The 57,671-nt window shown below is 41.8% G+C and carries 43 protein-coding genes (1 of these 43 running past the window's edge); 22 read left to right on the forward strand and 21 right to left on the reverse strand.

Going from position 1 to position 57,671, the window contains the following annotated elements; genetic code table 11:
• From J4E76_RS15000 to J4E76_RS15015, 4 genes are all read left to right on the forward strand, one after another.
• Positions 1 to 3,864, forward strand: a 3,864-nt coding sequence (locus J4E76_RS15000; RefSeq protein WP_208505555.1) for a PKD domain-containing protein, incomplete at its 5' end; no start/stop codon positions are given.
• Positions 3,865 to 3,867: 3 nt separating this feature from the next.
• Complete coding sequence (locus J4E76_RS15005; RefSeq protein WP_208505557.1) at positions 3,868 to 4,896, forward strand: type IX secretion system membrane protein PorP/SprF; 1,029 nt, start codon at positions 3,868 to 3,870, stop codon at positions 4,894 to 4,896.
• A gap of 22 nt (positions 4,897 to 4,918) precedes the next feature.
• A complete protein-coding gene (locus tag J4E76_RS15010; RefSeq protein ID WP_208505559.1) occupies positions 4,919 to 5,407 on the forward strand; it encodes an asparaginase domain-containing protein in 489 nt (162 codons plus the stop codon).
• Position 5,408: 1 nt separating this feature from the next.
• Positions 5,409 to 7,034: a S8 family peptidase gene (locus J4E76_RS15015; protein WP_208505560.1), complete on the forward strand. Its 1,626-nt coding sequence runs from the start codon at positions 5,409 to 5,411 to the stop codon at positions 7,032 to 7,034.
• 183 nt (positions 7,035 to 7,217) lie between these two features.
• Here the strand turns inward: J4E76_RS15015 and J4E76_RS15020 are convergent, their stop codons facing one another.
• Together J4E76_RS15020 and J4E76_RS15025 are read right to left on the reverse strand one after the other, a co-directional pair.
• A complete protein-coding gene (locus J4E76_RS15020) occupies positions 7,218 to 9,605 on the reverse strand; it encodes an ABC transporter permease (RefSeq protein WP_208505562.1) in 2,388 nt (795 codons plus the stop codon).
• A gap of 316 nt (positions 9,606 to 9,921) precedes the next feature.
• A complete protein-coding gene (locus J4E76_RS15025) occupies positions 9,922 to 10,419 on the reverse strand; it encodes a hypothetical protein (RefSeq protein ID WP_208505563.1) in 498 nt (165 codons plus the stop codon).
• Between the two features lie 115 nt (positions 10,420 to 10,534).
• On the opposite strand from J4E76_RS15025, the gene J4E76_RS15030 reads away from it, so the two are divergent.
• Positions 10,535 to 10,903 carry a SnoaL-like domain-containing protein gene (locus tag J4E76_RS15030; RefSeq protein ID WP_208505565.1) on the forward strand — a complete coding sequence of 123 codons (369 nt, stop codon included), beginning with the start codon at positions 10,535 to 10,537 and terminating at the stop codon, positions 10,901 to 10,903.
• A 50-nt stretch (positions 10,904 to 10,953) separates the two neighbouring features.
• Here J4E76_RS15030 and J4E76_RS15035 read toward each other — a convergent pair whose 3' ends face one another.
• From J4E76_RS15035 to acs, 4 genes are all read right to left on the reverse strand, one after another.
• Positions 10,954 to 11,370: a nuclear transport factor 2 family protein gene (locus tag J4E76_RS15035; protein ID WP_208505567.1), complete on the reverse strand. Its 417-nt coding sequence runs from the start codon at positions 11,368 to 11,370 to the stop codon at positions 10,954 to 10,956.
• A gap of 96 nt (positions 11,371 to 11,466) precedes the next feature.
• A complete protein-coding gene (locus J4E76_RS15040; protein WP_208505569.1) occupies positions 11,467 to 12,435 on the reverse strand; it encodes an AraC family transcriptional regulator in 969 nt (322 codons plus the stop codon).
• A 140-nt stretch (positions 12,436 to 12,575) separates the two neighbouring features.
• On the reverse strand, positions 12,576 to 13,448 hold the full coding sequence (locus tag J4E76_RS15045; protein ID WP_208505571.1) for a pirin family protein: 873 nt from the start codon (positions 13,446 to 13,448) through the stop codon (positions 12,576 to 12,578).
• 15 nt (positions 13,449 to 13,463) lie between these two features.
• Entirely contained in the window at positions 13,464 to 15,368 is a 1,905-nt protein-coding gene (acs, locus tag J4E76_RS15050) for an acetate--CoA ligase (protein WP_208505572.1), read from the reverse strand.
• 424 nt (positions 15,369 to 15,792) lie between these two features.
• Between acs and J4E76_RS15055 the strand changes: the two genes are divergently transcribed.
• On the forward strand, positions 15,793 to 17,991 hold the full coding sequence (locus tag J4E76_RS15055) for an ABC transporter transmembrane domain-containing protein (RefSeq protein ID WP_208505574.1): 2,199 nt from the start codon (positions 15,793 to 15,795) through the stop codon (positions 17,989 to 17,991).
• Positions 17,992 to 18,005: 14 nt separating this feature from the next.
• Here J4E76_RS15055 and J4E76_RS15060 read toward each other — a convergent pair whose 3' ends face one another.
• The 4 genes from J4E76_RS15060 to J4E76_RS15075 all read right to left on the reverse strand — a co-directional run bounded on the left by J4E76_RS15060 (position 18,006) and on the right by J4E76_RS15075 (position 26,046).
• Positions 18,006 to 20,366 (reverse strand): ABC transporter permease, encoded by a 2,361-nt coding sequence (locus J4E76_RS15060; RefSeq protein ID WP_208505575.1) that lies wholly within the window; start codon positions 20,364 to 20,366, stop codon positions 18,006 to 18,008.
• 77 nt (positions 20,367 to 20,443) lie between these two features.
• Positions 20,444 to 23,026 (reverse strand): ABC transporter permease, encoded by a 2,583-nt coding sequence (locus J4E76_RS15065; protein WP_208505577.1) that lies wholly within the window; start codon positions 23,024 to 23,026, stop codon positions 20,444 to 20,446.
• Between the two features lie 42 nt (positions 23,027 to 23,068).
• Positions 23,069 to 25,714: an ABC transporter permease gene (locus tag J4E76_RS15070; protein ID WP_208505579.1), complete on the reverse strand. Its 2,646-nt coding sequence runs from the start codon at positions 25,712 to 25,714 to the stop codon at positions 23,069 to 23,071.
• Positions 25,708 to 26,046, reverse strand: coding sequence for a PadR family transcriptional regulator (locus tag J4E76_RS15075; protein WP_208505581.1), 339 nt, complete (start codon positions 26,044 to 26,046; stop codon positions 25,708 to 25,710). Before J4E76_RS15075 ends, J4E76_RS15070 begins: the two co-directional genes overlap by 7 nt.
• Positions 26,047 to 26,311: 265 nt before the next feature.
• On the opposite strand from J4E76_RS15075, the gene J4E76_RS15080 reads away from it, so the two are divergent.
• Complete coding sequence (locus J4E76_RS15080; RefSeq protein WP_208505582.1) at positions 26,312 to 26,974, forward strand: hypothetical protein; 663 nt, start codon at positions 26,312 to 26,314, stop codon at positions 26,972 to 26,974.
• 69 nt (positions 26,975 to 27,043) lie between these two features.
• Here the strand turns inward: J4E76_RS15080 and J4E76_RS15085 are convergent, their stop codons facing one another.
• The 5 genes from J4E76_RS15085 to J4E76_RS15105 all read right to left on the reverse strand — a co-directional run bounded on the left by J4E76_RS15085 (position 27,044) and on the right by J4E76_RS15105 (position 34,460).
• Positions 27,044 to 29,653, reverse strand: a complete 2,610-nt coding sequence (locus J4E76_RS15085) for an ABC transporter permease (protein WP_208505584.1) — start codon at positions 29,651 to 29,653, stop codon at positions 27,044 to 27,046.
• The gene (locus J4E76_RS15090; RefSeq protein ID WP_208505586.1) at positions 29,653 to 32,301 is read right to left on the reverse strand and encodes an FtsX-like permease family protein; all 2,649 of its coding nucleotides are present in this window, start codon (positions 32,299 to 32,301) and stop codon (positions 29,653 to 29,655) included. Before J4E76_RS15090 ends, J4E76_RS15085 begins: the two co-directional genes overlap by 1 nt.
• Positions 32,291 to 32,638: a PadR family transcriptional regulator gene (locus tag J4E76_RS15095; protein WP_208505588.1), complete on the reverse strand. Its 348-nt coding sequence runs from the start codon at positions 32,636 to 32,638 to the stop codon at positions 32,291 to 32,293. Before J4E76_RS15095 ends, J4E76_RS15090 begins: the two co-directional genes overlap by 11 nt.
• 129 nt (positions 32,639 to 32,767) lie before the next feature.
• Entirely contained in the window at positions 32,768 to 33,268 is a 501-nt protein-coding gene (locus J4E76_RS15100; protein WP_208505591.1) for a DinB family protein, read from the reverse strand.
• A gap of 88 nt (positions 33,269 to 33,356) precedes the next feature.
• Positions 33,357 to 34,460: a DNA replication/repair protein RecF gene (locus J4E76_RS15105; RefSeq protein ID WP_208505592.1), complete on the reverse strand. Its 1,104-nt coding sequence runs from the start codon at positions 34,458 to 34,460 to the stop codon at positions 33,357 to 33,359.
• Between the two features lie 90 nt (positions 34,461 to 34,550).
• On the opposite strand from J4E76_RS15105, the gene pdhA reads away from it, so the two are divergent.
• From pdhA to J4E76_RS15125, 4 genes are all read left to right on the forward strand, one after another.
• Positions 34,551 to 35,582 carry a pyruvate dehydrogenase (acetyl-transferring) E1 component subunit alpha gene (pdhA, locus tag J4E76_RS15110; RefSeq protein WP_208505594.1) on the forward strand — a complete coding sequence of 344 codons (1,032 nt, stop codon included), beginning with the start codon at positions 34,551 to 34,553 and terminating at the stop codon, positions 35,580 to 35,582.
• A gap of 57 nt (positions 35,583 to 35,639) precedes the next feature.
• Positions 35,640 to 36,329 carry a tol-pal system YbgF family protein gene (locus J4E76_RS15115; protein WP_208505596.1) on the forward strand — a complete coding sequence of 230 codons (690 nt, stop codon included), beginning with the start codon at positions 35,640 to 35,642 and terminating at the stop codon, positions 36,327 to 36,329.
• A 64-nt stretch (positions 36,330 to 36,393) separates the two neighbouring features.
• Positions 36,394 to 36,870 carry a 6,7-dimethyl-8-ribityllumazine synthase gene (gene ribH, locus J4E76_RS15120; RefSeq protein WP_208505597.1) on the forward strand — a complete coding sequence of 159 codons (477 nt, stop codon included), beginning with the start codon at positions 36,394 to 36,396 and terminating at the stop codon, positions 36,868 to 36,870.
• Between the two features lie 11 nt (positions 36,871 to 36,881).
• Entirely contained in the window at positions 36,882 to 38,201 is a 1,320-nt protein-coding gene (locus tag J4E76_RS15125) for an aspartate kinase (RefSeq protein ID WP_208505599.1), read from the forward strand.
• Between the two features lies 1 nt (position 38,202).
• Here the strand turns inward: J4E76_RS15125 and J4E76_RS15130 are convergent, their stop codons facing one another.
• Entirely contained in the window at positions 38,203 to 39,252 is a 1,050-nt protein-coding gene (locus J4E76_RS15130; RefSeq protein ID WP_208505601.1) for a YCF48-related protein, read from the reverse strand.
• Complete coding sequence (locus tag J4E76_RS15135) at positions 39,249 to 40,055, reverse strand: hypothetical protein (protein ID WP_208505603.1); 807 nt, start codon at positions 40,053 to 40,055, stop codon at positions 39,249 to 39,251. Before J4E76_RS15135 ends, J4E76_RS15130 begins: the two co-directional genes overlap by 4 nt.
• 154 nt (positions 40,056 to 40,209) lie before the next feature.
• Between J4E76_RS15135 and J4E76_RS15140 the strand changes: the two genes are divergently transcribed.
• The 6 genes from J4E76_RS15140 (at position 40,210) to J4E76_RS15165 (ending at position 47,825) form a co-directional block, all read left to right on the forward strand.
• Positions 40,210 to 42,585, forward strand: coding sequence for an ABC transporter permease (locus tag J4E76_RS15140; RefSeq protein WP_208505604.1), 2,376 nt, complete (start codon positions 40,210 to 40,212; stop codon positions 42,583 to 42,585).
• A 266-nt stretch (positions 42,586 to 42,851) separates the two neighbouring features.
• Positions 42,852 to 44,414, forward strand: coding sequence for a hypothetical protein (locus J4E76_RS15145; RefSeq protein ID WP_208505606.1), 1,563 nt, complete (start codon positions 42,852 to 42,854; stop codon positions 44,412 to 44,414).
• Positions 44,415 to 44,533: 119 nt separating this feature from the next.
• Positions 44,534 to 45,562, forward strand: coding sequence for a sensor histidine kinase (locus tag J4E76_RS15150; RefSeq protein ID WP_208505608.1), 1,029 nt, complete (start codon positions 44,534 to 44,536; stop codon positions 45,560 to 45,562).
• Positions 45,559 to 46,617 carry a histidine kinase gene (locus J4E76_RS15155; protein ID WP_208505610.1) on the forward strand — a complete coding sequence of 353 codons (1,059 nt, stop codon included), beginning with the start codon at positions 45,559 to 45,561 and terminating at the stop codon, positions 46,615 to 46,617. The genes J4E76_RS15150 and J4E76_RS15155 overlap by 4 nt, the downstream gene beginning before the upstream one ends.
• Complete coding sequence (locus tag J4E76_RS15160) at positions 46,614 to 47,393, forward strand: LytTR family DNA-binding domain-containing protein (protein WP_208505612.1); 780 nt, start codon at positions 46,614 to 46,616, stop codon at positions 47,391 to 47,393. The genes J4E76_RS15155 and J4E76_RS15160 overlap by 4 nt, the downstream gene beginning before the upstream one ends.
• Before the next feature lie 81 nt (positions 47,394 to 47,474).
• Complete coding sequence (locus J4E76_RS15165; RefSeq protein ID WP_208505614.1) at positions 47,475 to 47,825, forward strand: hypothetical protein; 351 nt, start codon at positions 47,475 to 47,477, stop codon at positions 47,823 to 47,825.
• Here the strand turns inward: J4E76_RS15165 and J4E76_RS15170 are convergent.
• Complete coding sequence (locus J4E76_RS15170) at positions 47,816 to 48,610, reverse strand: MBL fold metallo-hydrolase (RefSeq protein WP_208505616.1); 795 nt, start codon at positions 48,608 to 48,610, stop codon at positions 47,816 to 47,818. The genes J4E76_RS15165 and J4E76_RS15170 overlap by 10 nt on opposite strands.
• 129 nt (positions 48,611 to 48,739) lie before the next feature.
• Between J4E76_RS15170 and J4E76_RS15175 the strand changes: the two genes are divergently transcribed.
• Complete coding sequence (locus J4E76_RS15175) at positions 48,740 to 50,890, forward strand: carbohydrate binding family 9 domain-containing protein (protein WP_208505618.1); 2,151 nt, start codon at positions 48,740 to 48,742, stop codon at positions 50,888 to 50,890.
• 1 nt (position 50,891) lies between these two features.
• On the opposite strand, the gene recG is transcribed toward J4E76_RS15175, so the two are convergent.
• Complete coding sequence (gene recG / locus J4E76_RS15180; RefSeq protein ID WP_208505620.1) at positions 50,892 to 52,985, reverse strand: ATP-dependent DNA helicase RecG; 2,094 nt, start codon at positions 52,983 to 52,985, stop codon at positions 50,892 to 50,894.
• A 238-nt stretch (positions 52,986 to 53,223) separates the two neighbouring features.
• Between recG and J4E76_RS15185 the strand changes: the two genes are divergently transcribed.
• The 4 genes from J4E76_RS15185 to J4E76_RS15200 all read left to right on the forward strand — a co-directional run bounded on the left by J4E76_RS15185 (position 53,224) and on the right by J4E76_RS15200 (position 55,940).
• Positions 53,224 to 53,535 carry a hypothetical protein gene (locus tag J4E76_RS15185; RefSeq protein WP_208505622.1) on the forward strand — a complete coding sequence of 104 codons (312 nt, stop codon included), beginning with the start codon at positions 53,224 to 53,226 and terminating at the stop codon, positions 53,533 to 53,535.
• A gap of 49 nt (positions 53,536 to 53,584) precedes the next feature.
• Positions 53,585 to 54,730, forward strand: a complete 1,146-nt coding sequence (locus J4E76_RS15190) for a 6-bladed beta-propeller (protein ID WP_208505624.1) — start codon at positions 53,585 to 53,587, stop codon at positions 54,728 to 54,730.
• 1 nt (position 54,731) lies between these two features.
• Positions 54,732 to 55,451: a hypothetical protein gene (locus J4E76_RS15195; protein ID WP_208505627.1), complete on the forward strand. Its 720-nt coding sequence runs from the start codon at positions 54,732 to 54,734 to the stop codon at positions 55,449 to 55,451.
• A 93-nt stretch (positions 55,452 to 55,544) separates the two neighbouring features.
• The gene (locus J4E76_RS15200; RefSeq protein ID WP_208505628.1) at positions 55,545 to 55,940 is read left to right on the forward strand and encodes a hypothetical protein; all 396 of its coding nucleotides are present in this window, start codon (positions 55,545 to 55,547) and stop codon (positions 55,938 to 55,940) included.
• A 39-nt stretch (positions 55,941 to 55,979) separates the two neighbouring features.
• Here the strand turns inward: J4E76_RS15200 and J4E76_RS15205 are convergent, their stop codons facing one another.
• Positions 55,980 to 56,570: a gliding motility lipoprotein GldD gene (locus J4E76_RS15205; protein WP_236017493.1), complete on the reverse strand. Its 591-nt coding sequence runs from the start codon at positions 56,568 to 56,570 to the stop codon at positions 55,980 to 55,982.
• 1 nt (position 56,571) lies between these two features.
• Positions 56,572 to 57,671, reverse strand: the 3' portion of a protein-coding gene (gldE, locus tag J4E76_RS15210; protein ID WP_208505630.1) for a gliding motility-associated protein GldE. 235 nt of this gene lie beyond the right edge of the window; 1,100 of the gene's 1,335 nt are visible here — the last part of the coding sequence; the start codon falls outside the window, past its right edge; the stop codon is at positions 56,572 to 56,574.

The raw sequence follows: 57,671 nt of genomic DNA on the forward strand, positions 1-57,671 counted from the left end.
TCAGCTCCTTATAGCTATTCGTGGAATCAAGGATCTACCACCAAGGATGTTTCTGGTCTGGGAAGAGGAACCTATCAAGTCACTGTAACGGATAATAACGGTTGTGTCATTCAAGGAGATTTTACGATCGGAGGACCTGCAGTCCTTGCAGCAACCGCCATAGTAAATGATGTAACCTGTAATGGCATTGGTGACGGCTCTATCGATTTATCAACTTCGGGAGGAGTGGGTCCTTATACTTTCTTATGGGCAGATGGGGCAACTACGGAAGATCGAAGTGGATTGAGTCCGGCTAACTATGGTGTGACGATAACTGATGCCAATGGATGCTCGACTTTTAGAAATTATACCATTACAGAGCCCGCTTCCATCACCATAGGGTATACAGCTAATGATGTTAACTGTTTTGGCGATGGCAACGGGAGCATTGCTGTATCGGTAACTGGAGGAACCTTGCCGTACACATACGCCTGGAGTTCGGGTCAAACAACTAAGGATTTGACCAATATTTCGGGAGGGTCATATACGCTCACGGTCACCGATAATAATGGGTGTCAAACTTCTGAGACCATAGTTGTGGATGAGCCATTAGCAGCACTTTCTTCGAGTGCTACTATTACTAATGAGACTTGTTTTGGAGACAATCAGGGTGCGGTGGTATTAAATGTAACGGGGGGAACCGCACCTTACTCCTACTCTTGGAATCAAGGCTCTTCATCTAAAGACATTTTCGGCCTTTCACAAGGAACTTATCAGGTAACAATCACTGATAGTAATGGCTGTTCTATACAACAAGATTATACCGTTTCAGGCCCTTCAGCGATTAGTTTGTCTGCTAATGTCAGTACAATCAGCTGTAACGGTGCCGGAGATGGGAGTATTGATTTAACAGTTGCCGGAGGTACCGGGCCGTTTACTTTTGCGTGGAGTAATGGAAGTACCACCGAAGACTTAAATACCCTCACTCCAGGCACCTATGCGGTATTGGTTACGGATGTTGGTGGCTGTACCTATTCTGCTAACTATACCATTACCGAACCTTTACAGCTTTCTACCAACTTTTTGGCACAGAATGTCACTTGCTTTGGTGCTGATGATGGCAGCATTGATGTGACGGTTAGTGGAGGTACTTTGCCTTATACCTACAGTTGGGATAATGGGGAGAGTACCGAGGATATTACTGGCTTGTCAGGAGGTAACTATGAGTTAACAGTCACCGATGCGAGAGGGTGTCAGTTGGTCACCAACATTGCGATTGGTGCACCGACAGCAGCACTAACAGCAACAGCCACTATTACCAATACGCTCTGTAATGGTCAGCCTAATGGTATTGTGGAACTGGCTGTCACAGGAGGGACGGCACCATTCAACTATTTATGGAGCAACGGTTCAAACCAAAGAGACTTAGTCAATGTATTTGCCGGCAACTATGCTGTCACCATTACAGATGCTTCTGGCTGTGTGTTTACCGAAACCTATGTCGTGGGTGAGCCAGATGCCCTAGATATTGTTTTTGATACCACTAGTACATCCTGTTTTGGGGACTCTGATGGTTCAATCATTGCCACTGCTTCGGGCGGATCCGGACCATATTCCTATGTCTGGTCCAACGGAAGTACGAGTAAAGACCTTGTCAACATTAGTGGCGGAACCTACAACCTGACCATAGTCGATTCAAACAATTGTAGCATTACAAGGTCGGTCGAGGTTGGAGATTCCAGAGACCTTGCCGTAGACATCCAAAAACAGGATGTCTTGTGTAAGGGAGCATCGACCGGATTTATCCAGTTAGATGTCACAGGAGGTAGTGGTTCTTATACTTATACCTGGAATACCGGTCAAACCACAGATCAACTAGTCGATTTGAATGCCGGTGTTTATGAAGTATTAGTTTCAGATGCGGGAGGGTGTTCGACCACTGCCTCTATTGTCATTTCCGAGCCTGCCGAAGCATTAACGGTTGCCCTCGCTGATTATGAGGATTTGTTGTGCTTTGGCGATCAATCAGGAATCATTAGTGCCTTGCCACAAGGTGGGATCGGTCCTTACACGTATTTATGGAGCAATGGCGAACGGACCAGCCGAATTACTGGCTTAGGTGCAGGAACCTACTCGGTGGCCGTCACCGATGCTAATGGATGCCTCGTTCAGCAATCAGTAACCATCGCGCAGCCTTCGGCCCCAATTACAATTGCCACAACTGGAAAACTGAACCTATCATGTTTAGATGATGCAGATGGAAGCATCAATATCAATGTCACAGGAGGAACTGGACCATACGAATACCTATGGAGTACAGGAGATAGAGGAACCTCCATTGCCAACCTAAGCGCTGGGGATTATACGATCAGAGTAAAAGATGCAAATGACTGTGTAGTTGAGCGGATCTTTACAGTAACACAACCAGAACTGCTAAGTCTGGAAGATGCGGTGGTGAATGAAAGTCAATGCTATGATGACCGGAATGGATCCATTGAGTTGAACATTAAAGGAGGAACAGGACCCTATACCTACCAATGGAGTACGGGAGCAGTAACAAAAAATCTAATAGGAATAAGTTCAGGTAGTTACGATGTGCTTGTGACCGATGCCAATGGTTGTCAGGTTCAAGGCACTTATACATTAGCCGAGCCTGAACTTTATCGCATCAGTCCTGAGGTATCCCCAATAAGTTGTGTTGGGGCAGATGATGCATCAATCTCATTGAATATTGAGGGAGGGATAGAACCGATTGCCATCCGTTGGAGCACTGGGGCTAGCACAGAAACACTCACCAACCTGAGCCCTGGCGAATATAATGTTTTGGTAACTGATAAGAACGGATGTACGATTCAGAACTCCTTCAATATTTTTGATCCACTTCCATTAACCCTTGACGCCTATATTGAGGATGCTACTAGATGTAATGACCCTCAAAGTGGTCGGGTTAATGTAATTGTATCGGGGGGTACAGAACCTTATCAATACAGGTGGACAAATGGTGCCACGGAAGCTTCTTTAGTTGACGTGCTGCCAGGTACATATGTGGTAGAGGTCACTGATCGATATGGCTGTACTGTTCAAGGCACCTACACTGTGTTGCAGCCGGAACCTTTACAAGTCGGCTTTAGTACCGAGCCATATATTGATTGCGAAAATAGAATTGCCGGAACCTTGGTGAAAGTCAATGTGAAGGGAGGAGTAGGCAATTATAGATACCGATGGTCAAGAGGAGGTAGTTCAAGCTCTGAGTTTCTAGTTACTGATCGAGGTCGAATTTCGGTGGAGGTTTCTGACGGTCGAGGCTGTTTCCGTACCAGAGCGATTGACATTGACATTCCTGAATTAGGCACGGCCGATTTTGAGTATAACGCTGAATCGATCGACTTGACGGGTGAATTAGCTTCAAATGATCCGGTTAGCTTTTTTGACTTGTCTATCGGAGAGGTTGTAGACTGGAAATGGGAGTTTGGCGATGGCTTCGACTCCGATGAGATTGATCCGATTCATACCTATGATGCTCCAGGCACTTATGAAGTGATTCTAACAGTGACCGATAGAACAGGCTGTCAGACGGTTAAATCTACCACCCTAGAAATCACCGAAGGCTATAGGATTATGGTACCTACAGCATTCACTCCTAACAATGACGGAAACAATGACTTTTTCAGACCGAGAATGCTTGGACTCACCAAGGTGAGGCTTATCATCTATAACACCTGGGGAGAGGTAATTTTTAGCACTGATGATGTAGAAACCAAAGGCTGGGATGGTACCGTCAAAGGAAAGAGAGCCGAAAATGGCAATTATGTCTTCAAACTCATAGGCGTCAGCTTCAATGGTCTAAAAGTCGAACGCGAAGGGATCTTCGCTCTAATGAAATAGCGTATGAAGAAATGTCTACCCCTCTTATTGGTAATGGTAATTCTTTGCCTTGGCAAAAAAGCAAAGGCTCAAGACCCCCAGTTTTCGCAGTTTTATGCCTCTCCTTTGTACCTAAACCCCGCACTGACTGGTTCTACCGACCGGGCAAGAGTAGGCGTTAATTATAGAAATCAATGGCCCTCTTTGACGCATTCTTTCACCACCATCTCTGCTTATTTGGACTATTTTTCAAAGGCAGCAGAAAGCGGGATTGGTGTAATTATCACTGAGCATAAAGAAGGTTTTTTGGACTTTAAGTCTAGTGAAGTTGGCCTTCTATATTCATATAAACTGAGGATTTCAGACGCCTTGATTATGAGGACAGGAATGCAAATGTCGTATTTCAATAAGAACCTCAATTTCGAAGAACTTGTCTTCGGAAATCAGATAGATATTGATAACGGGCAAGTGATCGGGCCGAGTGGAGAGGCTTTTGACAGAGGAGCAAGGGTCGATTTTTTAAGTGCATCCGCAGGAACGCTTCTCTATTCTAGCGATACCTGGATAGGTTTTTCCATTCACCATATTAATAGGCCAAATCAGTCATTTCTAGATCAGGAAAGTCGGCTTGACAGAAAGTATTCGCTGCATGCCGGATATAAGCTTATGTTTTCCAAGGGCAGGCGATTGAGAACAGTTTCTTATCAGTTTCAAGAGCGATCGGCAACATTCGCTGTCAACTACAAGTCTCAAGGAGGTTTCAGACAACTGGATGCAGGTGTCCAACTTTACTTTCAGCCGCTTGTAATTGGAGCATGGTATCGCGGCATACCGATTCAGAATGTGAATAAGGTGGCGAAGAATGAATCAATCATAGGACTCTTTGGGCTGGAGCTAAACCAAGACCTTTCTTTTGGCTATAGCTATGACTTTACCGTTTCACAGCTCGCTGGTGTTACGGGAGGCGCACACGAGTTCTCATTGACGCTTTCCTTCGGAAAAATCGTGAAACGCACGCGAAGAGATACGATTTTGCCTTGTTTCAAGTATTAATCCTTCTCTTTATATTGGCTGAATGAAAATACTTTTCATTCAAACTGGGGGCACCATAGATAAAGACTACCCTAAAACCAATGTCGGTTATGCATTTGAAATAGACGAACCCGCTGTTTCTCGTATTCTAGAAAAGAGTTTCCCAGGCTTTGAATTTGAAGTAACAAGTCTTTTTAAGAAGGACAGCATGGACATGACCAATGACGATCGTAAGGAGCTCAAGTCTTTATTGCTGACAACCGAATACTCCAAAATTGTCGTTACCCATGGGTCCGATACCATGATTCAAACCGCTCAGCTTATCGGCAATGTAAAAGACAAAACAATCCTGTTCACAGGCTCGTATAGGCCACAACGCTTTGCCGAATCTGATGCTGACTTTAACATCGGTGTGGCAGTAGGTGCGTTGAATGTTTTAACAGAAGGCACGTTTATTGCCATGAATGGTAAGGTAATGCAGCCCGAAACTTGTTATAAGCATCCAAAAACCGGGTTGTTCGAAACGGAATAATATGATTTTAAGAAATATGAAAAAGGTCTTCTCATTGGCGCTTCTGTGCCTTGCCATGTCTTTAAGCGCTCAAAATGCCACTCCCCCTAAAAACTGGTTTAACCTCGATCCTGTAGAAAACAGAGTGAATGGTGTGAGCACTGAAAAAGCTTACGAGTATTTGAAAGGAAAGGAATCGAAGACTGTAATTGTAGCAGTAATCGATTCAGGAATTGATATCCTTCATGAAGATTTGAAAGATGTAGTCTGGATAAACGAAGGTGAGATTCCGGATAATGGCATTGATGATGACAACAATGGTTATGTAGACGATGTCTACGGATGGAATTTCATCGGTGGCAAAGACGGCACCAATGTAGATAAGGATTCTTATGCTTTGGCAAGGGAATATAAGCGATTACAACCCATTTATGAGGGAAAGACCAAGGATGACTTTAAAAAGAAAGAGCTCGAAGGTTTCGAATACTGGGAGGAAGTCAAAACAGAGTTTGAAAAAGGAGCGAATGAGTCTGCTGGTCAAATGCAATTATTGCAAAGTATAGATACGCAGTTGAGAAGGTTTAACAAACTCTTTCAGGCTTACTTTATGATAGATACCATCACCTATGACATAGTGCAAAAAGTAAATTCTACTGATCAGACGGTACTTCAAGGGAAGGCAATTTTAAGCAGCGTCTATGAGGCCACTGACAAAGCTCTCCCACTCGACAGTCTCATTTATTTTTTGGGTCTGGACTTAGAGCAGGTGACATCTCAGTCGGGTGCTTATGACTTGGACTTTGACCCTAGAGGAATAGTAGGAGATGATCCGAACCAGCTAGGTGAGGTGGGCTATGGTAACAATGATGTCATCGGTATTGGTACTAAGAACTTTCATGGCACACATGTGTCAGGAATTATAGCGGCAAAAAGAGGAAACGGTATTGGTATTGACGGTGTAGCCAACAATGTTAAAATCATGGCACTTCGTGCCGTTCCAGACGGTGATGAGCGTGATAAGGATGTGGCTAATGCAATTCGCTACGCTGTTGACAATGGAGCTCAGGTAATTAATATGAGTTTTGGAAAGAGCTATTCAGCACACTTAGACTATGTCTATGAAGCCATAGAATATGCCGAATCAAAAGGGGTCCTGTTGGTCCATGCAGCGGGCAATAGTTCTAAGAATATCGATGAAGCTAACAACTTTCCGAACGATTACATTGGGAAGAGAAAGAACATGTCGAACTGGATAGAAGTAGGTGCTTCAGATTCGGGTTTGGATGAAAATTACGTTGGTGTATTCTCCAACTATGGCAAGAAAAATGTGGATGTTTTTGCCCCAGGAGTGGCTATTTACTCACTCGCTCCGGATAATGACTATCAAGATGCTCAAGGAACGAGCATGGCATCTCCTGTCACAGCTGGAGTTGCAGCCATGTTGCTGTCCTACTTTCCTGATCTGAAAGCTGAGCAAGTCAAAGATATTCTGATTAGATCTTCTCGCAGTTTAGACGGGCTTCGAGTACCAACTCCGGGCTCTGGTGAAGAGGTTAAGTTTTCTGACCTCTCTGTTTCGGGCGGGATCATCAATGCCGCTGAAGCAGTGAAACTTGCAGAGTCAATGACACTCAAGAAAAAGAGATAGGTTTTATATAGTAACCGTCAGACCGCTTCAAGCGGTCTGACGGTTAATGCTAATTATATTCTAAAATGAACGATCCGATCGCTCAAAGCGGTTGGATCGTTTTATTTCTAAATGGTTAAGATTTCTCCTAAGGACGAAATGATCTATGCGACATAGATTTGTCTAGCAATAAGGATGAAGTCCCTACTCGTATCGCAGTGAATCTACGGGGTTCTTTCTGGCGGTTTTGACTACTAGACTACCTACCAATAAGAAGGTGAGTAATAAGGCAGCGAACAGGCCGACAACGATCAAGGTGATATTTATAGCCGCCTGATACTCGAAGTTCAGCATCCAGTTAGAGATTGCCAGATAAGCCAATGGTGTTGCAATGACCCCAGCCAAAGCAATCAACTTTAATGTACCTGAGTACATAAAAAATACGATTTGGCCAGACATGGCACCCAAAACTTTCCGTATACCGATCTCTTTTCTTCTTTGGCCTATGTTAAAAGAAGTCAGGCCTGTTAACCCAATTAGAGAGATTAGGATACACAGAAGGGTCATGGAACTGATAAGCTTGTTTTGTGTCTGGTCAGCTTCGTATTGAGCCTTTAGTTGGTCATTTAAGAAGCTATATTCTAAGGGATAGTTTGGTAATACCTCGTCCCATTTTGCCTTTATGACCTCCAGTGCTTCTGACAGTTGGTCTTGATTGAACTTAACAATCAGGTTACGGCCAGGTTGTGGATTATAGACAAAAACAAGAGGTTCAATCGGGTTATGCAATGAGAAGAAATTAAAGTCTCTCATCACGCCAATCACTTGGCCTGGTACCTCTTGATGAAAGAAGCCGAGTTTCTTTCCTATTGGATCATCCCAACCAAGGTTTTCGGCAGCCTTTTCATTGATGACAAAATACTGATTGCCTCGTGTCTCTTCTCCAGAATAGGTCCGACCAGCGGCAAGTGGTATTTCAAAGGTTTCGAGATAGTCCTCGTCTCCATGAATGAATTTGAATTCCTGCTGGACCATCTCACCATCCTTATCTACTGTGAAAACGATCTGGCCTACATTGGTTCCGGCAATGAAATTAGAAGAGGTAACTTTTTCAATACTTGAACTGGCTTCGAGGACATTTTTTAATACCTGTGTGCGAGATTGGGAAATAGAATCTGCTGTGTTGATCAAGAGTACCTGGTCTTTAGAGAAACCCATATCCTTCTTTTGTAAAAACTCGATCTGATCACGCATCAATAGCGTGCTCAGTAGCACTCCAATAGAGATCACAAACTGAAAGAGTACCAATCCCTGACGGATCGCCTTTCCACTTTTATTGGCCACCCAATTACCCTTTAAGGCTGTAACAGTCTGGATTTTTGAAAGGTATAGTGCAGGATAAAGCCCCGAAATGAGACCCGTGGCACTTGCAACTGCAAATGATGCGAGAATAAGCTCAATGTTTTGTAGCAGCGTAAAGTCAAATGAAACACCCAGCCACGTTTGTAAAGGCGTTTGTTCAATCATAAGCCAAACCATCAATATGGATAGGCCATAGGCCAGATAGACTTGCACTAAAGATTCGATCAGCAAGGAGACCTTTAGCTGTTGGATGTTTGTGCCTAATACCTTTCGAATAGCTATTTCTTTTGCACGAGCACCAGCACCAGCAGTGGATAAATTGATATAGTTGATGCAAGCCAATAGTAGAATCGCCAAGCCAACTGAAGAGAATATGATAAGGTTGGTAGGATTGCCCTTAGCGAAGTCGTCATCAATCTGTTCTGCATCATAGTGTATTTCAGAAAGCCTTTGAAGCCTTATGCGATGAGACCCTTCGATTTGGTTGCCGAAAGGCATAAAGTATTTTTCATTAAATGGGCCGAATTTGGCCAAAAGGCCCTCTTTGGTCGCACCGGGGCTTAACCTGATATAGCCAGCACAATCTGAATTCCATAAGACCTCAGAGTTGAATACCCCATCTTGGGTGGCCCATTCTCTGCCATCAACACCACTGAGTAGTATTTCGAATTTGAAGTGTGAGTTTTTAGGAATGTCTTCAAAGACAGCGGTTACCTTAAAGTCGTTGCCTTCTACCTTGATGACTTTGTTCAGGCCCGTGTCGTTCCCAAAAAGCTTCTCCTTAAGAGTCCTGGAGATAATGGCCGAATTAGGAGCTATCAATGCACTTTCTGGATTTCCCGAAAGGAGGTTTATACCGAATATATCAAATGCCCCCTGTTCAGAATAGTAAACATGATCTTGAATGAATATCTGTTGATTGTACTCAATCTGCGAAGCATCTAGTGGCCTGAAGCGTGCATAGCCATCTATTTCAGGAAACTCTTCCTTAAGCATTGGATTCAGCTCTGAGGCTGTATATGCGGTGTTGAATTCTACTCCTGGTGCTTGAAAAAGATGACTTACACGATATACCCTTTCATGGTTTGGATGGTGCTGATCGTAGGTCAGCTCATTCTGGAGAAAAAGGACTAACCAGATAACCGCGGATAAACCGAGTGTAAGACCAAAAATGTTAAGAAAACTGAAGAGTCGGTTTTTCCATAAAACCCTAAGTGCAAATTTGAGCATGACCGAATACTTTTATAACTAAATCTTTCGTTAAAAATAAAGTATCCAGGTCTACCATCAAACCATTACTAAAAAATTAGGTGTTTCCTCAGTGTTAAGAAATCTTAACGTTAATTAAGGTTAAAATAACCTCATCAATGAAACTTTTGGGCCAAATTTGCATCTATATAGTAGGGTTTGTGTAGGAGCAGTTGGTATGATTATTGAAAGACACAAACACAATTGAATTTTCAGAATTACAGTCAGTAATTCTCTTCATATATAGTTAGTAGTTTATTTGTTTAGTAACCCGAGGAGTAGTTAACCTCGGGTTTTTTTATTTCAAAGCTACTCTGTGCTTTATCACCTGTTCATAAAAATGGTGAATCCGAAACATTTGCTCAGCACCAACCTTCTGACCGGCTTGGGCAATCAAATACAAACCCAAGGCAATTGCGCCCATAACTGGTATGGCCCATAATATTGGGGCGGGCTTATCCAACATCAGCTGAGAAAGACCAAAGACACCAGCGAAGAGGGATAGGACACCAAGTGCGGCATAAGACATAAAGAACACTGCCCAGACACTAGGTTTCGGTCCGTAAAGGCCTCTCACTTCCAAATTGTCTTCTGAGGTTTCTTCTAAAGTCAGCGTGAGTTGGGGAGACCAATAGTGCCGTTCTTCAGGTCTGATCTTGATGACGCAATACTGATCCGATACCAAACCTGTGAATTCATTTTCAGTATCAATCGCTTCTTGAATTCGCGTTCTAAACACCTCGGGGTTTCCGGGTATTTCTTCTTTAAATCTTGGCCTGATTCTAAGACTCGACATCGTACTAAAGTTAGCAAATGCTCATCAATTCCTTAAAGGAAGAAATACATCCATTTCTGTCCCTTTCCGTTAACATAGATCGTTCACAATTCGAAACTTTTTAAACAATAACACTATGAGTATACTCGCTTTAGAACAAGAATTACAAACCATGATGGGTCAGGGTCAAATGCTGGAGGCTTTTGACAAATTTTATGCTGATAATGTGGTAATGGTTGAAGCCACTGGCGAAGTCAGAGAAGGGAAAGCTTATAACCGAGAATTTGAAATTAAGTGGCTTGAGTCACTAGAAGGAATGCATGGAGGCGGTGTAACCGCTATGACCTCCAATGAGGAAACAGGCCATACCTGTACTGAAACTTGGGGAGACTTTAGTTTCAAAGGAGGTCAGCGAATGAAAATGGAGGAGGTTTCCGTCAAAAAATGGGAAGACGGTAAGGTTGTCCACGAACGCTTCTATTACGATACCAAAGGAATGGGCTAATTGAGATTGGTCCTAATTAAAGGGGCTCATTGAGCCCCTTTTTTATTTCACTACCTAATCGCTTCTCGGGTGAAAGACTTATTGATAATCTTCCATCCATCTTTAAGCTTTAGCAAAAGCATATAATCGGTGAACTTTGTGTTCCCTGAAACGATTTCAACCTTGGCATGGGCCGCATTGTTGACAATGTCTATCGAGATTATTTTACCTACTCTATCCCTAGCCTGACCTTCTTTGAAGTAACCGATATACTCGGCAATCGGTAGCCTTCTCTGACTACCATCCGGATTTACGGAATACAAGGCCGCTGTTTCAGTAAAGGCCCTTTTAATTCGAGCGACTTGCCCTTTTGATGTCCCATCCATATAATCCATTAGGGTGGCTTCAACGGCTTCTTTGTCTGATTGGCCAAAGGCAATAAAGCTAAGACACAGGCAGGCGGACAGTGTTAGAATTGTTCTTCTCATGTTTGTTGATTTTTTGTTTTTAATCTCATTCATAGCGCTCAATTACCAAAAAGAATTTGGAAAGGTCTATGCTAAAAACAGAGTGGTTCTTCAGATTTATAAATCTGAAGCTTGATCGCGGTAAGCAGCAGGGGTTTGGCCTGTAGCTTTCTTAAAAGTAGTATGGAATGTAGAGGGTGAATTGAAACCACAATCAAAGCCAATGGCTTCTACAGTAAGGTGTTGCTGTCTACGCAAGAGGTCTTTCGCTATTTCTACTCTGAAAGAGTTGACAAGTTGAGCAAAATTCTGTCCTAGCTGTTCATTGATAAAAGCCGAAAATTGATGAGAGGTCAAACCGACCATTTTGGCCAATGCAGGCATTTTCAAATCGGGATCTTTGTACAGTTCATCCTCCATGATAGTAGCTTTTATTTTTTCTCTTAGCCGATCGATTTCTGCTTGAGGCATCAGTTTGATCTCGGCTTTTGACTTTTTGGAAGCAACTATCTGTTTGCGATTTGTTATAAGGAGCCAGGCCAATAAATAAACTAAGAAGGAGAAGGTTATTGAGCCTGTTAAGTAAGATGTAAAGCTTGATGTAAAATAGGCCAGCCAAATGAGAAAGACACCTAAGACCACTCCGTAAGTCCAATACTCTTCTGGAAAAGACTTTTTGATTATGAACTTTTGCTTAATCAATAGATAAATAGAATAAAGGAGGTATAGCGCCCAATAGTAATAAATGCCTCTTACAATTTTTAAACTCCAGAAATAACGATTTTCACCATAAGACTCATAAAAAATGGCATAGGCAGCCAGAAGCACCATTGGGGTCAGGTGTAGAAGACTCTTGGGGTCAAATGATTTCTGCCCTGTGATCTGCGACTTTGTGAAATAAAAGCACATTGGACCAATTGCCACGCACGCGAGTAAGCCTATAAGGATGTAGTTCTCATTAAGCCCACTATCAAAATGAAAGAATACGGACTTCCCGATTCTAATGACGAGCGCCATTAATAAGAGTCCCAAATAGATATTGGTATAAGATCTACCTTTCTTACTGAAGAGGAAGTAGCTTGTCAAAAAGACTCCATTGAAGACTCCAAGCAGGCTGAAAACAAATAGATATTCTCTTGAAATGGCTAATGAAGTTAAATTGAGGATATTAACAGCATACTAACCTAGTAAATCTACACCACAAAAAGGATTGAAAACTGGAAAGATTAACCGGGCAAAGGGATATATCCAGACTCACCCGGCACCATCTCAAATTTCTGGTCTTTCCAGTCTTGTTTTGCTTCCTCGATAAGATTTTTTTCAGTAGAAACGAAGTTCCAGTAAATGTGTCTCTCTTCTGCAAACGGCTCTCCTCCAAACAAGAAGACGTGTGTGTTTTCACCAAGAACTATTTTGCAGATATCCTCTTCTTTGGATACCAGCATATTTCCTTTCTCAATACGTTCGCTGCAAGCTTCTATGTAGCCATCAACGATAACGATGCCTACCTCACCTTTGACTTTGCCCTTTACATCAAGTACGGCCTTGTCTTTTGCTTTGGCTTCGACCATAAACAAATCAGAGAAAACCGGAACGGGAGATTCTTTTCCATAGCCCTTATCCGCCACCAAAGTAAAGTCAATGCCACCCTCATACCACCGCGATAGTTCATCGGCTGGTGTAAATGAGAATTCAGGCTTCATTTTTTGCAGGGCCTTGGGCAAAGCCACCCAAATCTGATAACCATGAACTGGATATTCGCCTCCATCTCGAAGGGCAGCAGGCGTTCTTTCTGTATGAACAATACCTTTACCAGAAGTCATAAAGCCAACCGATCCCGGAGTTACTAATTGCTCAGTGCCTAGGGTATCTCTGTGCATAATTTGCCCCTCAAGTAGGTAGGTCAATGTTGACAAACCAATATGAGGGTGCTGCCCAATATCCATATAATGACCTGGCTTTATGGTGGAGGGACCCATATGATCAATAAAGATGAATGGCCCTACCATGCGCTTTTTACGGAATGGGATTAGTCTACCTACCAAAAAGTCGCCAATGTCGCGACTGCGTTCTTCAATGATTAAACCAGTATTTGACATATGGAGTTATCTAAGTCATTTTTGAATACCCGCCCCTTCAATAATTTTATCCACTACTTCGGGGTTGAGCAAGGTAGAGGTATCACCTAAGCTTGAAATGTCACCACTAGCCACCTTTCTCAAAATTCGCCTCATGATTTTACCTGAACGCGTTTTCGGAAGGCCAGGAACGATTTGAACCATATCCGGTTTAGCGATCGGCCCGATAATTTTTCTAACCGTATCCTTGATTTCATCTTTTAAACTCTGCTCAGAGCGACCTTCCATATCGCAGATGACATAGGCATAAATGCCTTGTCCTTTGACATCATGTGGATAGCCGACTACTGCCGATTCAATGACTTTTGGATGCTCATTGATGGCGTTTTCGACTTCTGCGGTGCCCATCCTATGACCTGATACATTGATCACATCATCAACTCTACCGAGGATTCTTAAGTAGCCATCGTGATCTCTTTTAGCACCATCTCCCGTAAAGTACATGCCTTTATAGGCCGAAAAGTAAACGTTCTTACATTTTTCATGATCTCCATAAGTGGTTCTGATCATAGACGGCCAGGGAAATTTAATGCAGAGGTTTCCTTCCACATTATTTCCTTTTAGTTCGTTGCCATCGGCATCAACAATAATGGGCTGAATACCGGGTAGCGGAAGAGAAGCATGTGCTGGTTTGTTGGGAGTAATTCCCGCCAAAGCCGAGATCATAATACCACCAGTTTCTGTTTGCCACCAAGTGTCAACCAATGGGCATTTGCCTTTGCCGATATGGTCGTGATACCAATGCCAAGCCTCTTCGTTAATCGGTTCGCCCACCGAGCCAATGACTTTTAAAGATTCTAGAGAATAAGGTTCGATAGGTTCCAAGCCAAACACCTGTAATGCCCTAATGGCTGTTGGCGCTGTATAGAACTGGTTGACTTTGTATTTGTCGACAATCTCCCAAAACCTACCAGCATGGGGAAAAGTCGGTACCCCTTCGAACATTAAGGTTGTACCTCCTGCCAAAAGTGGCCCGTAGACGATATAGGAATGGCCAGTAATCCAACCGATATCTGCCGTGCACCAATAGACATCACCAGGCGTATATTGAAAGACATTCGAAAAGGAATATTCGGCATACACCATATAACCTCCAGTAGTATGGACCACCCCTTTGGGCTTACCAGTCGAACCAGAGGTATAAAGAATGAAGAGCATGTCTTCGGAATCCATTTCTTGTGCTTTATAAGCTGTCGATTGCCCCTCGATAGCATCATGCCACCAAATATCTCTACCGTCTTTCATAGTGACTTGGTCACCGGTACGCTTCAGTACAATTACCTTTTCAATACTTGGAGTATTTTCAACGGCCTCGTCAACCACGGCTTTCACCGGAATTTGCTTGGCTCCTCTGAAGTTACCGTCCGAAGTCAACACAGCCTTGGCCTCACAGTCATTAATTCGATCAGCCAATGACGAAGAAGAAAAACCAGCGAATACCACAGAGTGGATAGCACCTATTCTTGCACAAGCAAGCATGGCAACCGCTGCTTCAGGCACCATAGGCATATAGATAATGACCCTGTCTCCTTTTCTAACACCTTGAGCTTCCAAAGTATTACAGAACTGGTTGGTCATTTCATATAGCTCGTGATAGGTTACTATTCGGTTTGCGTCATTCGGGTCATTTGGTTCCCAAATAATGGCAGGAGTGTCACCTTTAGTGTGTAGGTGTCTTTCGAAAATGTTTTCGGTAATGTTGAGCTTACCATTGATAAACCACTTGACATCCGGACCATCAAAACCCCATGATAATGTCTCGTCCCAATGCTTTCTCCAATGAAAAGATTCTCCTATTCTAGCCCAGAAAGTCTCGGGGTCTAAAACACTTTTTTGGTATTCATGAAAATACCCTGACAGGGTCTGAATCTTGTTGCTCATAGGGAGAGAATTTACAGAGGGATAAATTGAGAAAATTTTGAGGATTATAAAACTGATTCATGCAGACAGTTACCAGAGTTTCATCAAAAACGGTGGGCGACTGGTGCATTGAATTCTCAAAATAAGTAGTTCAATAATAGAAAATTGCTGTTCGTCAAAAGGCTGTGCTGAAGCCAGTTTTATTCCCTAGGTTGTATAAAGATTCGACACTATCACTTAAATCATTTTCACCATGATAAAGCTTACAGAAACTGAATCTAGTCAGGTCATCGGAGGCGACCGTTGTGCCCGTTTATACCGTAGGAGATTAAAGCTAAAACCTATGTCTAGAAGGTATATCAGAAACATGCGTAAATATCGAAGGGTCTGCTAATGGCCATGCTAGATTGTTCTACTCTTCCTTTTTAGAATTGACTTCCAACAAGTGAATAAAGAAGCGCTGCTTAAAAAAGCACTGGTGCTCCAACATGATCATAAAGATTGTGGAGCTGCTTGCTTATTGATGGCCATTAAGTGGTATGGCTATCATGATGCCTTAGAACATATAAGGGTTCTCTCTGGAACCAATGGAGATGGCGTTAGCCTGCTGGGTCTCCAACAAGCAGCCATAGAAGTAGGATTTAATGCAGAGGCTTTCAAAGCATCTCTGCATGATTTAGAATTAATCCCAGAACTTTGCATCCTGCACGTAACCAAAAAAGGAGCCTTTAACCATTTTGTCTTATGTCTTGGAAAGGAGAACGGCAAATGGTTGATAGCTGACCCCGATGATGGGGTAAAGACATACACCGACAAGCAGTTGATGAAAGAATGGGAGCAGGGGATATTCTTGAGGTTAGAGAAACCAACAAAACTGAATCTTGAAAAGAGAAGAAGACATCTTTTCAAGGGTTGGGTCTTGCCACTTTTTGAAAAGCACAGAACGCGATTAATATTGATCGTGGGGCTGGGTATTATTCATGCCATCTTACTTTTTACGACTGCCATCTTTACCGAGCGACTAGTAGATGAATTACTCCCTTCACAAGACAAAAGCTTAATTGTAAAAAGCATTCTATTGTGGGCATTCTTACTTCTTTTGGCCCTAGGGGTTTCATATCTGCGTAACTATAGCCTTGCCATTTTTAGCCGGGAGGTAAACGCTAGTTTGATCAAAGAGTTCTTCGGAAAGCTCTTATATCTACCCAAACCATTTTTTGATAGTAAAAAGACCGGAGACCTAGTTGTTAGGCTCGAGGATGTGGAGGACATTGAGGAATCGGCTTCCAAATGGATTGAAGATGGGTTTATCAGTCTGCTCGTTGTCTTGGTAGCATTAGGTCTGCTGTTTATTTATAGTACTCAAATCGCACTGATTAACTCAGTGCTTTTGCCTTTGCTTTTTGGAGTAATCCTTCTTTTAAAGGGGAGAATAAAGAAGTCGCAACGTCAGGCCATGGCCAGTCATGCCGCGAATAATGCAAACTATATAGATGCCATTACGGGCATGAATACAATCAAATTGAGGCAGGCAGAAGTAAGATTTACAAAACATGCCTTGAAGCTCTATCGATCCTTTAGAAACAAAGTCTTTCGGGCCGAAAGAGTGAATATGGACTTTGGCTTATTGGTACAACTCTTGGCCATTAGTATTACCATCGCTGTAATCGCAATTTCTAGTATTCAAGTGCTCTATGGGAGTCTGCAAATGGGAAATTTTCTGGCAATTATCTCTATAACATCAATTGCTTCAATAAATACGACAAACTTGGCTTACGCCTATATCGACTTTGAGCAAGCAAGAATCTCTTTTGAAAGAATGCATGAACTGGTTGGTCAAAGAACCGAGGATGTTAGTGACCCAGGACCACTTTTGTTAAGGTCTAAAAACTCACTGTTCATCAAGTCGGTGTCCTTTTCATTTCCTGGGCAAGCGGAACTCCTCAAGTCTGTTTCCATGCAATTGGACTCCGGTAAAATATGCGTGCTGTTGGGTGAAATAGGTAGTGGTAAAAGCACCTTGCTTAACGTGATTAGCACGCTATATCAGCCCGACCAAGGAGTGATAATGTTCAATGATCAGAACGTTCATGAATTCCCAACAAATTGGCGTAGAGTGATAGGCTTGGTCCCACAAGAAACGAAGATTTTCAATACTACTTTTTGGCAAAATGTTGGGGTGAAATCAATTGGAGAGGAAAATGATATGGCTCGAACAAGGGTAGAACACTTGATCGATCAACATGGCTTTGGCCCTATTGTAGATGCTTTGCCCTTGGGTATAGATACTGTGTTGGGGGAAAACGGAGTGAAATTGTCTGGGGGACAAAAAAGGATTTTGGGCTTAATGAGGGCCCTTTACACCAAGCCAAGCGTTTTGCTGCTGGACGAAGTGACCACTTCGCTGGACCAAAATTGCCTTAACCTAGTTACGGAAATACTGAAGAAAGCCAAGCTGAGCATGCCAATTTTGCAAATAACCCATAGTCCAGTTGTAGCCTCTCAGGCAGACTATGTTTATCTCCTAGAAAAAGGGAAAACGGAGGTTCATGGTACACCCGATCAACTCCTTGAAAGGGACAATTTCTTTAGCCAGTTTTTCGAAAAAGGCATCTATTCAAGAATTAAAAAAGCCTCTGCTTAGAAGAGGTCTTTTAACTATTCATAGCGCAAACTCTTGACTGGGTTGGCATATACTGCTTTTAGTGAATGGTAACTCACGGTTAGAACTGTAATGAGTATAGAAGCAGCCCCAGCTATTAAAAATACAGAAGCGCCAATATTTACTCTATACTCGAAGGCATTCAGCCAGTCACTCATGAAAAAGTAAGCCAAGGGCGAAGCAATTAGAAACCCCAGGGCTACCAGACCTGCAAAACCTTTGGTCATAGTAAGGCACAAGTGGATTAAGCCGGCACCCAGAACTTTCCGTATGCCGATTTCTTTGATGCGCTGCTCTGCAGCAAAACTGGCAAGGCCGAAGAGGCCAAGTAATGAGATGAATATGGCAATGATTGAAAAGTAGTTGGCTAGCTGTCCAATCGTATTTTCACTACGGTAGAGTTGATCGTAACTTTCATCCAAAAACCTATAGGTAAATGGATAGTTGGGATTCAAGGTTTTCACGATACCCTCTAAGTAAGAAATATTCTCAGCGGTTTGGCCACCAGATATTTTAACGAAAGCAAATTCGCTAGACTCGGGCCTTAGGCTTATCACGATAGGCTCAATGCCTGTATGTAAAGAGCTAAAATGAAAATCTTTGACTATGCCAATCACTTTGCCTTGTCTTCCCCAAAAAGTCACTGGATGATTAAGAGGGTTTTCCACATTCATTTTGAGTGCCGTTTGCTCATTAATGATCACATGGGCGGTATCACTTTGTAAGTTTGGATCGAAAGACCTGCCTTCAATGATTTCCATATCTAGGGTTTCAATGAAATTGTGACCAACCTGTAACACATTAAATAGTGTTTCCTGAGAGTCGGCCTTTCCTTCCCACCGATAGCCGCCAGATGTAGATGTGCTTATGGATATAGGCGCATTACTGGCAAGGCTAGAATTTGAAAAATTTGGGTTGTCTTTTATTTGTGACAATAGAATTTCTTGCTTGTCAGGATTTCTCAACTCCCCTTCAAGTGGAATGTAGATTATATTTTCAGTCTTGTACCCAAGGTTTTTGCTTTTGATAAAGCTCATTTGCTGATGGATTACCAATGTCGCAATGATTAGAAAAGTCGAAACCAAAAACTGGAAGACCACCAGTCCTTTTCGAACTCCCTGAGACCAACCTGAAATTCTAAAAGTACCTTTTAAGACTTGAATAGGAGAGAAACCCGAAAGTAACAAAGAAGGATATAAGCCTGCCAAAAGGCCTACTGACAAGCCAATGCCTACTAACTGAGTCACTTGACTTCCATTCGTAAGTGAAAACTCAATGTTACGCCCTATCAATTCATTTAGTGCTGGAAGGACTAATAGTATGAGCAGCATGGCGACCAATGACGAGATGAGCGCCATAAGTATTGACTCCCCCATGAACTGGAAAATCAGTAATCGTCTGGATGAACCGACAACTTTTTTTACACCTACCTCTTTCGCTCGCTTGGTAGAACGAGCAGTCGCAAGGTTCATGAAGTTGATACTAGCAATTATCAGGATGAAGAAGGCCACTGCCATGAATAGGCGCACATAAACGATTCTGCCACCAGACTGAATGCCATCTTCATAGTTGGAGTACAAGTATGTCTCTCCATAATTTTGTAAAAACAAGTCAATGTTTGACCCCTCACTGTTCTCTCTTATAAATGATTTAACCTTCTTGTTAAAGTCAGTTACAGACACGTTAGGTTGAAGTTTTATGAGCCCTCTTACTCCATTGTTACCCCAATCTTCTAACCATGTATTGGTTTTGGCCCAAGGGTCATACGGCATCACAAAATCAAACTGTAAGCTTGAGTTATTCGGAACGTTTTCAAAAACGCCACCAATGCTATGCTCTCCCCAACCGTTAATTGTAACCACTTGACCCAAGGCAGTTTCAGTGCCGAAAAGGCGCTCTTTGAGTGATTGAGAAATATAAACCTTGTCCGGTTGACTTAACGAATTCTCCTTTTCACCTTCAATGAAGTCTACATCAAAAATTTGGAAAAAGTCCGAGCTAGCAATACGTCCTTTTTCTTTAAAGCTTTGGTCTGCAAGAATAAATAGTCGCTCTTGTTCCCATGTGAACTGAGCCATATAGTCAACTTCAGGCATTTGAGCCTTTATGGCATCCTTTAATGGTCCAGGGTTGGCCGTTGTAGTGAAAACCGTATTACCATAGTGTTGATTTTCGAATACCTGGTAAATGCTACCGATGTCTTGATGAAATTTGTTCATCGACTTTTCGCCCTGAACATAAAGTAAGAGTAGGGTGGCTGATGCAATTCCCACCGTTAGACCTAATACGTTTAAAAGCGCATAGCCACGCTCTTTCCAAAAGACTCGGAGTGCTGTTTTGAGGATATTTTTGACCATTGGGCTTTGATTTGAGTTTCGAGGTTACCCCCAAGACGAGCCCAATGGTCAATCATTACAATAAGATCTATTTACTCTCATTCATAGCGCAAGCTCTTCACCGGGTTGGCATAAGCAGCTTTCAGTGCATGATAACTCACCGTGAGAATGGTAATCAGTAATGAAATACTGGCCGCTAGGATAAAAACCGAGACCCCTATTTGTGTTCTATATTCGAAGGATTCGAGCCAGTTATTCATGAATGTATAGCCCAGGGGAGCTGCCAGTACAAAACCTATCCCGACTAAGAAAAGAAAGCCCTTTGACATCAGAAGGATCAGGTTAAAAATATTGGCTCCTAGAACCTTTCTTACCCCTATCTCCTTTATGCGCTGCTCAGCAGCGAAACTTGATAGGCCAAATAGACCGAGCAAGGATATGAAAACTGCTATGCCTGAAAAATAATCAGTCAAAATGCTTATGGTGGATTCGCTTTGGTAAAGCTGTTCATAGCTTTCGTCTACAAAACTGTAGTCAAAAGGATAATTCGGGTTGAGTTCAGTAACTAAACCCTCTAGGTACTCTAGACTCTCTGGAATGTTCTGACCAGTGATTCTCAAGGTCAGTGTAGAAGTAAAATTTGGACGATAGGAGATCAACATGGGTTCGATACTCTCATGTAGTGAGCTAAAGTGAAAGTCTTTGACGATGCCTATTACACGGCCGGTTCTGTTCCAAAAAGTAACCGGCACTGAAAACGGGTCTTCCAAGTTCATGATTTTGGCGGTCTGTTCATTGATGATCAGATTCATAGTGTCGGTGGCGAGGTTCTTATCAAAACCTCTTCCCTCAATAATTTCCATTCCATAGGTATCAGTGAAGTCAGCGTCCGATCTGATGATGTAAAAGTTGTTATCATGGTCACCTTCTTTTCCTTCCCAGGAATAACCGCCTGAAGTAGAACTCTCAATACCAATGGGCGTGCCTGACGAAAAGGAGGCATGTGTAAAATTTGGGTTGGATAGAATAGAGGTTTTTAATTGCTCGCGTATTGATTCGTTTTGGAGAACGCCCTCCACTGGTAAGGTTACAAGGTGCTCCTTCTCATAGCCGAGGTTCTTACCCTTTATGTAATCCATTTGGCTACGAATAATAAGCGTAGAAATGATTAGTACAGTAGAGATGGTAAACTGAAAAACCACCAAACCCTTCCGCATACCATTAGACCATCCTGAACTCTTAAATGATCCCTTTAAAACACTCAAGGCTTTAAAGCCAGATAGAACAAACGAAGGGTAAATGCCAGCTAAAATGCCTACCCCGAGACCAAGGGATACCAGCAAAAGAGATTGATCCCATTGGATAAGCGAAAAAGTCATTTCCTTTCCTACCAAATGATTAAGGGGTTGGATGACAATGGATATCAAGAATCCAGCTAAGAGGGTCGATATCAGAGCCAATAGTACCGACTCTAACATAAATTGAAACTGCAATTGACTTCTAGTAGAGCCTACCACCTTCTTAACACCGACTTCTTTGGCACGCTTGGTTGACCTTGCCGTAGAGAGATTCATGAAGTTGATTACGGCTATTAGTAGAATGAAAAAGGCGACTGCCGTAAAGAGCTTGACGTATGTAATTCTTCCACCGACAATGACTCCATTTTCATATTTGTTGTATAAATAGCGGTCTTTAAAAGGCTGAACAAAAATTCTTATTATAGATTCCTCATCGGGCATTTTGCCATCTACATAACCCTCTATCTTGGCATTAAAATCATGCATATCTACACCGGGCATGAGCTTCGCAAGGCCCCTGATGCCATTATTACCCCATTCCTCTACCCAATTATTTCTCACACGCCATGGTTCGTATGGCATAATAAAATCAAAATCAATGGTGGTTTCGCTAGGTACATCTTCGAAAACGCCTCCAACCTGATATTGTCCCCAGCCGTCAATCTCTATTGTCTGTGATAGTGCTGCTTGATTCCCAAATATTCGCTCCTTAAAACTTTTTGAAATGTAGACTTTGGTGGGGTCTGTTAGTGAATTCTCCTTTTGACCCTCTAGGAAATCAACATCAAAAATGTGGAAGAAATCTTCGCTGGCCCATCGACCTGTCTCCTTATAACCTTGACCATTTAATACGAAAAGCATTTCTTCTGGCCATGTAAATGCTGCCATGTATTCTACTTCTGGCATGTCACCCTTGAATGCGGTAACCAAAGGGCCAGGGTTGGATTCGTAGGAGTAAATTGCTCCTGGATACGTCTGATGTTCCATGACTTGATAAATATTATCAATGTCTTTATGGAATTGATTGACAGACTTTTCGGACTGCACATATAGGAGTAGAAGCATACTGGCGGCAATGCCTACAGTGAGCCCCATTATATTCATGACTGAATAACCACGCTCTTTCCAAAAGATCCGCAATGCTGTTTTAAATATGTTTTTGACCATAGCTGTATAGATTGTTTGTCTAGTGTTGAGGTGCTTTCGTAGTAGCGAAAGTCGAAAGAGCAGTATGACATCAACCAAAAATTTGGCCTCGGCATAGCGCTTTCCTTTCCTCAAAAAATTTGATTCATAGTATTCATCCAGATCTCCAAGAATGTCTTCTTGAAAGTCAGGATGACAGTATCCTCTGAATAGCCAAAGGGCAAATCGTTTTAACATGGTGTTGTTAGAGACGAAGTGGGATGCTTTTTATAACGGGGATTACTCATACCTCAAATTGTCTATAGGGTTTTTCTTAGCGGCTTTGAATGACTGAAAGCCTACCGTTAGCATAGCCACTATTAATACAATGGATACACCTATAAAAAAGAACATGGGGTTCAGAGTTATTGCTTCAGGATAGTCTATCAGCCAATCATTTAGATACCACCAAACGATTGGTATGGCGATTACCGAGGAGATTAGGATTAGGCCGGTAAAATTGCTGAACAGCAACCTAAGTAGTGTCTGAGTAGAGGCACCAAGCACTTTACGAATCCCGATTTCTTTTTTTCGTTGCTCTGTAATAAAGGCAGCTAGGCCAAATAAGCCTAAGCAGGCAATGATAATGGCAAGGGCAGCAAAAATTGCGAAGATGGTCTTATCTCTATTCTGATCACGGAACGAGGACTCAAATATCTGATCCAGGAATGAATACTCGAAAGGCCGTCCCTCAGCAAATTTATTCCAGATGTTCTCCACACTGCTAATCACCTCACCAGCAGCTTCTTTGTTAAACTTCACATTTACGGCACCTGTGCTTCTTTCTAATAATAGTGCATGAGGTTGAATAGATTCTGTCATGGATTTAAATTGAAAATCTCTCATGACTCCGATAATCGTAAAGGTCTGTGCTGTATTGCCAGCTATACCCGCCAGTGTCTTCACTTTTTTGCCGATTGGGTCTTCTGAATACCCAAATCTTCTCAAGGCAGTCTCGTTGACGACTAATGCAGTGCTGTCACTTGCGAATTCTTCAGAGAAGAAGCGCCCCTGAACTAATTCAATATCAAATGTTTCGATATAGTCATAGTCCACAGACCAATGTTGAATAGCCACACCATCTTCAGGTGATGTTGCGTCTTCTCTTAAAAGAGGAGTGTCGCTATTAATATTTGTGCCTGGTATGTAGCCACTGATAGAGACGCTTTCAATAATGGCCTCCTTCTCCAATTCATTCTTAAAGACTTCTATCTGATTGCCCAATAATTGGGTTTCGTTAATGATAAGAATTTGGTCCTTGTTGAACCCTAGTTTTTTTGATTGCAGATAGTCGAGTTGACTGTAGATGACGATTGAAGCAATGATCAGAAAAATGGAAGTTGCGAACTGGATCACAACTAGAATATTCCTCATCCAAGTAGATCCTTTACCACTCGTTAGCTCCCCTTTGATTACTTTGATTGGTCTGAAGCTAGAAAGGATAAATGCCGGGTAAATGCCTGCTAGAATTCCTATAATAACGGTACCTATCAAGAGGGAGAGCCACAAACCATTGGTTCCAAAAATTGGGTCGACTATAGACTTGCCTGTCAACTGGTTAAACCCGGGTAGAATCAGATAAACCATACCCACAGCTAATATCAATGCTAAACCCGCGTTGATGATTGACTCCGTTAAGAACTGGCTGATAAGCTGTTTGCGAAGTGAACCGAGTACTTTTCTTACGCCCACCTCTTTGGCTCGAACAGAAGCTCGAGCGGTAGACATATTCATAAAGTTTATGCAGGCGATCAATAGTATGAAAAGCCCAATAATACTGAACATGTAAACCTGACTGATGGTCCCTGTTTCGCCCAATTCAAAGTCGAGTTTTGAGTGCAGGTGTATGCTTTCCAAGGGCTGTAAATAATAGTTGATTGACAGACCACCACTTGCCACGGCATCCTTATAACTCACGTTCATAAGTCGCTTTACTTGAGGACCAATATGTCTTTCAATAAACTCTGGGAGTTTTGCTTCCATGGATTCCTTTGTATGCCCTTCAGCCAGCTTTAAGTAAGTAATGAAGTTGTTGCTGAGCCAGATGTTTTGTGAGGCACTTCGATCATTCAGGGTTGTTATGAACATGTCATAATCGAAGTGCGTGTTTTCAGGAATGTCCTTAATGACTCCTGTTACTTTAAGGTCGAATTGTTCATTATACTTGATGATTTGGCCGATTGGATCTTTTTCTCCAAAAAGTTTCTTGGCAGTACTTTCTTCAAGAACAGTCGTGTTGGGCTCATCTAGAAGGTGTTCTTTATCTCCTCGAAGCAATTGGAAATCAAAAACATCAAAAAATGATTGATCGGCATAAGTAACTCCACTTTGTCTAAAAAATTTAGAATCCACCTCGACTAGGTTGGTTGAATTATTATGTGTTCTAGCCGCAAACTCAATTTCAGGGAAGTCTTCTTTGAGTGCTTTTGCCATTGGGTCTGGAGCCGCTGGAATATTAAAGAGGTTGTCAGCATATTTGATATGCGTTGCTATCCTATAAATTCTTTCGGAGTCATTGATGTGTTTGTCAAAGCTGAGTTCATTTTGAACGTATATAGCAATGAATACACAGACCGTCATACTGATAGCCAAGCCTGCTAGGTTGAGCAATGAATAGAATTTATGACGCATCATGCTCCTATACGCCATTTTTAAATTGTTTTTGACCATGGTTGTATAAATTATATTTTGAGTAAGTAAGTTGTCTTTGAGTAGTGAGAGCCTGAATAGGAGGATCGCATCAACAAGGAATTTCCGATCGGCATATTTGGAACCCTTTTCCTCCGAATTCCACTCGTAATATTCTTCGAGGTCTCCAAGAATGTCTTCCTGGAAATCAGGATGGCAGTAACTCTTAAAAATCCAAAGACCAAGTCTTTTTAGCATAGCTTGAAATCAAACGCTATATCCGGAATTTGATTCCAGAGTTCGAGACGCGTTTGAATGTTGTGGTCAAGCGCGTTTTTGCCGTGAGCAGTTATTTTGAAGTATCGCTTTCTTTTGCCACCACGAGCTTTGGTTGATTCACCTAATTCAGAGGTCAGAAACCCCTTGTCTTCCATGCGTCTAAGGGCAGATTGCAATGCCCCGACAGAAACTTTACGGTTATGGCGTTCTTCGATCTCTTCTTTAATGGCAACACCATAAGCCTCACCATAGAGTACTCCAACCGTAAGCAAGACGAGTTCTTCGAACTCTCCTAACTGATATTTTTTCATTACAAGTAGAATTTAATTCCTAAATGTAGTTTTTAAAAACAGAAAGTCAAATTAAAAATTCCTAAATGTAGTTTTAATTAGAAAATGAGGACATTCACTTATCTCATTATCCTGTGTTTTTGTACCATTGTGTAGAATAAGAACCACGTTCCCTAAGATTTATTAATTGAATATATTCCTTCAAGTTGGATATATTTATTGGATGACAACATCTATAGACCATCCACCCAGAAGAAGTTTTTACTTAATGTCAATTATATTGTTAATGGCTTTTATCAGTCCACTCTATGCTTTTCAAAGCTCAGTTGAAGAAAAGGGTACTAGTTATTTTGAAGGAAGACTTAAGGTTAATCATTCGAATGGCGGTCGCCTTCATATGGTCTCAGAGATGTTGTTTCAAGGAGATCAGTTTAGGATAAAGTTTGTCAATCCTTTATTCGCTAATGAAAGAGGTTTTGAAATACCAGAAGTAGTGTTCAACACTAAGAGCCTAAAGCGTGCAAGAATTAACTTAGGGGGATCAACTGTTGAGTATTTAGCTCAGCAACCAGTTACTGAAAACAATAAGTCGGATGTAGAAATTACAGACGAATGGAAAGATTTTTTAGGTTATAGGTGTAGAAAATACATTGTGACAAAGGAGAATGCCAATTTTGCCATCAAGGAAACCTTTGTTCTGTGGGTGACGGATGAGATAAAAATTAACAATCTCAGCTCCTTTTCACTTTTTTCTGGCTGGGAGACTTATCTCTCTTATGCCCATGAGTTAGATGATGGTTTGGTGTTAAGGAGAGAGCTATTGAACGAAAGAGGAAAAATTGAGGCATTGGTAGAGGTTACTGAAATAATACTAGCAGAAATTGATCCGATTGAATTTAAGATACCCACTGAGGCAGAGGGTTATCAAATCATAGGCAGTGGCGGTTAAGTCAATAGCCCATAACAGGAAATAACCCACTCATAATATCGAAAGGGTTATTCCTTGGCCTGTCAATGATCATTCAGCTCTAAGGCTCTTGACAGGGTTAGATACTGCAGCTCGGACTGATTGCGCACCGACTGTAACCCATGCTACAAGTAATGTTGAGCCAGCGGCTACCACAAAGAGGAATACACTTAAGGAAGTTCTATAGGCAAAGCCATCAAGCCAATTTTGCATAATGAAGTAGGCAATAGGGCCTGCGATCAGATTAGCGATAAGCACTAAGACAATAAACTTCTTTATAATCTGGTTTGATACTCCAGAGACGGATCCTCCGAGCACCTTTCGAATAGCGATTTCTTTTCTCTTGTCCTTGATAGTCATATTAGCGATGGAGAACATGCCTATTGCTGCAATGAACAATGCCAAAACGGTGAGATAAAGAAGAATACTTGATAGTCTACTCTCCTGGGCATATAAATCGGAGAAAGTCTGGTCCAAGAAGAAGTATTCTAAAGGCGCACCGTTACTGACTTCTGACCAAGTAGCCTCTATTGCTCTCAAGGTTTCGGAGACATTCTCTGTAGAAATTTTAACGTTCAGATAATCCATTGGCTCTTGTCTATAGAAGAAGGCAAAAGGCTTAATGGAAGATTTGTAATCTGTGAAATGAAAGTCTTTAACCACTCCAATTATTTTTCCGTTTCTGGTGGTTGAGTCATTTTGACGTGCCATTGGAATTTCTTTTTCCAAGTCTTCAAGGCTAATCCCCAACTCCGTGAATGCGGTTTCATTAATTATCATTGTGAGGCCTTCAGTATCCGTTGGCCTTTCTTTGGAAAAGTTTCTCCCAGCAATCAGCTCAAAGTCCATGGCTTCGACAAAGTCGGGGTCGATCACTACATAGTTCATCGTAAACTGATCAGGATAACCAATGCCAGTTGTCCAGTTAAGACCACCTACTATGCCATTCGAAATACCGGCTTGAGCGACAGATGGGATTTTAGTAAGTTCATTTTTTAGAACATCTTGGTTGGCCACACTTTCGGCATTTTCAATGACCAATACTTGGTCTGGACCAAAACCCTTGTCCTTATTTTTCACGTGCTGTAGCTGCTGGTAGACAGCAATAGTACCAAAGATCATGAAGGCTGAAATTGCGAACTGTACCACTAGAAGCACCTTTCTAAGACCCAGAACTGATTTCCCTGAATTTTTAAAAATCCCCTTTACTGCATTGGCCGCCTTAAAGGATGACAGGTGCAAGGCAGGGTATAGTCCAGCGATCAATCCAATTGCAATAATCATAGCTGCAATAATCAAGAAGACGATTGTGTTTTCCGGTTGAAGTAGTGAGACCTCTTTACCAAGTATATCGCTGAGATTGACGAATAGAAATTCAGAGAAAAGGCTGCCCAGCACCAAAGCAATGATTGTAACCAAAAGCGTCTCGACAATAAACTGGCCAACAAGTGCCTGTCTGTGTGCGCCAAAAACCTTTCTTACACCAACCTCTTTAAAACGCCTGAGGGAACCAGCGACTGTAAGATTCAAATAATTCAAACAAGAAATTAGGAGTACAAAAATGCCGAGCGCAGCGAAGATATAAATGTTGTTAATGTCTCCATTCGCCTCTAATTCCCATTTTAGATTTGACCTTAGGTGGATGTCGGTAATGGGTTGTGAATAAATGATATTATAGAATTCTGCAGGTCTTAGGTTTGATTCATAAAATGGTTGTAGTCTAGTCTCCATGTTCTGAATGTCTGCTTGAGCCACCAGTTTCATGTAGGTGTAATAGTTAAACCAACCCCAGTTTTGATCAATATTGTCAGAAGTAATTCTGCTGAGAAAGTCGAACTTGAAATGGGAATTGCCAGGCACATCTTCGAGGACCGCTGAGATGTTTAACACTCTGTTTTCTGAGGCGTAGATGGTGAGCGATTCACCAATCACATCTTCACGCCCGAAATACTTTTGGGCCATACTCTTTGTGATGACTATTTGACTCGGGTCATCGAGGGCTCCGTCTGCTTGACCGTAAAGCACTTTGAAATCGAAAACATCAAAGAAAGTGGAGTCAGTTCTCAAAAATCTTTCTTCGTAGAATTTACTCTCCTCATTCGCTCCTATTAGGAATTTGGAGCCCCAGCTCGGGTATAGTCTGACAGAAGATTCAACCTCGGGAAACTCACTCTTTAAGGCCGGAGCGAGTGCAGGAGGTGTAGTGGCATCAGGCAACCTTCGTCCAGTCCCGTCTACAAAATCGATAGCGACTCGATAAATTCGGTCAGAATCTTGATGGAATTTATCATAGGAGAGTTCGCCTTTCAGATAAATGAAAATGAAAATAAAGCAGGCAATGCCTACGCCCAGGCTAGCTACATTGATACCTGTGCTGCCTTTATGCTTTAGGACATTGCGCCAAGCAAATTTTATGTGACTTCTATACATGGTAATGAAATTTGAGTTTTGACTTATTCTTTTGAGTGCAAATGGACGTAAGAAATGGAAGGCATGGAACCAATAGTAGATATTGGCTTTCCATTTGGGATTCTTTGACCTCAAGGTTTGATAGTGCTCAAAAAGATCCCCTTCAATTTCTTCCAGCAGTTCGTCTTTGCAGATTCTATTGAGAAGAGAGCTGACCAAGCGTGGTGTTGAATATGTTTTTGGAAGTGACATTATTCGTTTCTCAAGGCATCAGCCGGATTGCTTCTGATGGTCCTGATAGATATGCCACTGATTGTCACAAAGATTAATGCCAAGGCTGCTCCTGCCGTAAGGATGAATACAAATGGGTTGATTATATTCTGGTATGTAAAATTATCGAGCCAACGGTTCATAAAAATATAGGCAGCCGGTATAGCCACAAGGCTGGCAACGCTCCCAATAATGATGTATCGGATGTTGATGAGTAAAAGAATTTGCTTACCTGTTGCTCCAAGTATTTTGCGAATTCCAATTTCTTTAATGCGCTGTTTAATGGCTATTGACACTATGCCTATGAGACCTGCAATGGCTAGGAAAATTGATATGCCGGAGAGTAAGGATGTTAATACCAAGGTCCTAGATTCCTCTTGATAAAGAGCCGCTATTTCATCATCCAAGAACCTATAGACAAAGTCAGTTTGAGGATATATCTCCTTATATGCCTCTTCCAGTTTAGGCAGTGTACTACTCAGGTTTTGAGCATCAATGTTAGCAACTACATAGTTGAAACCTCTTGGCCTGCTCATCATGATTAGAGGTCTAATTGGTACGTGCAACGATTTGTAATGGAAGTCTTTGACTACCCCTACAATTTGACCCTTGACGAGATTTTCATTGTCAACCCAAAAAAGGTTTTTGCCAACAGGGTTTTCCAAGTTCAAATCTCTGGCAGCGCTTTCATTGATTAGAAAAGAAACGCCTGCAGAATCTGCCGCCATCGTTTCATCAAGCATTCTGCCAGCAACAAGCTCTATGCCTAATACTTCCATGGCATCATCATCTATGAAGGCTTCGGCTGCATCAATTGTTAAAGACGGATTTTCTTCAGTGTAAATTGGGTGTTGGTTGAACTGACCGCCAGGGACATTGGAGACGGCTGCAACCGATGTAACTCCCGCGGCTTGACTGAAAGATGTCTTCAGAAGTTCAGACCTGTTTTCATAATTAGACAGGTCAATTATAACGAGGTTCTCCTGCTTGAAGCCCAGGTCCTTTTGTTTCAAAAACCTTATCTGGCCATTGATAATTAGGCTGCCGCTGACCATCACAATGGCCGCTACAAGCTGTACTCCCAATAAACTGTTTCTGATGGCCGCACCTCCAACTTTCTTTTTAGATGTGCCTTGTAAAATCCGGCCCGGATCTAGGGAGTTTAGATAGAAAGAAGGATAGGCTGCTGCAAGAACCGCAGTCAGAACAGTGGCACTAATCATAAAGATCATCGGGGACGTTTGCCAGACATGATCAGCGACAATGTTACCATTTACCAATTGGTTAAATGGGTGTTCTAGGCCATAAATGGCAAAGATTGCCAAGGCCATTGATCCAAAAGAGATAATGAGAGATTCGAAAAGAAACTGCGCCAAGAGTTGCTTCCTTTGAGCTCCCAATGTTTTCTTAACTCCGACTTCTTTAAGCCTTTCAGCAGAACGAGCGGTACTGAGATTTACAAAATTAATGATGGATATCAGAAGTATAAATAGACCGGAGATACCGTAAATAAGAAGATATGAAAAACTGCTATTTGACTCTAGCTCCCATCGCAAATTAGAATGTAAATGAATATCATGGATCGGCTGAAGTTCAAAACGTAGCTCGCCTGCTCTAAGTCGCTCTAGCCCCTCCTCAGACCAATCTAAATAGCCCTCTACCCAATTTGGTATTCTGGCTTGCAATCCTTTCGCATCACTTTCGGGTCGAAGCTTGACGTAGTTGAAGTGTCCAAAATCCGCCCACGACATCCAAGGATCATTGAAGTTGAGTGATTTAAGAGATACATAAGAAATCAGAAAGTTGAAGTGAAAATGCGAAGTGATTGGTGCATCTTCTACAACACCTACCACCTCAAGCATGTCTATATTGACATCAAGGGAAAGCCGACTGCCGACTGCCGGTTTGTCTCCGAAATACCTTTCGGCCGTTGACTTGGACAATATCACGCCCCAGGGATTTTTGAGTGCTGTTTCTGGGTTGCCTTCTATAAACTTAAAATCAAAGACATCGAAAAAAGTACTATCCACGAAATAGCCATCGGGTTCATTGAAGCTGATGTTCTCTGCTTCAAGTGTCAGTTTGGTTGATTGTTTGGTCAGTCCGGCACCATAGATGGGGGACAAACTTACCGCAGCCTCGACTTCAGGAAGGTCTTGAACCATTGCCTGTGCCAGAGGATGGGGCGTTCTTGTTTGGGGATTCTCGCTCATCCATGCAATACGATAAATGTCTTCAGAATTCTTGTGAAAGCGATCGTAGGAGAGTTCTTGTTGAACATGCAGATAAATCAAACCACAGACCGTAAAAGCCAGAATAAGACCCAGTAGGTTAAAAGTGGTGTGCATTTTTTGACGCCACATATTGCGCATGGCGAATTTTAAATAGCTTCTATACATAATGATGATACTTGAGTGTTGACCGAGTTTTTTTATTGCGAATGGCCTGAGAAAATTGAACATGTGGAACCAATAGGCCAGATTGGCTTTCCACTTTGGCTTTTCAGCACGTTCAACCTGATAGTGCTCAAAAAGGTCACCTTCGATTTCCTCTAACAAGCTGTTTTTGCAAACAGCTCTTAAGAGTCGATCGGCTAGTGTGGGTGGGTTATATAGGTCTTTAGATGCCACCGAAATTCAATCCTTTAAGTGCGATTTCTGGGATTTGATTGAACAGACCATTTCTTAATTCATGGTTCTTTTCTAAGGCTCTTTTTCCAGTAGCAGTTATATTAAAGAGACGCTTACGCCTTCCGCCACGCTCATGGGTAGCTTCTGCCAGTTCTGATTTTAAGAAGCCTTTTTCTTGCAGTCTGCTAAGGGAAGAGTGCACTGCACCAATAGCTACCTTTCTTTTGGTTTGGCTGATAATTTCTTCACGAATGTTGAGGCCATAGGCTTCTGGATGCAAAACGCCTACTATGAGTAAAACCAGTTCCTCAAATTCGCCTAATTGAGTTCCTTTCATAATTCAAATTTCGTATTTGTAGAACAAACATATAAACAAAATCTACATTTACGAAATTTGATCATAAAAAAACGCCACTGCAATTCGAATATCGACTGCAATGGCGCTTTTAATAAGTGGTGTTATTGACTATCTGTAGTTTGGAGGAGCGATTCCTTTCATTCTTAAATAAGTTACAATCTGGCCTCTGTGATGAGCATTGTGGTCTAGATAAGACATCACACCAGCGGTGAAGGCATCGTTAGATTCATGGTCAATTATGAATGTGTTGATGGCATCAAACTGCTCGTTTGCCCATGTCACTAACTCCTCTTTCGTTTTTGAGTTTTCATCACCGGGGGCCCATTGTGCACCTGCACCTTGTTCGAGAGCCCTTCTGAAATAATCTATACTGTACACGATATGATAAGCCTGAGCCGCAAATGTACGCTGATCGTCATTTGGCTTGTAGTCATAGCTGTCTTCCGGCATTGCTTCCAGAACTTCAACGGTAAAGGCTTTTGAAGCATTAAGTCGGTTTTTCATCCAGTCATATCCGCCATCATCTGCAGATTTCATAGAGGTGAACAAAAGGGTAGCTGACAAAATGAGCGTTAACGCCACAGCTGATTGTTTTAAGGTAGTTTTCATGGTAGTTGTTTTTGTTGAACCTCAACTTTTTACGTGACAGTGGCCCCTTAGTTGTCCAAGGTCATAATATTCATTGTCAAAACCTGTCCTATGAAAGGACTTGCACCTGGCCCTGATCGATTGAAAAAAGCTTTACGTCTTGATTAATTTCTTCGAAAATACCGAGGGTCCGTTCAGGTCTGGCATCGGTCACAAAGATTTGACCGAAAGTTTCTGAAGCAACCATTTCAACGAGCTTGGTAATTCTAAAGTCGTCTAGTTTATCGAAAATGTCATCGAGCAAAAGCAGGGGCTTGATACCTTTCTTTTTATGCAGATAGTCGAAGTTCGCCAGTTTTAGAGCAATCAAATATGACTTCTGTTGCCCTTGAGATCCAAACTTTCGAATGGGCTTATGATCCATTAAGAAGGGAAAATCATCTTTGTGGATACCGATGTTGGTCCGTTTGAGGATGAGATCTTTTTTAAGACTTTCGTCAAATTTTGCTCTTATATCATCAGAGAAATGGGATTCATACTGAAGGTCAACTACCTCACTTTCTTCAGAAAGATTGGCATAATGTCCATTGACTAATTTTTGGAATGCTTTCAGAAATTTCTGGCGGGTTTTGAAGATTTCACTGCCCAGTTCAATCAGTTTTTCAGTAAAGGGCTGCAACTGGTCGGCATCGAAAAAGTCGCGTTCAGCAAATTGCTTTAGCAGACTATTTCTCTGCTTTAGGGCATGGTTGTATTGAATTAAAACCTGAAGGTATCGGCTGTCTGCTTGCGAAATTATAGCGTCAAAGAATTTGCGTCTGTCCTCACTTGTGCCTCGGATAACGTCTGTATCATTCGGGGCGATGAGCACGACCGGAAATTTGCCTACATGCTCGCTGGCTCGTTTGTAGGGCTTGTCATCAAGCTTAACGAGTTTCTTTTTCCCTAATTGAAGGCCACAAATCACCGTTCGAGATTTCTCTTCTAGTTCGAAATTCCCGCGAACCGAGAAAAAGGATTCATCGTGAAGTATGCATTGCTGATCCTGTGATTGAGAGGCACTTTTGGTAAAGGAGAGATAGAAAATGGCATCTAAGAGATTTGTTTTTCCGCTCCCATTTTTCCCCAAGAAACAATTGATTTCGCTTGAAAACTCAAGCTGAGCAGAAGGGTAATTTTTGAAATTGGATAGCCTTAACGATTCCAGGTGCATTAATTTCAAAGTTGAGGGTTTTTGTCTTATTTTCGCACTCCTGTTTTAATAAATGAAGATAAGAGGTTAATCCTCCGAAAATATAAGGCTATGGCTGCAACGAAAGGAACAAGCAAAGCAAAGGCGACTAAGAAGCCTAAATTTTCTAAAGACCAATACATGTTCTGGTTCGAGAATATGTTGTTTCAGAGAAGGTTTGAAGAAAAGGCAGGTCAGCTTTACGGACAACAAAAGATCAAAGGATTTTGCCATTTGTACATTGGACAAGAGGCATGTTCTAGTGGATCGGTTAGTGCTTTGAAAGAAGGGGATAAGTGGATAACTGCATATCGTGATCATGGTCAACCATTGGCTTTAGGTTCTGATCCTAAGAAAGTCATGGCCGAGTTAATGGCCAAGGCCACTGGTATTTCTAAGGGAAAAGGCGGATCCATGCACATGTTCGACAAAGAGAAAGGCTTTTTTGGCGGACATGGTATTGTAGGTGGTCAGGTGCCATTAGGTGCTGGTATTGCCTTTGCCGAAAAATATAACAAGACAGACAACTTGTGTATCTGCATGATGGGAGACGGTGCTGTAAGACAGGGAGCCTTCCATGAAGCCTTAAACATGGCAATGACCTGGAAACTACCAGTGATCTTTGTGATTGAGAACAATGGCTATGCCATGGGTACTTCCGTAGAGCGAACTTCTAACGTTAGAGAGCTCTATACATTGGGCGAGGCATTCGATATGCCATCAGCACCCGTAGATGCGATGAACCCAGAGAATGTTCATGTCGCAGTTGAAGAAGCCGCTGATCGGGCAAGAAGAGGTGACGGACCTACCTTGTTGGAGTTCAGAACTTATAGATATAAAGGACACTCTATGTCTGACCCTGCGAAATACAGGAGTAAAGAAGAAGTTGCTGAGTACAAAGACAGAGACCCAATTGAATTTGTAAGAGCTAAAATCTTGGATAACAAATGGGCATCTGCTGAAGATTTGAAGGCAATTGACGTGAAAATCAAGGCAGAAGTTGAAGAATGTGTGAAGTTTGGTGAGGAGTCGCCATACCCAGATCCTTCGGAAGCTTACAAAGATGTATATGTCCAAGACGACTATCCTTATATAATGGAGTAGGTTTTAAAGCCTTGTTATTCAACATTTTCTTTATATTTGCGACCTAATTTTCAAGAGATGGCGAAGAATAATTCTTCAGAGGAGACAAAAACCACCCAAAAATCAGCTAACACAGTTGAGCAATTCAAAAAAGAGGTGGGCCCTATTGGGTTTATTGGAGCGATTATAGGTTTAATCGTTTTGGTAGGAGCAGCTGCGATTTTCTTCCTTGACTACAAGAAAGATCAAAAGAACGACAGCGCTCAAAACGAGATTTTCCAAGCACAATACTATTACGAAAACGATAGTATCGAATCTGCACTTCTTGGTGATGGTAGAAGCTTAGGGTTTTTAGATATTATTGACATTTACAGTGGTACTGAAGTAGCAAACCTTGCACACTTCTATGCAGGCGCTGCTTACTTAAAGCAAAGAAATTATGCCGAGGCTATTGAGTATCTCGAGAAGTTCAGTACTTCAGAGGAGATTGTTCAGGCGAGAGCGAATAAGCTTTTGGGTGACGCTTACATGGAGCAAGGAAACTTTTCAACGGCTGCTAAAAACTATTTAGATGCGGCAGAAACAGTGGATGATGAATTTTTCGCTCCTGGATATTTGTTAAGCGCATCTTTGGCCTACGAAAAAGCTTCTGATCTTTCGGCAGCTATTAAGGCTTTGGATCAAATTATTGAAAAGTATAAGGAAGCTTCAGAGTACACTGAGGCCCGAAAACATAAGGCCCGACTAGAAGTCCTTGCCGGAAATTGATTTTAAAAGAAAATTGAATTAGAAGGTAAGGCGTAATGTCTTACCTTTTTTTGTTTATAGAACTATGGCATCAAGCGTAAAAAACCTCAGCGATTACACAAGTAAGAATGTTAAAGACATAAGCGAAAGCACTTTCGCGATAGTGGTGTCTGAATGGAATGAAGAAGTTACAGAAGCTCTTTATCAAGGTGCCTTTGAAACTTTGGTAAGCCATGGAGCCAAGAAGGCTAACATTGTGAGAAAGAGTGTGCCGGGAAGTTTCGAACTGTCTCTTGGTGCTCAATGGATGGCCAAGGAAGAAGCAATTGATGCAGTGATTTGTATTGGTTGTGTGGTTCAGGGCGAGACCAAACATTTCGATTTTATTTGTGATGCAGTGGCACATGGCATCACTAATGTGTCATTGAAGTATGATAAGCCGGTGATCTTTGGTGTACTCACACCGAACACCCAGAAACAGGCTCTAGATAGGGCAGGCGGAAAACATGGTAATAAGGGAGACGAGGCTGCCATTACCGCGATCAAAATGTTAGGCTTCTAATTAGGTAGACCATGCAAGTATTGAAGTTTGGCGGCACCTCTGTTGGGAGGCCTGACCGTATGAAATCTGTTGCAGAAATCATCACGCGTAATGATGAATCTAAGATTGTGGTGTTGTCGGCCCTTTCGGGAACGACCAATGCCTTAGTCGGTATTGGTGAATCGCTTGCAGCAGATGATAAAGGATCAGCGAAAGACAAAATTGATATGCTTCGAACCCATTACAATGGGTTTATTAAAGAGCTGTTAACTACAGAGGATAAGCAAGAAGAAGCGCAGGCAATCATTGAAGAGCATTTTGAGTTCTTTGGTATCACTTTGAAAATCTCTTTTAACGAGGCACTCAATAGAGATATTCTGGCTCAAGGAGAGCTGATGTCTACTAAACTTTTCACGTTATATCTACAAGAGTCAGGTATCAACGCGGCATTATTACCGGCACTGGAGTTTATGCGTACAAACGAGGAAGAAGAGCCTGACCTTGACCTCATTGCCGAAAGGTTGAAGGAAAAGCTTAAGGAGTATAAGGACGTCCCTTTACTGATTACTCAAGGTTACATCTGTAAGAATTATAAGGGAGAAATTGATAACCTACATCGAGGAGGGAGTGATTATACTGCCTCTTTGATTGGTGCTGCAGCGAGAGCAGATGAAATCCAGATTTGGACGGACATCGATGGTATGCACAACAATGACCCTCGGGTGGTGGATAAAACCTATCCGATCGCGGAGCTGTCCTTCGATGAAGCGGCTGAGTTGGCATACTTTGGAGCAAAAATTCTGCACCCAGCTTCCATTTGGCCAGCCCAGAAGTATGGAATTCCTGTAAAGCTTTTGAATACCATGCAGCCCGATGCCAAAGGCACGGTCATCAGCAAAACGACTATTTCTGCAGATGTAAAAGCCTTAGCAGCAAAAGATGGAATTACGGCCATTAAGGTCAAGTCGACACGTATGTTGCTGGCTTATGGTTTCTTGAGAAAGATCTTCGAGATTTTTGAAAAATACCGAACACCGATCGATATGATTACCACTTCAGAGGTAGCGGTTTCAGTTACGATTGACGAAGACGAAAACCTTGAGAAGATCACGGACGAGTTGAGTCAATTTGGCCAGGTAGAAATCGATAAGGATCAGACGATTATTTGTGTCGTTGGCAATTTCGTAGCTGAGCAAAAGGGAATTGTGAATAAGATTTTCGAATCACTAACGGATATTCCTATCCGAATGATCTCCTATGGTGGAAGCCGACATAATATCTCATTGCTTACCGACAGTGCCAATAAAGAACGGGCACTCAAGCGACTTAATGAGCACTTATTTGGGCTGTAATCTACTTGAAAACCAACTTCGCAACACTACCGCTTGGTCCTGAAGTCCAGGCTGATTTGCCTTGTTTGCTCACGGATACGGCATAATATTGTCCTTCCATTGGAGTATAAGCATCGTCTCCAACACGGTAGTAGTCACAGCTTTCGCGGCCAACAGCCAAGATGAGGGTTTCATCGAAGACAGCAATGCCAGATCTATAGCCGCTAGGGCTTAAGTCAGCCATCACGGGAAACCAGCTCTCTCCTTTATCAGTAGTATAGGCAGCATTTATTCTGGTGAGCGAGTCTCCACGATAGTCTCCGCCTACCATTAAGCCTTCTTCCTCACTTTTAAAGTCAATAGAGAAAATACCTTGGGTTGGTTCACCAGACTGGAGGGGGGTGATGGTTTTGGACCATGTTTCTCCTTTATCAAAAGAGTAGAAGAGACTGGCTTCTGGCCCACCTAAACCGATGTATACGTTACTTTCACCATTCGTCCTCAGGCAAGTTCCGCTTGCTGCGAAGCCTCCTTGGTTGGGTTTTGATACAGGTCTTTGTTCGAAAGGCAATTCATTCCATGTTTCACCACCATCCGAAGTTTTAAGGATCAGTAATCGACTATCAATAGCATCGCCAAAAGCAATACCCTCTTGGTCATTCCAGAAATCCATAGCATCGTAAAAAGTACCTTCTATATCACTGAAGTATTTCTGTTCCCAGGTTTGGCCACCATCGGTGGTCTTGAAGATGAGTGCAGGCAAGCCAGCACTAAGAACGATGGCCGTATTGGCATCAAAGCCTTCAACATCTCTGAAATCAATATTTTCCTGACCGGGAATGCTTACATCAGTCCAGGTTGCACCACCGTCAACCGTGCGAATGACTGTGCCACCACTGCCACTGGCCCAGGCTACTTGGTCCGATACGGCAGATAGCCCTCTAAGGCTGGCCTCAGTATTTGAAGTTTGTGGCTCCCAAGCAGGTGCTAATGCAACCTCCTTTTCTTCTTGCTTTTTGCTACTACAAGCAATTAGGAGAAGAACGATGGCTAGTGAAAAGAGCTTCTTCATTCTGAAGTTGCGGCTGGTTTAAGATCTGGTTTTGCAGGAGAGGTATAAACACTTTCTGGTAACTCATCAAAAACCATAATGTCTTCCATTTTACCTCGGCCTCTGCTGCCTGAAAGCATAATGTCTTCATATTTGGCGTACTCAATCCAAGGGTTTATGAATTGTGCCTTCTCTGTTGATGTGTTAGGATAATAAGCCCATTGGCTGACGAGCTTTGTTTCTTTGTCAACCCAGACGTAATACATGTTTTGAGGAGTTCTTCCAACACCCTCAAATGTTAGGTTCAGTTTATCCGCAACTCTACCGTCTTCGGTGGCTTCTTCTCCTACATACTTAAGCGTTACACCAGAATCTTTAAGCTTGTAAGGCATTACGAGCCAGTAGGAGTCATTGATCCAGATGCTTTTGCCTCTATTGACTAACACTTGCATTGAATCGGCACTGACTTGAACTTCGTCTCCACCACGGAACACTTTCCCTGTATCATTATTGATGTTAATCAAAAAGGTAGACTCACCGGAATCGATTCTAACATTGCCTGTCCACTTGTCCCAAATCAGCTCACGTCTACCGAAGAAGTTCCAGCAGATATGGCGCGTATCGTCCCATGCCTTTCTTCCGCCCATGGCTTCCATTACCTCATCTGCAATGGCGATGGCCTTAGCATCAGAGCCACTATTATTGAATCCTTCGGCAGCAGGGTTGCCATATACGGTCTCAGTATTGCTCTCAGTAGCGGTATTACAACCCACAAACCCAATGGTGATCATTGCCAGGAGAAAGAAGAAGTGCTTGATTTTCATAATGCTTGATTTTCGATCAAGTTAGGAAGATCCGCTTTACGGTTCAATCCATTGATCAGACTTTTGACTGTAACCTTATGCCGATTGGTGTCATCCTATTTGATAGGTGATTATGTAATCACTTACATTGCTCGTTAACTCAAACTATACGGTCATGCTCAAAAACTACTTTAAAATCGCCCTAAGGAGCCTTATAAGGCATAAGGGATATTCTTTCATTAACATCTTTGGTTTAACAGTAGGCATTGCTGCTGCCACTCTGATTTTGCTTTATGCTCAAAGTGAGCTCAGTTATGATAAAATGCACAGCCAAGCTGAACAGATTCAGCTTCTCTATAAGGAGCGCGTTACACCTACCGGTACACAGGATACTTATGACACCTGGGCACCGACATTGGAGGCGCTTCAGGCCGATTACAGTGAGGTGTTGGGAGGAACTCGATTAACAAGTAATCCTCTGTGGTTAAGTGTCGGTGACAAGAGGTTTTTAGAAGATGTGACTTTAACCGATCCTTCTTTTTTCACCCTCTTTGACTATTCACTTAAAGAAGGAAGTCGGGAGTCTGTTTTGAATAACATTAATGCAATTGTAATCAGTCAAGAAGTGGCCGATCGTCTTTTTCCCGGTGAAGACCCCATGGGAAAGACTATCAACGCAGAATCCTTAGATAACCAGTATATCGTAACCGGAATCTTAGGGGAGATACCTTATAACACAAGGCTTCAACCCGAGGTGGTCATACCTATTCAAAGTCATCCGCAGTACGAAGGCATTGCAGGCAATTGGAATTCGTCATTTATGGAGACCTATTTATTGCTCCAGCCAGGAACGGATATCGAAGCCCTTGAGAGTCGATTTGAAGACTTTATCACGAAAATTTGGAACGAGGAAACGGCCTCTAATACCAATTTTAGACTACTAAACTTGTTGGATGTCTATGATCGTTTCAATGAAAACAGGCAGTATGCCTACATTCTTTTGACAGTGGCCATAGTCATCTTGACAATTGCCTCCATCAATTTCATGAACCTTGCCACGGCCAGATCTATGGAGCGAGCTAAGGAGGCTGGAATGCGCAAAGTACTGGGAGCATTGAGGGGACAAATGATAGCTCAATACCTCATCGAGTCATTGACAATCACCTTCTTCTCATTGACATTCGGGATTATTCTTGCCTCATTATTGCTGCCAAGCTTTAATGAGTTTTATAACGTGGAGTTGACTCTCAATTTAATAGAAAACCCACTCCAACTTGGCTTGCTGATAGGGATTGGTCTTTTTATCGGATTCTCTTCCGGACTATATCCAGCACTGTATTTGACATCACTAAAAAGTGTCGACTCACTTAAAGGGAAGGTTTTGAAAGCACGCCCACTGGGAAAATTGGTTCGAAATGGTCTGGTGGTATTACAATTCGTTTTTTCAATCCTCCTGATTGTTGGAACACTGGTTATTAGGAAGCAGGTAAACTTTATGAAGAATAAAGACATGTCTTTTAACAAAGCAAACCTGATGGTACTGCCCATTAGCCTTAGTGACTTTCCAAATGAGGAAGAAGGTGCAGATCAACTGACCAACTTTAGAAATACCCTGAGAAACCATAGCGCTATCACTTCATTGAATGCTACCTCATCATTGCCCGGCAATTTTCCTGGTCGATTTACTTTTGTCGTTCCCGATGGGTTCACGCCTGATCAAAGACTGAGAATGAGGTTTACCTACGTAGACCATAATTTCTTCTCGAATTTTCAGATTAACCTTAAGCAAGGCCGAAACTTCTTGCCAGACAGTGAACAAGACAGAACGGGCTCTGCCATTGTAAACCAAGCGGCAATGGATGCTTTTGGCTGGACAGATATTGATGAAAAATATCTGAATTTTGGAAGTAGGAAAATGAAGGTAATTGCGGTTTCAGAAAACTATAATTACCAATCGCTAGCGAATGAAGTGGCTCCGGTGATTCATTATTACCGAAGACCGACCAATGGTATTCACGGCTTTACCGTGGCACGTGTTCAAGAAGGGCGTAGCCAAGATGCCATTGAGTTGGCCAGAACCACCTGGCAGTCTGCTCTGCCTAATGTTCCTTTCGATTATTACTTTCTAGACGATCAGTTTGAACAGCTCTACGAACAGGAGGATCGACTAACAGGGGCAATAGGGGCTTTTTCTGTTGTTGCCATTATTATAGCCTCATTAGGACTGCTTGGTCTCTCTTCGTTGATGACTACTCAAAGAACCAAGGAAATAGGCATTCGTAAAGTGCTGGGCTCTTCAGTATTCGGCATTGTCAGACTATTATCCACTTCCTTTACAAGAATGGTCTTGTTGGCCTTTATCGTTTCGGTCCCAGTGGCAGTTTATGGGTTGAACCTATGGCTTTCCGACTTTGCCTATCAAACGGATATAGGAGTATTGGTCTTTGTGGTGGCTTTATTAGGAACATTTGCTGTATCTATGATAACGGTAGGCATTCAAACGGCAAAGGCAGCCATGGCTAACCCAATTCAGTCGATGCGGTATGAATAAGGTTTTAAACTATAGCAAGAGGCCGTCTATTGAGATGGCCTTTTTTTATGCTCAAAACTTATTTTGACACTGTTTCTACAGTTCAGTCCAGAAAGATTACAGTTCATTTCACTTGGGTTTTTTGTTGTATTCATTCTTTTCATCATTGTATTGTCAATCCGCCAATAACAACAAAGCGGATTTGCCGAAGATCAAAAACTCAAGTTTCAGGTGGTGGGTTGGTCGCCCACCAAAAGCCTGAGGCAGACAACAAAAACATTACGATTATGAAAGCTCAAAGTATGAAGAACAAAAGTATAATTATGGGAGTGGCGATCGCCTTACTAGCGATTTTCACATTGGTCAACGATGCACAGGCCCAAAGGAACTCAACAACAATTTCGTCATCTAGAAATGGTGCTCGCACGATTACACATAACTCAGGGTCGCAAAGACTTAATGTAGAGTATGATGGTGATATCGAGTTCGCTGATGACGATAAGTCGATAAAATCAATTTCAAGAGGAGGATACCTCTTTATTAGAAAGACTTCTTTCGGTAAGAGAAGAGAAATTTTAGCAGAGCCTAATTCTGATGGTACTGTAGAGTACGAATACAGAGTAGGTAGAAGAAAAGAAGAGTGGGGCAAAGAGGCCGAGGAATTCTTGGCTGATATGCTACTTGAGGTTATCAGAACTACCGGAATCGGTGCAGAATCTCGAGTAAACAGATTTTATAAAGAAGGAGGCCTTGACGGTGTACTAAAAGAAATTAGTGCAATCAGAGGCGATTATGTCAGCCAGATCTATCTGAAGGTGCTTTTGGATGAGAAAGATTTAAATGACAACGAGCTTGAAAAGCTGGCGGCCTATGTGCCAAGAGAATTGGATTCAGATCACTATATCACTGAAGTATTCAAAGATCACAGTGACAAGTTTTTCAAAAATGAGAAGACTACAGAAGCTTTCTTGAACGCCATCGATCGTATGGATTCAGATCACTATGTATCCATCATTTTGAAGAGAGCAATGAAAGAAGATTTGAGCGAAGCTGCTACCATTAAAGTGCTTTCTGCTGCCGAGATTATGGACTCTGATCATTATAAAACGAATGTTTTTCAAGACCTGTTAAAGCGTAGAGACCTAAGTGATAATCTAATAGATCAAATCGTTAAGTCTGCTGCAGATATTGACTCTGATCACTATGCTACTATCGTTTTAAAGAAGGCCTTGGATCGTCCAAACCTTTCTGACAAAGCTTTTGAGAATTTGATGGATGCTGTATCTAATATCGACTCAGACCACTATACTACAGAGACCTTTAAGTCTATGTTGAACTCTCGCCAGGTGTCTGACAAAGTGGTGGAGGCTGTAATGAATAAGTTAGAGTATATGGATTCGGATCATTACAGAAATGTAATTATCAACGACCTATTTGATAATCAGGCCATCTCTTCAAAGTATTTCGATAATATCCTGAATACAGTAAATGACATTGGTTCTGATCACTATGCAAGCCAGATTTTGATCAAAGTATTGAAAGATCAAGACTTGGATTCAGATGCGTATGCAAAAGTACTGAGTCGCGTTGCAGATATTGATTCAGATCACTACAAAGTGAATATTCTTAAAAATGTATTGAAGGAAAGAAACTTGAAAAAGGATCACTTAGTGAGCATCTTAAAAGTTGCGGACTCAATTGGGTCTGATTACTACAAATCTGAAGTTTTGAAAGGTGCTTGTAATGCTGTTCAAGATGCGGATGACACTGTCAAGTCTCAGTTTAAAAGAGTAGCAAAAGGAATTAGGTCTGACACTTACTACGGTCGAGTAGCCCGTTGTGTAGACTAATGTTTTCTATCCAACCAACAGCCTCCGCTCCGGGGGCTGTTGTTTTTACTTCCTTATAAATTCTCTCTCCCCTAGAAATTTGGGAGTCGTATTTATTATCTTCATCCAAACTCGCTGTTATGGCCAAGCTGCTTAGGCTGCTACTTTTTACAATCATCGGCTTACTCTTTCTCTTTTATCTTTTTTATGGAGAGTATGACGTATTGCCCAATTTGTCGAGGCACTTCAATATTTATGCCTTCACATTTATCGCTTCGACACTTACTGGTTTTGGAATATTCTATATCAATCAGTGGCTGAATCAGCGGATTCCCTGGCGCAGGCATATCTTCGGTCGCTTCATGGCCGGCTTTGCACTTGACTTTACATTTCTAGGTGGCCTTTTACTTATGATGGGTTGGTTGGCAAACTTGACTGGGATAGTTACCTACGAGATGTTTGCTGAAGATATGTTCATTCGACAGATCGAAATCAAACTGATCGTGCTCTGCTTTCTCACCATGTTTGTGGTGACCTTGGTTGAGTTCAACACCTTCAGTTACAATGAATACTCTGTTGGCCAAATCAGAAAACTTCGTGCCGAAAGAAAGCAACTGGAACTACAGTTTGAGGCACTAAAAAGTCAGCTTAGTCCACACTACCTGTTCAATAGTATGAACACCATTTCTTCTTTGGTGTATCGCGATCCGCACGTGGCCGAAAACTTTATAAGGAATCTAGCCGACACCTTTAACTATGTGCTTTATACTAAGGAAGCAAAAGTTGTAACCATCAGGGAAGAGATAGAGGCACTAAAGGATTACGGTTATCTTTTGAATATTCGATATGCAGCTGCGGTCGATTTAAGGATTGAAATTGACAGCCAGTACCATGATCGATCTATCCCACCCTTGACCTTACAGTTGTTGGTTGAGAATGCTGTGAAGCACAATATCATTAGCAATGACAATCCGCTCAAAGTCAACATCCGAGCTACGGAAGATGAGGTGATTGTTTTGAACAACAAGACAGGTTCTCCTTCGAAAACCGCAAGCCATAGGGTTGGTCTAGAGAATATTAGAAAGCGATATGCCTTCTTTACATCTAAGAACATTGAGCTTTCGGACGATGATTATTTCGAAGTTAAACTCCCAATGATCACGTCATGAAAAGGAATCTATTAAGTCAGCCAATTTTCCGTCTGATGGTTCCGCCCATCTATGGGATCATGATGTATTTGCTGATCCTAATGATCAACAATAACCTTGGTCAACTCTCAGAGACTATTCTGAATGATGAACTAATGTTATGCGCAGCATTGGCTTTTCTCACTTCAGAATCTGTTCGTTTTGTGATCGTTCTGTTTGAGAGAAGGTTTCAGGAGGATTTGAGAAAGACTTCGAGCATTGTGCTGCTTTTTGGTGCCAGTTTGCTGACCGGAGCAGTGATTAACTTCTTTACTGTCGATGCTTACTTCAGATATTTTGAAGACTTCCAGTATTTTTCTTCTTACGCCACCACTCTTTATACCATCGTTATTACCTACAGTGTCAGTTCTATGCTCTATACGCTGTTTTTTCTCAGTATTCATTTGCTTTCTATTAAGAACGACTCTGAGTTAAAGAAGGAAGATTTGAAGCGACAGAACCTCGAACATCAGTTAGAGATTTTTAATAATGAAATCAATCCAGACTTGCTATTTCAGAGTTTAGAGACACTCATTTCATTGGTACATCACAACCTTGATAAGGCAGAGGACTTTGTCGACCGACTTGCTATTGTTTACCGCTACATTCTGGATAATAGAAAGAAAGAGGTGGTTTCCTTGGATGAGGAACTTAGGGCTTCGAAAAACCTCATTTATCTATTTAAAGAGAAGTTCCCGGAGCAGATCTCATTGGAGATAAAGAACGAGAAATTCGCCACTGGGAAATTTATGGTGCCTAATACCATACCCATGGTTTTGGATTGTATGATCAATGGTAGTATTATTTCTCCATGGCAGCCTATGAACTTAGTGATTGATTGTGCTGCAGAAGACGACTACCTTGTCATCCAACACAAAGAGAATGACAAACTGAGTAATAATAAGTACATTAAAAATCGCTACCAGAACCTTCATGAAGCCTTTGCCTTTTTCACAGACAAACCCGTGATTCAGATTAAGGCCTATGGTGACACTTTTATTAAACTGCCATTGCTAGACATTAAAGAGAACGTATGAGAGTATTTATCATAGAGGACGAAATACCCGCAGCAGAGAAAATCGAGAGGTTCTTACATCGCTATGACGAAAGCATAGAGATAGTCGGTCGAGCGATGAGTGTCAAGGAAACTGTCAATTGGGTGAATACCGATGGCAATGCCGACCTTCTATTGATGGACATCCAACTTACCGATGGTCTGAGCTTTGACATCTTCAAAGAGGTTCAACTCGATATTCCGGTGATTTTTACGACAGCGTATAATGAATACGCCATTGAAGCCTTTAAGGCCAACGGAATTGACTATCTGCTCAAGCCCATCACTTTCGAAGCTTTGACTGAAAGCTTGGATAAATTCAAAAACCTGAAAACTAGACTTTCGGAGCCCGGACAGTCTGAAGCCACTTCAGTAATTGATCTGCAGAGTGCGCTACAAATGCTGAGCAAGAGAGAGTATAAGACCCGTTTTATGGTGAAGATCGGGGAGCACATAAAGTCTGTGACCACTGACCAAATCGAGCTCTTCTATGCCGAAGGTAGGAACGCATATATCGTAACAGATCAAGGCCGAAGGCTTATCATCGATTATAAGTTAGAGACACTGGAAGAAATGCTCGATCCACAGACATTCTTCAGGGTGAATCGAACCTTTATCATTGAGATCAATGCGATTAAAGACGTTTTGGTTTACTCAAACAGCAGATTGAAGATCATTCTCAATATGGAATTTGACCGTGAGATCATTGTAAGCCGCGAGAAGGTGAATGCCTTTAAGAAGTGGTTTGATGGAGAGTAATCCATTGTCGACAGTTTGTCTACTCTGATTTCATGTAGGTTATCTCGCTTCTGAATACCTTTAGTATTCATTAGTCGAACAATGAATTTCACCTCAAATACATCCACACAACAGTCATTGTCATTTGCTTGGGAGAGAGCAAGCTTAGATGACTTCTTTCGAAAAGAATTTCAATTTTCCAGTTTGTCACCAGATAAGATTTGTGACTTCAGAATCAAGCGACTTTTCTGGTTTTATAAAAAACTTATTGTCTATGTAATAGACGATCGCTCATCGATTGGTAAATGGAGAAGGGTGAGAAAATTAGAATCCAAAACAAAGGCGTTTGCTCGAAGTAGACGTGTTAATGAGGTAATTGAAATGCTTCGCCTTCAAAAAGAAAAGTTTGATTCCCTAGGTCATAGAGACAAAGGTTGGTTCTGTCAGTATTGAACTTCAGTGAGTGTTTTCTGGAAAACCGTTGCCTTTGGATAGTTCTCTTTGATGGCTTCCAAAGCGGATGCTGATGGAGCTTTCGGATAGTGAATTCCGATTAGGTGCTTAGCCTTAATGTGATTGTTGATAATATCCATTCCTTCCTCGCTGCTCATATACCAATAGGGCACTAAGGCCACATCAATATTGTACTTTGTTAAGTCTACCTCCTTGAACCTTTCGGGGTTCATATCTGCATCACCCAAGTGAAGCACGCGCTTGCCACTAATCTCAATGATGAACCCCATGTTTTCTATATGGGCTGTGCGCTCACCACCAGCATGGTTGATGAAAAAAGAGTAAACTTTCAGGCCATTGATATTGTCTTCCAAAGTCTGAACCCCACGTTTATGGGCTTTTATCTGTGATGTGATCTGCGAATAATCTACATACTTGGACTCTAGCTCCCCCTTTACTTGTTCAGAACTTAAGAGCCTTGTTTCCCGATGGTTCTTGAGAAAGTTGCCTGTTAGGTTTGCCTCGAAGTGATCTCTATGAAAGTGAGTCGTCAGGATCAGATTTACTTGATCAAAAGGGCTGCTCGATTCCATCATTTGCTTCACGGTTGCTTCGCTTGGACTCAGGTAGTCCTTGTAAAAATCATCAAACAAGGCATCTATTATAGCCTTACTTCCCCCTCCCTCTAAAAGCACACCTTCATTAGCGATGTAGGTGACTTTTAAGTCTTGGGCTGAAATACTAAAGGCAGTCAGAATGAGAATGGATGTATAAAAGGCTTTCATAAGATTCATGTCTAAGCTTAACGAAGTTAAATGACTTGAGTTCGTATGATTGTATTAATGCTGACTAAAATATGCAAGTGGTTACGTTTTGTCTGTCGAGACCCTTAATTTTGTCAAAATTTTTTAAGGTTGAAGTATTACTCAATAATGCTTTTGACTGTTTGCACTTTACTTTTAGCACAGTCAGTCAAAGCACAGGTCAAATCAGTCAAAACAGATGTTCCTCCAGAAATTGATGGCATTCTGGACGATGATATCTGGTTGAAGAGTCCTCAAGTGACTGGTTTTAAAACTTTCGTCCCAGATTTTAGCAAGGACATACCCTACAAGACGATTGCTTATGTAGCGCACGACTCAGAGAATCTGTATTTCGCGATTAAGTGTTTTGACGAGCCTAATCTAATCAAGACATCTATTGCTGCAAGAGACAGGATTAGGGCTGATGACTGGATATGCATCAACCTAGACACCTTTAATGGTGGTCAATCTTTGTTAGGTCTTTATGTAAACCCTAATGGTATTCAAATGGACACCCAGTTTGCTGCGGGGTCGGAAGATATTGGTGTGGACCTGATATGGTACAGCGCTGCAAAAATTGATGACGAAGGCTACAACGTAGAAATCAAGATCCCTTTTAAAAGTATTCGATATAGCGATGATGATGGCGATGTAGAAATGGGCGTAATTTTTGAAAGAAGAATTTCCAGACTTTCTACTCAGGTTTCTTATCCGGCATTAGATCCTGAAAAAGGGTTCGCATTTCTTACCCAAATGATGCCCTTGAACTATTCAGGTGTTAGAAAGTATACATTGTTAGAACTGCTGCCTGCCATCACGTATAGTAATAATACTGTCCAAGAAGAAGGGCGGTCCGTTAGTGAAGATAATTTTGAACCAAGCCTTACGGCCAAAATTGGCCTTACATCAGAACTTGTTTTAGATGCGACCCTTAACCCAGATTTCAGCCAGGTGGAATCGGACGCTCAGCAAGTGGAGGTAAACCAGCGCTTTGCGGTCAACTACCCCGAACGCAGACCTTTCTTTTTGGAAGGAAGTCAGAACTTTAATTTTGCTGCTACCTCTATGTTCTCACCAGTGAGGCAGGTGGTGAATACAAGGACCATTGTATCACCAAGAGGCGCCACGAAGCTAACGGGGAAGATTGGAGATAAGAATATCATTTCGACAATCTATGCGCTGGATAGGGCAGATCAATCCCTTGCTGATTATTCTGAAGATGAGACAGCCGATGTAGGGATCATCAGATATATGCGTTCTTTTACTCAAGACAGCTATCTGGGCTTCATTGGCACCCGAAGGTCTAGGAATGGAGGTTTCAATTCTGTGCTTGGCTTCGATGGTCAATATCGATTTAACGAGGCCAATGTAGTGAGTGGTAATTTCTTAAACTCAACTACCCAAGTAGATAAAAGCAGCAATGCCACAAGCAATAATTCAATGGCATTTAGGATTGCCAGAAACACGAGAAGCTTTAGTGGTAATATTAATATCGAAGATATTGCTCAGGACTTTCAATCTCAGGTAGGATTTATAACGAGAACAGGAATCACAAGGCTGTCGGGGTCTGTTTCTCCCAAGTTATTTCCCAAAGAGAGTTTGGTTCAAAGATGGGATTTTACCCTCTATGGATCTATCACCAAAGACAAACCAAGCGGCTTGAATGAGAGCGTGCTTTATGGATCTATAGCGGCCAATCTACCCAAGAATACGAGATTGAGTATTTCTGCCGATCGTTCTTCTGAAATATTTCAGGGCGTTGAATTTAGAGATGGGTCAATAAGCCTTTCGGCAAGTTCTCAATTAAACAAAAGGCTTCGCGTAAGCACTAATTATGATTGGGACAATGGTATTTTCTATCAATCGGCTGAACAGGGTTATGGTAAGCGCATTAGAAACTTCATCGATTATCAAGCCTCCGATAAATTTAACTTTCAGCTGTCCCACAATTTTGTGTCGCTTTACAGTGAGGCCACGGATGTTAAGTATTATGATCTCCATATACTTCGTGGTCGTTTGGTGTATCAAGCCAACCAGTATTTGTTTTTCAGAGCGATCGGTCAATACAATAGCCTTTCAAAGGTGTGGAGCCCCAACTTCTTGGCCTCCTTCACCTACATTCCGGGCACGGTCGTGCACCTTGGCTATGGCACTGTACTGGAGAGAACGCAATGGGATGGCCGTCAATATGTACCTGCTGATAACTACTTACAGACCTTCAGTGGATTCTTCTTTAAGGCCAGCTATTTGTGGCGTCTGTAGCTTAGGAGATTCTTCCCCAGTTTACGGCTGTTTTTTTTAGGGACTTAATGTGCCTGAGGATATTGCCATTCTCTGGCTTGGACAACTCTGGGTCTTCATCCAGCAAGTCACTGGCTGCATTTCTCGCAACCTGAAGAATTTTAGTGTCTTTGGCGATATCGGCTATCAGCATATCAAGTACGCCACTTTGCTGTGTGCCTGTAATGTCACCCGGACCACGGAGTTTTAAGTCTACATCAGCAATCTCGAAACCGTTGTTGGTGCGTACCATCGTTTCTAGCCTTGTTCGGGCTTCCTTACTCAGCTTGTAGTCGGTCATCAGCACGCAGTAGGATTGATCTGCACCACGACCTACCCTTCCTCGTAATTGGTGTAATTGGGCTAGTCCAAAACGCTCGGCATTTTCAATCACCATTACGGATGCGTTCGGTACATTAACACCAACTTCAATCACTGTTGTCGCCACCATGATTTGTGTCTCATGTTTCACAAAACGTTGCATTTCGAAGTCCTTATCCTGAGGTTTCATTTTACCATGGACAATGCTGATGTGGTTTTCAGGAAAGGCTCGGGCTATGCTTTCATAGCCATCCATGAGGTCCTTTAAGTCGAGCTTTGAAGACTCTTCAATCAAGGGGTAGACCACGTAAACCTGCCTTCCCTTGGCAATCTCTTTTTTCATAAAACCGAAGACTTCAAGGCGCTTGGCATCGTATTGATGAAGCGTTTTGATTGGCTTTCGGCCAGCAGGCATCTCATCAATAATCGATACATCAAGATCCCCGTATAACGTCATGGCAAGTGTTCGAGGGATTGGCGTGGCCGTCATTACCAAAATATGCGGAAATAGGCTCACGTTTTTATTCCAGAGCTTGGCACGTTGCGCTACACCAAAACGATGCTGCTCATCGATGATGGCAAGGCCAAGGTTTTTAAATTGAACGGTGTCTTCGATTAAGGCATGAGTACCTACCAGAATTTTGATTTCGCCTGAAAGTAAGCCCTCATGTATAACTCTTCTCTCTTTAGTCTTTGACGAACCAGTGAGCTTAGCTATCCCGATATTGAGCTTATCCGCGTATTCTTTGAGCCCCTCGTAGTGCTGATCGGCCAGTATTTCTGTAGGGGCCATCATAGAGGCTTGGCTGCCAGAGCTAACAACCAATAGCATGCAGATAAATGCCACAATGGTCTTACCAGAACCTACATCACCTTGAAGCAAGCGATTCATCTGACGACCAGACTTCATGTCTTGGTAAATCTCCTTAATTACTCGCTTTTGGGCGTTTGTTAGGTCGAAGGGTAAGTGGTCGTTGTAGAATGTAGTAAGTAGGCTTGAATCTCTAAAAACCTGTCCCTTAAATTTCTCCACTCGAGAGACCTTCAGAGTCAATAGTTTCAGTTGAATAAAGAAGAGCTCTTCAAACTTTAATCGAAAAATGGCCTTTTGTAGCAGCTCACTATTGGAAGGGAAATGAATATGCCATAGGGCGAAGTGTTTTTCGATTAAGCCGAACTGGTCGCTGAGTTGTTGTGGCAGTGTTTCATAGATGTGGCGTTCTGCAAGCACCATCACTTGGCGAACCAACTTGGAAAGTGCCTTACTATCCAGAAACTTGGCCTTCATCTTTTCGGAAGTATGATATACAGGTTGTAGAAAAGAAGTTTTCTCATTTTGAGTGGTAAGGACTTCTATTTCGGGATGGGCGACATTGATTTTTCTTCCAAAAGCAGCCGGTTTACCAAATACCACATAGTCTACCCCAAGCCTAAGCTTTTTACTCACCCAGGGTATGCCTTTAAACCAAACCAATTCAATTTCTCCAGTATCATCAGAAAAGCGAGCAACGAGGCGTTTCTTTCTAAGCTCACCAACGGTATCAAGCTTTGTGATTCGACCCTTCATTTGCACAAAGGGCATGTCAGCATGTACCTCTGATATTTTCTGGAATTTGGTTCGATCCTCATACCGAAAAGGGTAATGTTGGATTAAGTCCCCATAAGTAAACAAGCCAAGTTCTTTACCGATCAGGGCAGCTTTTTGCGGACCAACTCCTTTAAGAAATTCGATACTGGTATCGAAGAATGAAGGCATGTGCCAATTTAAGTATTCAATCAGTAAAATCGTGGTAGAGGCCCAAGTAACAAAGGCAAAATATAACCTGTTTCTCAATGGAGAAGGCCTTATGTCTTGAGATCTTAAAGAACATCATATCAAAGTATTTATTGAATATATCAAATAAAATAATATTTAATATTTACTAAAATCTTGATAAAACACTATGAATGAGATTTTTGATTTTGTAGATTCATAGGGAATTAAAATTTAAGCTATGAAATATCGAAAACTGAAAATTGTCTTAGTTCTGGGTATAATAATGTTTAGTGCGGCAAAATTAGATGCTGCCTCTTGTAGAACAGGTGGTCCAGGATCAAAAGGTTGTACTTATGGCTATACATTTTTTTGGGGACTCATTGGGGAGACCTACACAGTTTCCTGTGGTGATTGTCAATATGCATGTTGTACCAAGTCTGATGGAAAGTGTATAACGCGCTATTCTGATAATCCAGCCCACAAATGTCATCCTGACAATATCGACTTACCGGGTGTAGGAGGACCAGGCCAAATTGTGGATAAAACATAACCTCAGACTTTTGCTTTGATTGACTTCAACATGTTGTAGAAAACAGTTTATGAAACCACTGACCGCAATCTTCTTGGTGTGTTCACTATGTATTGCTTCTTTATGTTGTTGTGATTCTAGGCAAAATGTTGTCCGGCAAGAAAAAACTGAGGAGGGTATGCTTTTGGTAGACCCGAATAAGGCAGATGTCACTCCATTTGCTAGTTTATTCAAAGACCTCAGAGTCCTTGAGCTCAAGAGCCCTAGTGAATATAATCTTGCTATAATTTCCAAGGTTGATATTGATGGCAGAGCCATTTATGCGCTTGATAGAGTTTTTAGCAGAAGAATCAATAAGTACAATTTCAAGGGGGAGTTACAAAGTAGTTTTAGTGTATATGATTCAGATACTTTGAACCTTAAGAATATAGACGACTTCTATCTCCTTGAAGAATCTATTTTCATACTTGATTCAGAAGGGAAACAGGTTTTCGAACTTAATTCTGATCTAAAAATTAGAAATAGGTTCCATTTCAGTTTCTCCGCACATAAACTAGCTGTTAGCAATACTCAATTCTATTTTTTCAGGAATGAATTTGCTTACAACTTAGAAGATGAGAGCTATTTCTATAATTACATTAATACGGATTTAGAGGGTAGCATATCTTACACCAAGTATCCGTTCACGATTGAATTAGGGACCAAATTAAGACTGTCGGTAAAAGAGTCTTTCAGCCGATCTTCTGATAATATTTATTATACGCAATGGTTGACTGACACCATTTTCCGAGCCACTAAATCCGGTTTAGAAAAGGCATACATAGTTGATTTTGGAGAGAAGAAAGCAAGAGGTTCGCTAATGCAAAACCCTGAAAAAGTTAAGGAGAAGCTCATGGCAGACCCTACTGCCTTTGCTTCTGGCATTTGCTTTTTTCTAGAGGAATCGGAGTTCTTATCATTTCAATACGTTTATAACGGGGGTCCTCATTACTTTTATTTAGATAAGGAAACGGGTAATTCATTCATTTCAAATTTTATAAGCTTTGAAGGCAACTTTGTTCCCTTTCCTGTTGGTCATCACAAAGAGAGATTCATAGCAGCTATTGACGAATACCAAATAGAACAAGGTTTCTACAATGAATTAGAGGGCATTGATATATACAATGAGGTAGTTAATAATGGGAGAAATTATGTTGTAACCTATGATCTAAAATGAAATGAGAACAATCGCTTTATTTATTCTAGTCATATTGTCATTGCAGTCTTGTGGGGTTGAGCAGACAAAAGGCCATGAGGGGGCAGTCAAATCAGACACCATAAGAACCTTCACTAACTCTAGCTATGGTATATTAATTACAAAGAGTAAGAGTACTCAAGAAACAGGGTCTTCTGAGGGGCCACAATCATTAAGGTTTTTGAATAAAGAGCTGAAAGAAGTAATTAAAACTAGCCTTGAATCAATAAAGACTTTGGCCTCATTCGAGAACCTGAAGATGGCACCAGAAATCATTTCAGTTGATTTCAACACATTCGAAAATCTGGGTCTTGTAAGTCGAGATTCAATCTTACTCCACGAAGTCCTTGATGCCTATGGCCTGGATTATGAAAGAGACTCGATTCAGAGAGAAGGTTATTGGCTTCGAGCAAAGAGTGATGTAGAAGAATTGTCTGAAGAATTATATTTCTCATCAGTCAGTTCTAGTTCTAGTGTAGGCCTGAAGGGAGCAACTGCTGAAGATCTATTGAAATCGCTAAGCTTTAATTACTCAGGAAGATTTTTTGGAATAGACGTGCATAATAGTGCATTTAGATATGATCTAGAATATAGGCTGCGAGATATAGAAAGTGTATTGGATGACCTAAAAAATGCATTCCATGTCAATGACACAATAATTAAGGTGCAGGCCTTTAGATTCTTTCGGAAAGAGCAACACTAACTCTGGCTGGATTGGTTGTGCTTTAGCAGCAGGTGAGTTCATTCAATGATATTGGGGAAATAGGAGTGCCTTTGATTCTGTTGAAGATAGAACATGATTAGTCGTACCATTATACTAATAGGCATCGCGGTTTTGGTTTCTACCATAAACGTTTTGTCTGATCCAAGGAAATACTTTAATGGGCTTTTTAAAGAGGCTCAGGACGAGACAAAATCAGAGGGGATGTACTTGGTCATCATTATACTGACACTAATCGGGCTACCCTTATATTTCATACTTAATGCTTCGATAGAAGTAATAGATTTGGCAGCAGTAGTTGTTATGTCGATGGTTTTTCTTTGGAAAACCTATGAAGTTTTCAGGTCGCCTAAGACTTATTTTATTGGCCTTTTTAAAGGTGTAGACGATCCTATGAAATCTTCTCAAGAGCCTTTAGGGTTGATGATTTTCTCCGCGATCGTTGTGTTGTCTTATTTTCTAAAGATGTAGGATAGTGAATAGGTTCAACGGATAGAAGTGGATTTTGGATCAATATTTCCACTCGAAAGAGTTGAGCATTTGCAACACATCCTTCTTGATGAAGTTGATGATTGGCTGCAGTGAGTCGTTTTTGGTAGCCGTATTGAAGTATAAAGCACCTCGAAAAAAGTGCTTTGTCGAGTCAGAAGTAAAGAACTGCAATTGCGTGGGTACTTCTCCCTCTAACTGGGTTAAACTAGCCACCTGACCTCGTGGCATTGCCACCAGCGTTTCTTCTATACCATAGGCTCTGACATCATGTCTCATGGATAAGGCAAAGGCCTCATTCAGCAAAGTGCTCGACTCATTGTTATTTTCTGCCAAGTCTTTGTAAGTGATCTGCAATAATGCCTCAAAATCTTTGTAGTACAGGTTGGCCCAATAACGATCTGCATTGGCATTAGAGTCGCTCGATAATTGGGCATAGCTTGAATATTCGAATTGATAAGGAAAAGTATCTGGAAGTGCCTGATAGGCATTTTCTGGAAGATCGATCCGGTTGTAACCCTTCGGTTTTGGAAGATAGACCTCTTCGCATGCCGAAATGATCAGCATAAGTATTAGCGAGGATTGGATAATGTATCTTCTGCGAAGCTTCAAGTTAAGCGGTTGGTTTGATCAAAACACGAATTCGTTTTATGCGCCTTGCGTCCACAGCGACTATCGTAAAGAGAAAGTTTTCGAACTCAATCTTTTCTCCTGCTCTTGGAAGCTTGGCGTTTATTTCGAGTAACAGGCCTCCAAGCGATTCACTTTCCCCCTTCACTTTATCAAAGAGAGAGGGCTCTACTTCCACAATTTTGCAGAAATCGTTTAGCGTGGTTTTGCCTTCGAAGATATACGTAGAGTTATCAAGTTTATTGTACGCTACATCTTCGTCATCGAACTCATCATTAATCTCACCAACAATTTCCTCGATGATATCTTCCATCGTGATTAGACCGGAAGTACCGCCATACTCATCGACAATTATGGCCATATGGACTCGCTGCGCTTGGAAATCCTTAAGTAGGGCATCGACCTTTTTGTTTTCTGGCACAAAGAAACCAGGCCTCAATAATGCCTGCCATGCAAAGTCTTCCTCTTTGTCTATGTGCGAAATCAGGTCCTTGATATACAAGATTCCTTCGATTTTATCTATTGTTTCATTAAAGGCTGGGATTCTGGAAAAGCCACACTTGTTGATTTTGTCCATCAATTCGTGAAAGTCCAATTCAATGTCCACGGCAGTAATGTCCATTCTGGATTTCATCACTTGCTTTACTCCAAGCGTACTAAAGTTTACAATGCCCTTGAGAATGCCTTTTTCCTCCTCGGTCGTGTCTTCGCCCGTGGTGATTTCCAATGCTTGATTCAATTCATCTACCGTAAGGTTTTGTCCCTTTTTCTCTACATTCCTTTCGATCACATTAGTGACTGAGATTAAGAGAAAAGAGAAAGGCCTGAGAATTCGTTCTAAAAAGAGCAGTCCTTTTGCAGTGGTCTTAGCGAAGGTTGCATTGTGTTGATTTGCGAAATTCTTTGGTACTACTTCACCAAAAAAGAGAATAATGAATGTGACAATGATGGTCAAGGTCAGAACGACTGCCCCTTCTGGGGTCTTAGTATCGACCAGTGTCCAAGTAAAGAAGGTGGCTAAAGTTACTATGGCGATGTTGATCAGGTTGTTCATGATCAATATAGTAGCCAGTAGGTACCGCT

This window comes from Roseivirga sp. E12, assembly GCF_017592825.1.
GTDB lineage: Bacteria > Bacteroidota > Bacteroidia > Cytophagales > Cyclobacteriaceae > Roseivirga.

What these genes read in the sequence shown, in the direction of transcription:
- J4E76_RS15105 (WP_208505592.1), bottom strand. Translation starts at nt 34,460, where the DNA reads ATGCACCTGGAATCGTTAAGGCTATCCAATTTCAAAAATTACCCTTCT.
- J4E76_RS15145 (WP_208505606.1), top strand. Translation starts at nt 42,852, where the DNA reads ATGAAAGCTCAAAGTATGAAGAACAAAAGTATAATTATGGGAGTGGCG.
- J4E76_RS15035 (WP_208505567.1), bottom strand. Translation starts at nt 11,370, where the DNA reads ATGAGAAGAACAATTCTAACACTGTCCGCCTGCCTGTGTCTTAGCTTT.
- J4E76_RS15155 (WP_208505610.1), top strand. Translation starts at nt 45,559, where the DNA reads ATGAAAAGGAATCTATTAAGTCAGCCAATTTTCCGTCTGATGGTTCCG.
- J4E76_RS15095 (WP_208505588.1), bottom strand. Translation starts at nt 32,638, where the DNA reads ATGAAAGGAACTCAATTAGGCGAATTTGAGGAACTGGTTTTACTCATA.
- J4E76_RS15065 (WP_208505577.1), bottom strand. Translation starts at nt 23,026, where the DNA reads ATGTTAAAACGATTTGCCCTTTGGCTATTCAGAGGATACTGTCATCCT.
- J4E76_RS15150 (WP_208505608.1), top strand. Translation starts at nt 44,534, where the DNA reads ATGGCCAAGCTGCTTAGGCTGCTACTTTTTACAATCATCGGCTTACTC.
- J4E76_RS15070 (WP_208505579.1), bottom strand. Translation starts at nt 25,714, where the DNA reads ATGCTAAAAAGACTTGGTCTTTGGATTTTTAAGAGTTACTGCCATCCT.
- J4E76_RS15135 (WP_208505603.1), bottom strand. Translation starts at nt 40,055, where the DNA reads ATGAAAATCAAGCACTTCTTCTTTCTCCTGGCAATGATCACCATTGGG.
- J4E76_RS15170 (WP_208505616.1), bottom strand. Translation starts at nt 48,610, where the DNA reads ATGAAAGCCTTTTATACATCCATTCTCATTCTGACTGCCTTTAGTATT.
- J4E76_RS15160 (WP_208505612.1), top strand. Translation starts at nt 46,614, where the DNA reads ATGAGAGTATTTATCATAGAGGACGAAATACCCGCAGCAGAGAAAATC.
- J4E76_RS15165 (WP_208505614.1), top strand. Translation starts at nt 47,475, where the DNA reads ATGAATTTCACCTCAAATACATCCACACAACAGTCATTGTCATTTGCT.
- J4E76_RS15015 (WP_208505560.1), top strand. Translation starts at nt 5,409, where the DNA reads ATGATTTTAAGAAATATGAAAAAGGTCTTCTCATTGGCGCTTCTGTGC.
- J4E76_RS15200 (WP_208505628.1), top strand. Translation starts at nt 55,545, where the DNA reads ATGATTAGTCGTACCATTATACTAATAGGCATCGCGGTTTTGGTTTCT.
- J4E76_RS15115 (WP_208505596.1), top strand. Translation starts at nt 35,640, where the DNA reads ATGGCGAAGAATAATTCTTCAGAGGAGACAAAAACCACCCAAAAATCA.
- J4E76_RS15020 (WP_208505562.1), bottom strand. Translation starts at nt 9,605, where the DNA reads ATGCTCAAATTTGCACTTAGGGTTTTATGGAAAAACCGACTCTTCAGT.
- J4E76_RS15025 (WP_208505563.1), bottom strand. Translation starts at nt 10,419, where the DNA reads ATGTCGAGTCTTAGAATCAGGCCAAGATTTAAAGAAGAAATACCCGGA.
- J4E76_RS15085 (WP_208505584.1), bottom strand. Translation starts at nt 29,653, where the DNA reads ATGTCACTTCCAAAAACATATTCAACACCACGCTTGGTCAGCTCTCTT.
- recG (WP_208505620.1), bottom strand. Translation starts at nt 52,985, where the DNA reads ATGCCTTCATTCTTCGATACCAGTATCGAATTTCTTAAAGGAGTTGGT.
- acs (WP_208505572.1), bottom strand. Translation starts at nt 15,368, where the DNA reads ATGAGCAACAAGATTCAGACCCTGTCAGGGTATTTTCATGAATACCAA.
- J4E76_RS15030 (WP_208505565.1), top strand. Translation starts at nt 10,535, where the DNA reads ATGAGTATACTCGCTTTAGAACAAGAATTACAAACCATGATGGGTCAG.
- J4E76_RS15010 (WP_208505559.1), top strand. Translation starts at nt 4,919, where the DNA reads ATGAAAATACTTTTCATTCAAACTGGGGGCACCATAGATAAAGACTAC.
- J4E76_RS15130 (WP_208505601.1), bottom strand. Translation starts at nt 39,252, where the DNA reads ATGAAGAAGCTCTTTTCACTAGCCATCGTTCTTCTCCTAATTGCTTGT.
- J4E76_RS15045 (WP_208505571.1), bottom strand. Translation starts at nt 13,448, where the DNA reads ATGTCAAATACTGGTTTAATCATTGAAGAACGCAGTCGCGACATTGGC.
- ribH (WP_208505597.1), top strand. Translation starts at nt 36,394, where the DNA reads ATGGCATCAAGCGTAAAAAACCTCAGCGATTACACAAGTAAGAATGTT.
- J4E76_RS15080 (WP_208505582.1), top strand. Translation starts at nt 26,312, where the DNA reads ATGGCTTTTATCAGTCCACTCTATGCTTTTCAAAGCTCAGTTGAAGAA.
- J4E76_RS15140 (WP_208505604.1), top strand. Translation starts at nt 40,210, where the DNA reads ATGCTCAAAAACTACTTTAAAATCGCCCTAAGGAGCCTTATAAGGCAT.
- pdhA (WP_208505594.1), top strand. Translation starts at nt 34,551, where the DNA reads ATGGCTGCAACGAAAGGAACAAGCAAAGCAAAGGCGACTAAGAAGCCT.
- J4E76_RS15075 (WP_208505581.1), bottom strand. Translation starts at nt 26,046, where the DNA reads ATGAAAAAATATCAGTTAGGAGAGTTCGAAGAACTCGTCTTGCTTACG.
- J4E76_RS15185 (WP_208505622.1), top strand. Translation starts at nt 53,224, where the DNA reads ATGAAATATCGAAAACTGAAAATTGTCTTAGTTCTGGGTATAATAATG.
- J4E76_RS15060 (WP_208505575.1), bottom strand. Translation starts at nt 20,366, where the DNA reads ATGGTCAAAAATATCCTCAAAACAGCACTCCGAGTCTTTTGGAAAGAG.
- J4E76_RS15195 (WP_208505627.1), top strand. Translation starts at nt 54,732, where the DNA reads ATGAGAACAATCGCTTTATTTATTCTAGTCATATTGTCATTGCAGTCT.
- J4E76_RS15100 (WP_208505591.1), bottom strand. Translation starts at nt 33,268, where the DNA reads ATGAAAACTACCTTAAAACAATCAGCTGTGGCGTTAACGCTCATTTTG.
- J4E76_RS15005 (WP_208505557.1), top strand. Translation starts at nt 3,868, where the DNA reads ATGAAGAAATGTCTACCCCTCTTATTGGTAATGGTAATTCTTTGCCTT.
- J4E76_RS15125 (WP_208505599.1), top strand. Translation starts at nt 36,882, where the DNA reads ATGCAAGTATTGAAGTTTGGCGGCACCTCTGTTGGGAGGCCTGACCGT.
- J4E76_RS15190 (WP_208505624.1), top strand. Translation starts at nt 53,585, where the DNA reads ATGAAACCACTGACCGCAATCTTCTTGGTGTGTTCACTATGTATTGCT.